The 43,050-nt window shown below is 52.6% G+C and carries 42 protein-coding genes; 33 read left to right on the top strand and 9 right to left on the bottom strand.

The features are described from left to right. Window positions 1-211: 211 nt before the first annotated feature. The 5 genes from J2Z49_RS11970 to atoS all read right to left on the bottom strand — a co-directional run bounded on the left by J2Z49_RS11970 (window position 212) and on the right by atoS (window position 6,816). Window positions 212-445, bottom strand: a complete 234-nt coding sequence (locus J2Z49_RS11970) for a hypothetical protein (RefSeq protein ID WP_307403195.1) — start codon at window positions 443-445, stop codon at window positions 212-214. A 915-nt stretch (window positions 446-1,360) separates the two neighbouring features. Further along, window positions 1,361-2,215, bottom strand: coding sequence for a TIGR02186 family protein (locus tag J2Z49_RS11965; protein ID WP_307403194.1), 855 nt, complete (start codon window positions 2,213-2,215; stop codon window positions 1,361-1,363). Then, on the bottom strand, window positions 2,215-3,132 hold the full coding sequence (locus J2Z49_RS11960; RefSeq protein WP_307403193.1) for a sulfite exporter TauE/SafE family protein: 918 nt from the start codon (window positions 3,130-3,132) through the stop codon (window positions 2,215-2,217). Before J2Z49_RS11960 ends, J2Z49_RS11965 begins: the two co-directional genes overlap by 1 nt. A gap of 501 nt (window positions 3,133-3,633) precedes the next feature. Beyond that, a complete protein-coding gene (locus J2Z49_RS11955) occupies window positions 3,634-4,998 on the bottom strand; it encodes a sigma-54-dependent transcriptional regulator (RefSeq protein WP_307403192.1) in 1,365 nt (454 codons plus the stop codon). After that, window positions 4,999-6,816, bottom strand: coding sequence for a two-component system sensor histidine kinase AtoS (gene atoS, locus J2Z49_RS11950; protein WP_307403191.1), 1,818 nt, complete (start codon window positions 6,814-6,816; stop codon window positions 4,999-5,001). 143 nt (window positions 6,817-6,959) lie between these two features. On the opposite strand from atoS, the gene argH reads away from it, so the two are divergent. From argH to J2Z49_RS11785, 33 genes are all read left to right on the top strand, one after another. Next, window positions 6,960-8,336 carry an argininosuccinate lyase gene (gene argH, locus J2Z49_RS11945; RefSeq protein WP_307403190.1) on the top strand — a complete coding sequence of 459 codons (1,377 nt, stop codon included), beginning with the start codon at window positions 6,960-6,962 and terminating at the stop codon, window positions 8,334-8,336. 182 nt (window positions 8,337-8,518) lie between these two features. Beyond that, complete coding sequence (locus tag J2Z49_RS11940) at window positions 8,519-9,394, top strand: alpha/beta hydrolase (RefSeq protein ID WP_307403189.1); 876 nt, start codon at window positions 8,519-8,521, stop codon at window positions 9,392-9,394. Window positions 9,395-9,455: 61 nt separating this feature from the next. Continuing rightward, the gene (locus tag J2Z49_RS11935) at window positions 9,456-9,719 is read left to right on the top strand and encodes a hypothetical protein (protein WP_307403188.1); all 264 of its coding nucleotides are present in this window, start codon (window positions 9,456-9,458) and stop codon (window positions 9,717-9,719) included. 262 nt (window positions 9,720-9,981) lie between these two features. Continuing rightward, entirely contained in the window at window positions 9,982-10,779 is a 798-nt protein-coding gene (locus J2Z49_RS11930; RefSeq protein WP_307403187.1) for a DUF2148 domain-containing protein, read from the top strand. A 21-nt stretch (window positions 10,780-10,800) separates the two neighbouring features. Beyond that, complete coding sequence (locus J2Z49_RS11925) at window positions 10,801-11,682, top strand: DUF2148 domain-containing protein (protein ID WP_307403186.1); 882 nt, start codon at window positions 10,801-10,803, stop codon at window positions 11,680-11,682. 81 nt (window positions 11,683-11,763) lie between these two features. After that, the gene (locus J2Z49_RS11920) at window positions 11,764-13,098 is read left to right on the top strand and encodes a hypothetical protein (protein WP_307403185.1); all 1,335 of its coding nucleotides are present in this window, start codon (window positions 11,764-11,766) and stop codon (window positions 13,096-13,098) included. A gap of 69 nt (window positions 13,099-13,167) precedes the next feature. After that, window positions 13,168-13,491 (top strand): hypothetical protein, encoded by a 324-nt coding sequence (locus tag J2Z49_RS11915; RefSeq protein ID WP_307403184.1) that lies wholly within the window; start codon window positions 13,168-13,170, stop codon window positions 13,489-13,491. A gap of 56 nt (window positions 13,492-13,547) precedes the next feature. Beyond that, complete coding sequence (locus J2Z49_RS11910) at window positions 13,548-14,504, top strand: hypothetical protein (protein WP_307403183.1); 957 nt, start codon at window positions 13,548-13,550, stop codon at window positions 14,502-14,504. A 41-nt stretch (window positions 14,505-14,545) separates the two neighbouring features. Continuing rightward, on the top strand, window positions 14,546-15,838 hold the full coding sequence (locus tag J2Z49_RS11905) for a TRAP transporter large permease (protein ID WP_307403182.1): 1,293 nt from the start codon (window positions 14,546-14,548) through the stop codon (window positions 15,836-15,838). Window positions 15,839-16,056: 218 nt separating this feature from the next. Then, window positions 16,057-17,238: a thiolase family protein gene (locus tag J2Z49_RS11900; RefSeq protein WP_307403181.1), complete on the top strand. Its 1,182-nt coding sequence runs from the start codon at window positions 16,057-16,059 to the stop codon at window positions 17,236-17,238. Window positions 17,239-17,289: 51 nt separating this feature from the next. Then, window positions 17,290-17,706: a Zn-ribbon domain-containing OB-fold protein gene (locus J2Z49_RS11895; RefSeq protein WP_307403180.1), complete on the top strand. Its 417-nt coding sequence runs from the start codon at window positions 17,290-17,292 to the stop codon at window positions 17,704-17,706. A gap of 36 nt (window positions 17,707-17,742) precedes the next feature. Next, window positions 17,743-18,189, top strand: a complete 447-nt coding sequence (locus J2Z49_RS11890) for a MaoC/PaaZ C-terminal domain-containing protein (RefSeq protein WP_307403179.1) — start codon at window positions 17,743-17,745, stop codon at window positions 18,187-18,189. A gap of 37 nt (window positions 18,190-18,226) precedes the next feature. After that, on the top strand, window positions 18,227-19,876 hold the full coding sequence (locus tag J2Z49_RS11885; RefSeq protein WP_307403178.1) for an ATP-dependent acyl-CoA ligase: 1,650 nt from the start codon (window positions 18,227-18,229) through the stop codon (window positions 19,874-19,876). A 165-nt stretch (window positions 19,877-20,041) separates the two neighbouring features. Next, window positions 20,042-21,322: a hypothetical protein gene (locus J2Z49_RS11880; RefSeq protein WP_307403177.1), complete on the top strand. Its 1,281-nt coding sequence runs from the start codon at window positions 20,042-20,044 to the stop codon at window positions 21,320-21,322. After that, window positions 21,319-21,531 carry a hypothetical protein gene (locus J2Z49_RS11875; protein ID WP_307403176.1) on the top strand — a complete coding sequence of 71 codons (213 nt, stop codon included), beginning with the start codon at window positions 21,319-21,321 and terminating at the stop codon, window positions 21,529-21,531. The genes J2Z49_RS11880 and J2Z49_RS11875 overlap by 4 nt, the downstream gene beginning before the upstream one ends. A gap of 24 nt (window positions 21,532-21,555) precedes the next feature. Beyond that, window positions 21,556-22,182: an MBL fold metallo-hydrolase gene (locus tag J2Z49_RS11870; protein WP_307403175.1), complete on the top strand. Its 627-nt coding sequence runs from the start codon at window positions 21,556-21,558 to the stop codon at window positions 22,180-22,182. 18 nt (window positions 22,183-22,200) lie between these two features. Beyond that, a complete protein-coding gene (locus J2Z49_RS11865) occupies window positions 22,201-23,106 on the top strand; it encodes an alpha/beta fold hydrolase (RefSeq protein ID WP_307403174.1) in 906 nt (301 codons plus the stop codon). Next, window positions 23,103-23,417 carry a CC/Se motif family (seleno)protein gene (locus J2Z49_RS11860; protein WP_307403173.1) on the top strand — a complete coding sequence of 105 codons (315 nt, stop codon included), beginning with the start codon at window positions 23,103-23,105 and terminating at the stop codon, window positions 23,415-23,417. Before J2Z49_RS11865 ends, J2Z49_RS11860 begins: the two co-directional genes overlap by 4 nt. A 180-nt stretch (window positions 23,418-23,597) precedes the next feature. Next, on the top strand, window positions 23,598-24,077 hold the full coding sequence (locus J2Z49_RS11855; protein ID WP_307403172.1) for a hypothetical protein: 480 nt from the start codon (window positions 23,598-23,600) through the stop codon (window positions 24,075-24,077). Between the two features lie 12 nt (window positions 24,078-24,089). Beyond that, window positions 24,090-24,254 carry a hypothetical protein gene (locus J2Z49_RS11850; protein WP_307403171.1) on the top strand — a complete coding sequence of 55 codons (165 nt, stop codon included), beginning with the start codon at window positions 24,090-24,092 and terminating at the stop codon, window positions 24,252-24,254. 210 nt (window positions 24,255-24,464) lie between these two features. Then, the gene (locus tag J2Z49_RS11845) at window positions 24,465-24,959 is read left to right on the top strand and encodes an AmiS/UreI family transporter (protein ID WP_307403170.1); all 495 of its coding nucleotides are present in this window, start codon (window positions 24,465-24,467) and stop codon (window positions 24,957-24,959) included. Between the two features lie 98 nt (window positions 24,960-25,057). Next, complete coding sequence (locus tag J2Z49_RS11840) at window positions 25,058-26,500, top strand: 4-hydroxyphenylacetate 3-hydroxylase N-terminal domain-containing protein (protein ID WP_307403169.1); 1,443 nt, start codon at window positions 25,058-25,060, stop codon at window positions 26,498-26,500. Window positions 26,501-26,610: 110 nt separating this feature from the next. After that, entirely contained in the window at window positions 26,611-27,405 is a 795-nt protein-coding gene (locus J2Z49_RS11835) for an alpha/beta fold hydrolase (RefSeq protein ID WP_307403168.1), read from the top strand. A 246-nt stretch (window positions 27,406-27,651) separates the two neighbouring features. After that, entirely contained in the window at window positions 27,652-29,727 is a 2,076-nt protein-coding gene (locus J2Z49_RS11830) for a hydantoinase/oxoprolinase family protein (RefSeq protein WP_307403196.1), read from the top strand. Window positions 29,728-29,740: 13 nt separating this feature from the next. After that, the gene (locus J2Z49_RS11825; protein ID WP_307403167.1) at window positions 29,741-31,579 is read left to right on the top strand and encodes a hydantoinase B/oxoprolinase family protein; all 1,839 of its coding nucleotides are present in this window, start codon (window positions 29,741-29,743) and stop codon (window positions 31,577-31,579) included. Window positions 31,580-31,599: 20 nt separating this feature from the next. After that, complete coding sequence (locus J2Z49_RS11820) at window positions 31,600-32,130, top strand: carboxymuconolactone decarboxylase family protein (RefSeq protein ID WP_307403166.1); 531 nt, start codon at window positions 31,600-31,602, stop codon at window positions 32,128-32,130. A gap of 139 nt (window positions 32,131-32,269) precedes the next feature. Continuing rightward, window positions 32,270-33,709 carry a sodium:solute symporter family protein gene (locus J2Z49_RS11815; protein ID WP_307403165.1) on the top strand — a complete coding sequence of 480 codons (1,440 nt, stop codon included), beginning with the start codon at window positions 32,270-32,272 and terminating at the stop codon, window positions 33,707-33,709. Between the two features lie 26 nt (window positions 33,710-33,735). Continuing rightward, window positions 33,736-33,963 (top strand): hypothetical protein, encoded by a 228-nt coding sequence (locus J2Z49_RS11810; RefSeq protein ID WP_259498432.1) that lies wholly within the window; start codon window positions 33,736-33,738, stop codon window positions 33,961-33,963. 220 nt (window positions 33,964-34,183) lie between these two features. Continuing rightward, window positions 34,184-35,569, top strand: coding sequence for a B12-binding domain-containing radical SAM protein (locus J2Z49_RS11805; protein ID WP_307403164.1), 1,386 nt, complete (start codon window positions 34,184-34,186; stop codon window positions 35,567-35,569). 65 nt (window positions 35,570-35,634) lie between these two features. Further along, window positions 35,635-37,557 (top strand): aldehyde ferredoxin oxidoreductase N-terminal domain-containing protein, encoded by a 1,923-nt coding sequence (locus J2Z49_RS11800; RefSeq protein ID WP_307403163.1) that lies wholly within the window; start codon window positions 35,635-35,637, stop codon window positions 37,555-37,557. A gap of 169 nt (window positions 37,558-37,726) precedes the next feature. Beyond that, window positions 37,727-38,557 carry a methyl-accepting chemotaxis protein gene (locus J2Z49_RS11795; RefSeq protein ID WP_307403162.1) on the top strand — a complete coding sequence of 277 codons (831 nt, stop codon included), beginning with the start codon at window positions 37,727-37,729 and terminating at the stop codon, window positions 38,555-38,557. A gap of 51 nt (window positions 38,558-38,608) precedes the next feature. Then, window positions 38,609-38,758 carry a hypothetical protein gene (locus J2Z49_RS11790; protein WP_307403161.1) on the top strand — a complete coding sequence of 50 codons (150 nt, stop codon included), beginning with the start codon at window positions 38,609-38,611 and terminating at the stop codon, window positions 38,756-38,758. Continuing rightward, on the top strand, window positions 38,755-38,880 hold the full coding sequence (locus tag J2Z49_RS11785) for a hypothetical protein (protein ID WP_307403160.1): 126 nt from the start codon (window positions 38,755-38,757) through the stop codon (window positions 38,878-38,880). The genes J2Z49_RS11790 and J2Z49_RS11785 overlap by 4 nt, the downstream gene beginning before the upstream one ends. 32 nt (window positions 38,881-38,912) lie before the next feature. Here J2Z49_RS11785 and J2Z49_RS11780 read toward each other — a convergent pair whose 3' ends face one another. The 4 genes from J2Z49_RS11780 to J2Z49_RS11765 form a co-directional block, all read right to left on the bottom strand. Continuing rightward, window positions 38,913-39,581 (bottom strand): response regulator, encoded by a 669-nt coding sequence (locus J2Z49_RS11780; RefSeq protein ID WP_307403159.1) that lies wholly within the window; start codon window positions 39,579-39,581, stop codon window positions 38,913-38,915. A gap of 7 nt (window positions 39,582-39,588) precedes the next feature. Then, window positions 39,589-40,515 carry a sensor histidine kinase gene (locus tag J2Z49_RS11775; protein WP_307403158.1) on the bottom strand — a complete coding sequence of 309 codons (927 nt, stop codon included), beginning with the start codon at window positions 40,513-40,515 and terminating at the stop codon, window positions 39,589-39,591. Continuing rightward, on the bottom strand, window positions 40,490-41,641 hold the full coding sequence (locus J2Z49_RS11770) for an iron-containing alcohol dehydrogenase (RefSeq protein ID WP_307403157.1): 1,152 nt from the start codon (window positions 41,639-41,641) through the stop codon (window positions 40,490-40,492). The genes J2Z49_RS11775 and J2Z49_RS11770 overlap by 26 nt, the downstream gene beginning before the upstream one ends. Before the next feature lie 238 nt (window positions 41,642-41,879). Beyond that, on the bottom strand, window positions 41,880-42,944 hold the full coding sequence (locus J2Z49_RS11765) for an NAD(P)-dependent alcohol dehydrogenase (RefSeq protein WP_307403156.1): 1,065 nt from the start codon (window positions 42,942-42,944) through the stop codon (window positions 41,880-41,882). Between the last annotated feature and the right edge of the window lie 106 nt (window positions 42,945-43,050).

The raw sequence follows: 43,050 nt of genomic DNA, 5'->3' as shown, positions 1-43,050 counted from the left end.
GGCAGCCTGGGAAGAAGGTTATGCCGAGATCGGGGGGAAATGGGATTTAAGCCGGGTCCAAAAGATCTACATTGGCGGCGATGGGGCAGACTGGCATGAACGCGCAAGACAACCACCTTGCTGGCCTTTTTGATATTAATTCTAGCTTTCGCTTTTCCCGCTCTGGCCGTGCCGGGTCACAAGGTTGTGTTTGTGGTGGGGCAGAAGGGACTTACTTGGGCTGGAGGGTATAACAGATCCTTTTTGGAGGAACCGCTTTATCGCACTTCCTCATGGATATTATCCTTTTTTCGAGGCGGCCGATATTGAGCGGGACGAAAAGGTGCTGTTGATAATTAGTCTTAAAGAGCCCCTTGAAGATGGCTACTGCTACAAGCTCGTCGCTGGCGTGATCGTTTTGCCCCGCCACTGGAGGAATCGACTTTGAAGGCGGGTGATTAGGCATATCTTCCAGATTATAGCCAGACCTGCCGCATCCTTCGCTCCGGGGTAAGAAGTGCTACCGCGTTTGGCTGCCCCTTCAGGATGCTGTGGTGTACGTGCGGGCCGATTGGCTTAAGCTCCTCGAGGACCACACCCCGTTTCTCAACGCCCTCTATTGCTTTACGATGCGGCTGCGACCCGCATCATGAAGGCTCTGGCTAAAGGTGCATTGCTTGCCCCTTTTGAGGCTTCCGTAATCCCGCTGCTTCACCGGATAGATGCGTTGTCCAGGACCGTTTCCGGTGACCAGTGCGCTACCTCCAGGCCGATGAGGTGGGCTTGGGTAAGACCATGGAGGTCGGGTTGATTATGCAGGAACTGAAGCTGCGGGGGAGCTCAGCTTCTTAGCCACGGGGGAGGCCACGCGCATCAGGGAGAGCAAAGCAGCATCGGCCATCGCATGTCTTGTGCCAGGGGCCGTACGGGCATGGGGTGCGCCGTGAAACACCATGCGGAAAAGAGGCGGTAGCCACGGGGTATTCACTTACCCGGGTTACCATTATGTCATTGTTTTGATGGAAAGTGAAAATCTCAAACAATACCAGGTCTTGGACATAAGAAAGCTACTTGAGCATATTGGCCTGACCAGGCCGAGTTAGGGGGTGATGGAGTTGACAGTTACGTTGGCTTGAGCCCGGTACGAGGGTTGCTAGAAAAAAGAAATGAGACCTCGCCCTAAAAAAACCAAAAGCAAACCTAAAAGGAGTGTGAGGTCACACGTCAAATATTCGCCGTTTCCGGGTTAATCCCCATGACCGCCGGGCAGGCCACCAGAAGGCCGCTGCCGTAAAGCTGGTGTTTTTAAGGGTGAGGTCTCCATAAGATAAAATTTTATGGAAAATACCTGCAGGGTACCGATGAACTTGATAACCCGATCTCAGTGGATTTCTGTGGAAACTTCCCTCCTTTCTGCCGGTAATTTCCCTGCCAGCTTGCTTATCAACACAGCAAAGCGTTTTTCCAGGAAATGAAATAAGAAGTTGATTATTAGGCCGGCAGCCAGGGCAATTAAGACTGCACAGGTGCCATAAAGCAGGCCGTTGGTTTGTGCTGTAGTCCTCTCCCAGCGGACCACTCCCACCGGGCGAATATGCAGGGTGCTCCTGGAGGCGTCCAGGATCTGGCCGTTCCTGACTGCGTAGGCGGTAACCACGGTTTCTCCCTGTGCCGCCGAGCCGGGCAGTGTGACGGTCAGGTGAAACTGGTTGCCTTCCCGCTGGATGGCATTTTCCTTAACCCGGTACAGCCCACTTTTCTCGTACATGTTGAACAGCGCATCCAGGTAATCCTTGCCCTGTAGACCCGTAAGCGTACGGGTTTGATTGCCTGCAGTCTCCTCGATGATGGCTTTGTCCCGGACTGCCTGGAAGTCTGGATCGATACCCATTCTCTCCTGCAATGCCGGGCTTAATTGCTCTAACGGTGCTGAGGAATAGACCAGGTACATTCCAGGGATATTGCGGACTGTGGCATGACTTGCATTCATCCATAGAAATCCAAACCTGCCTTTTTTGTTTAACTTGACGTCTGTTGCGGGCGAAACCAGTTTAACGTAGATATCGCTGTCCCGAGGGGCGGTTCCTGAAATGGATACCTTCTGCCCGCTGAAATTCAGCCCCACATCAATGCGGTCGGGACTGGCAGCTACGTTCACTACCCCGGCCCATGCGGGGATACTCAATGCCAGCAGCAGGGCTGCGATGACCAGGCAGGTTACTGCTTTTGCCGACATTAATGCCCACCTCCCAGTACAATCAGGCTGGAGGGAGTGGCCAGCAGGTCGTGAGCCATTTTGACCATTACTCCCAGCACAATCAGGGAAAAAACGATGCGCAACTGTTCTGCCTTTAACCTGCGGCCAATGCGTGCCCCCAACTGGGCGCCGACGGCCGACCCCAGAAGTAGCAGGAGAGCCAGGATTACGTCCACCGTTCTGTTTACCATGGCCTGGACCAGGGTGACATTGGCGGCAGTAAATAGCACCGTAAACAAACTGGTGCCCACGGCCTTTAATGTTGGAATACCCAGGATGTAGATCATCACCGGGAGCATGATAAACCCGCCGCCGACGCCCATTAAAGCTGCCAGTACGCCAATGAGAAAACCCAGCCCGAACAGTGAGATCATGGAGCACTCAATCCCGGAAACCGGGAAATAAGCTTTCAGGGGGAGGCGGTTGAGCAGGGACGACTCCCGGGATTTGTTAACCTGTGTTTGGGGAGCAGTTCCTTTTTTTCGCAGGGCGTTAAAGCTTTCCATGAACATGAAGCTGCCTATGACCAGGAGCATGATTACATAAACGATTTTCAGGGTAAATTCAAAATTTCCCATCTGTCTTAAAAGGCGGACCAATGCCGTGCCGGCAGTGCCGCCGGCAAGTCCTCCGGCAACCATGATCAGTCCCAGCTTAAAATCGACGTTGCCGGCCTGCAGGTGGGCGCAGGTTCCCGAAATGGAGGCAGCCACAATCTGGTTGGTGTCGCTGGCCGCGGCCACTGCCGGTGGTATTCCGGCCATCATTAAAAGAGGAGTTAACAAAAAACCTCCGCCCACCCCGAACAGGCCGGATAACAGGCCGACCAGGCCGCCCAGTCCCAGTACCATGTAAACGCTCATTTGTACGCCGGCGATGGGCAAAAAAATGCTCATTTTTTTCTTCCCCCTTGATGCGGAAGAATGAAGGTAAGTTCCGGACGTTCTTGTAAGCGCATTCACTAAAAGGGTGATTACAAAACCCCGCTGGGTGGGGTGAAACAAAGATGGCAAAAGGCGGCAACTGTACCTGTGAACACCGGCAAAACGAAGGAAAACCGCCGCCCGTAAAGGTACGCCGAAAGTCATAAATACCGGCTGAATAGTTCCTGCCCTGCAGGTTCGTAAATGGACCCTGGCTATACACCCCCTCTCTTTTGTTCCTTGTTGCACATTTCGAGAAGCAATGACGATGCCAGAGAAGGCATGACCGGTTGCCCGGCAAATATCCGGAAAAATCAAGGCCGGACGGCTGTGTTCTGCCATCCGGCCGGTTATGACGTGGGCAATTTCTGCCCACTGGTGGGCAAAAATTGCCCACCAGGGTCTTTTGGAATGTCACTTTAGCTCAGGGAAATGACTGGCTGGTGCTTGTTTTTGTGACTCTCTTCACGGGGTTCAGGATAATAATCCGTGCTCCTTCATTTTGGCATACAGGGACCGCCGGTTTAAACCCAGAGCCCGGGCAGTGGCGGTCCGGTTCCAGTTGTGTTCCTGCAGGGCCTTTAAAATTACCCGCCGCTCCACGTCGGCTACGATTTCCTTTAAGGTCATACCCGGTTTGATGATGTTTTCTTTGAGCTCGTGTTGAGGAAACCGCAGCGAATGGGGCAGGTCTTCCGGCAGGATGACTGGTCCTCTCGTCATTACTACTGCCTGCTCACAAATATTTCTTAACTCCCGCACATTTCCCGGCCAGTCATACTGCATTAATAGGGCCATTGCCTCGGGAGAAAAATCAGTCACGATTTTGTTCTGCTCCCGGCTGTACTTTTGCAAAAAGGCCCGGGCCAGTACCGGAACGTCTTCCATTCTCTCCCTTAAAGGAGGAAGCCAGATGGTCACAACCTTCAGGCGAAAGTAGAGATCTTCCCGGAAGGTTCCTTCCTGAACGCAATGTTCCAGGTCCTTGTTGGTGGCTGCCAGTATCCGTACATCCACCCGGATGATTTCCGTGCCTCCAACCCGTTCAAATTCCTTTTCCTGCAACACCCGCAACAACTTGGCCTGGGTGGCCAGGCTCAGTTCTCCGATTTCATCTAAGAAGATGGTTCCCCGGTGGGCCAGTTCGAATTTGCCGGGTTTCCTGGCCCCGGCTCCAGTAAAGGCACCTTTTTCGTGGCCAAAGAGTTCGCTTTCCATCAGGTTTTCCGGTATGGCGGCACAATTTATTTTAATGAAAGGGCCGTCCCGCCGGCTGCTGTTGTTATGAATGGCCCGGGCTACCAGTTCCTTGCCCGTTCCGCTTTCTCCTTGAATGAGCACCGTGACGTTGCTTGCCGCCACCCGGCCGATGTTTTTGTAAACTGCCTGCATGGCCGGCGACTGTCCAATCATGGTTTCCATGGAGAGGGGTTCCGGCGTACGGCCTTCCCGCAAGGCTTCTACTTCCATGGCCAGTTGTCTCATGGTTACGGCCTTTTTTACCGTCAGGACCAGCTCGTCCAGGTTAAAGGGCTTGATAATATAGTCAAAGGCACCGGCTTTCATGGCCTGAATGGCCATTTCGGTAGTGCCGAAGGCAGTCATCAGGATTACCGGCAGGCGGTTGTCCTGTTGCTGAATCCGGTCCATTACCTGCATGCCGTCCAGTTCTGGCATGCGGATGTCCAGCAAGACGGCATCGGGTGGGTTCTGGCTAATTAATTCTAATGCTCGCGGGCCATCCTGGGCTGTCTGGACGCGGTATCCGGCATCTTCCAGCACTTCAGTTAAAAATTCGCAGACACTTTCTTCGTCGTCTACCACCAGCACCAGTGCCATTTATCCTTCCTCCTTTGCCACGGGAATGTAAATTTTGCAGGTAGTGCCCTGTCCGAGCTGGCTTTCCAGCTCTATTTCCCCGCCATGGGCACGGATTATTTCATAGGCAATGGCCAATCCCAGACCCACTCCCCTGGGCCTGGTGGTAAAAAAGGGGTCAAACAGGTGGGGCATGATTTCCGGTGGTATACCCCGTCCCGAGTCCTTTACCTTTACTAAAACCATATTTTTTTCTGCCTCAAGTTCTGTAGAAACGATAATTGTTCCCCTGCCGGACATAGCCTGGGCGGCGTTGTACAGGACGTTGTAGAGGACCTGTTCCATCTGGCTTGGGTCCATCCAGGCCGGTGGAAGATCTCCGGTTAATTCTCTTTTGATTTCAACCTCTGAATTATGAGCATCCTGGAAAAACTGGGCTACCCGGTTGACCAGCAGGTTGACGTCGTGGGCACCGAAAACGGCCTGGGCTGGCCTGGCAAAATGCAGCAGCTTATCTACAATGGTGTTTAACCGGTTGATTTCCCGCTGGATGATAGAGAGCGAGCGAGGAGAGGGGGTGGGATTTTTCTGCCAGAATTGAATATAGCCGCTGATAGACGTTAAAGGATTGCGGATTTCATGCGCCACACCGGCCACCAGCTTGCCCAGGGAGGCCAGCCGTTCCTGGCGCCGGATTTGTTCTTCCAGGTGCACCCTGTCGGTGATATCCCGGCAGGTCAGTACCACTCCTATGATCTCCCGGCGGATGTTGGTCATCAGGTTGGTGCTGATCAAAAGATGCAGCGTCTTCCCTTCGCCGGCAGGGTGCAGCACTTCCTGGTCTTTTACCAGGCGATGCTCGTGCAGTGCGGTTGTCAGGTAATTATAGAAGGGGGAATCCGGTGGGAAGGTTTCTCCCAGGGGTTTATCCAGGCAGTCTTCCGGCAGGCCGAGTATGCGTTTTGCCGCGGCATTGACCCCAATGAGCACTGCACGCAGGTCTACAGCCAGGATGCCGTCGTCAATGCTGGCCAGGATAATTTCATTGTAATTCTGCACGTTCACCAGTTTGGTGGCCAGGTGGTTGATGGCTTCGGTGATCTCCCCCAGTTCACCGGTGGCAGGAGGCAGGACGTAGGTGAGGTCCGTTTCCAGCAACTGGACCCCTGTTTTGACCTGGTTTACAGCCGCCACCAGGTTCCGGATGAGGGCAAAGGCGCCCCCAAGTCCCACCACCACGCCTACGGCAATAACCAGGTAGGCGTCCCGCTGCACCTGGTCTACCCGCCGGTAGAGTACGGAGAGATTTTCCGTGGCCCAGACGGCACCGATGACTTTCCCATGGCGCATCAGGGGCCGGTACATCTCCAGCTGTCCCCCCTCGGAAAGACCCAGGGTTTCCACTACCGGTTTGCTGGTGCTGATGGTTTCGTCAAAGGCCCGCTTACGCCGCTTTGAGAAATTCTCGCCATAACTGTTTTCATCGCCGTCCAGAATAACATCCAGGTCGCGGGAATAGAATCCCAGTTCCAGTTCCGGGTAGTTCTCCTTTATTTTTGCAATCAGCGGTTTTAGTTGCCGGTTTAGTAATTTCACTTTGTCCCGGCGGGGGGCCTGGGCAGCATTCGCTCTGGTCAAAAGATCGTCAAAGGATGTGGTCAAGCTGGCATCCAGAAGCTCCATGGCTTTTGCTATTTTTTTCTTCTGGCTTTCTATCATGCTTAACTGGGTGTTGTGTATGACGTTTAACATATATCCTGCCAGCACAATGGGTAAAACCAGAAGCAGGGCAATTAAGACCAGGATCTGGTTTTTAAAACCCCTTTTTTGAAAAATCATGTTGCATCCCCCGCATTTAAGCATACTACCTTATTGCGCAGGCTTCAATACCCTGCAGAGTTTACCGGGGCATGCTTTTCATTCCGGTACGGGCATGATATTATGAAAGGCGAAAATGATTCGTTTTTTGAGGAGTGTTTTCAGTGACCAAACTGTGGGGAGGACGCTTTCAAAAGGCTACGGACCACCTGGTGGACGACTTTCATTCTTCCATTTCCTTTGATCAGCGGTTGTACCGTTATGATATACGGGGCAGCATGGCCCATGCCCGTATGCTGGCCAAACAGGGGATTATTGCTCCGGAAGAGGCGCAGGCAATCATAAAGGGCCTGGAAGAGATCCTGGCCGATATTGAGGAGGGCCGGGTGCAGTTTTCGGTGGCCGCCGAGGACATTCACATGAATATAGAACAGTTGCTTACCGAGCGCATCGGTCCGGTGGGGAAAAAGCTTCACACCGCCCGCAGCCGCAACGACCAGGTGGCCCTGGACGTGCGCATGTATCTCAAGGAAGAAATTGACGCCATTATCGCTCTCCTCAAGCAGTTGCAGGAAACTCTGCTGGATCTGGCCGAAAATCACCTGGATACGGTCATGCCCGGCTACACCCACCTGCAGCGGGCCCAGCCAATCACCCTGGCCCACCATTTAATGGCTTACGTGCAGATGTTCGGGCGGGATGTGGACAGGCTGCAGGACTGCCGGCGGCGTACGGATGTCCTGCCCCTGGGCGCAGGGGCCCTGGCCGGCACCACCTTTCCCATAGATCCGGCCTACGTGGCCGAACAACTTGGTTTTGCTGCCGTGGCGGAAAATAGCCTGGATGCCGTCAGCGACCGGGACTTTGCGGTGGAATTTACGGCTGCCGCAGCCTTGATCATGGTGCACTTGAGCCGCTTTTGTGAAGAGATTATCCTCTGGTCTTCTGCAGAGTTTGCCTTTGTGGAGCTGGATGATGCCTACAGCACCGGCAGCAGCATGATGCCCCAGAAAAAGAACCCCGATGTGGCGGAGTTGACCCGGGGCAAAGCCGGCCGGGTATTTGGCGATTTAATGACCCTTTTGACCATGCTTAAAGGGTTACCCCTGGCTTACAATAAGGACATGCAGGAAGATAAAGAAGCACTTTTTGATGCCGTGGATACGGTCAAAAAGTGCCTGAGGGTTTTCACGCCCATGGTGGCCAGTTTAAAGGTGCGCCCGGAAAATATGGCCGGGGCGGCAAGGGGGGGCTTCACCAACGCCACCGACCTGGCGGACTACCTGGTGAAAAAAGGCGTACCCTTCCGGGAAGCCCATGAACAAGCAGGCAAACTGGTTTACTACTGCCTGTCCCGGGGTAAATCCCTGGAAGAACTGTCCCTGGAGGAGTTCAGGCATTTTGCCCCCCGGGTTGAAGAAGATGTCTACCGGGCCATTGATATCAGGCAGTGCGTGGCCGCCCGGCGGGTGCTGGGGGGACCGGCACCCGAAGCGGTGCGGCAGGCTATCTTGCGCGCCCGGGCTGGGCTGGAGAATTAAAATGGCGGTGTCATGCGCTACCGCTGCCGCGCCCTGGACTTGGCAAGGTAATGTCCATTAAGAACCCGTTATTAGCCTTTGGCCGTTTTATTCCCACACTTCCACCTTAAAAGGCCCGTTACCCAGTCAGGTAGTTTATCGTTTTATTTAAAAAGTAAAGGTATGGGAGTGGGATTTTTTCTATGAACGGTCAAAAGGTTTATTTTTTTAGCGAAGGGATGAAGCTGGAAGGGATATTGTATGGAGGCAATGAGGGCTCAAAAAGGCCCGGTGTGGTGGTGTGCCACGGCTTTGGAGGGGTAAAAGAAACCACCTCGGTAGAAGTATGCCAGTATTTGGTCGGGAAGGGGTATATGACCCTTTGTTTTGACTATCGTGGTTTTGGTGGGAGCGAGGGAACCAGGGGGAGGCTGGTTCCCATGGAACAGGTGCAGGATATCCGTAACGCCATTACCTTCCTTCAGCAGCAGCCCGGTGTGGACCCCGAGAAAATAGGCCTGTATGGAGCCAGCTTTGGGGGGGCCAATGTAATTTATGCGGCAGCCATTGATCAGCGGGTGAAATGTACGGTGGCCACCGTGCCTGTGGGGCATGGTGAGCACTGGTTGCGTAGCCTGCGCCGCAATTGGGAATGGGAAGATTTCTTAAAGGAAGTATACGAGCACCGGGTGCAGAAGGTTTTAACCGGTAAGTCAAAATATGTCGATCGCTTATATGTTATGCTTCCAGATCCGGATACACAGGAATTTTTTAAATCGGCCCCCAAAGTGGAAATAACCCTGGATTCCGTGGAACATATTCTGGAATACAAGCCCGAAGAAGTAGTGGATAAAATTGCCCCGCGTCCCCTGCAGATTATTTATGCCGAAAAAGACGTACTTATCCGTCCCGAACAAACTGTAAGAATGTACGATCGGGCCAGGGAACCCAAGCGCCTTTGCGTGGTAAAGGGTGCCAAACATTTTGATGTTTATAATTTATATTTTGAACAGACCATGGCTTTTGCCTATGAATGGTTTAAACAGTGGTTACCACCAGAAATTAACTGTTATTCTTGATTATGGTTCAGGCGGGGAAGGCCTGTGGTAAAAAATAAGGCGCCGGCCGGCAGGTTGTTCCGTGGAACCAGGGCATATAAGGCGATGGCTGTCCGCTGGGGTTGCTGCGGAAATTTTACCGGTAAGGGTGTCTTTAACACCTTTTACCGCCATTTTTACACCATTAGGGATAAGATACCGTGATAAAACGATTGAATGTGGTATGGTATTACAGAGCAGAGATTTCGAACGGATTGGTTTTATTTTACACGGCTGGCAGACAAAGCTGGTGGCGAAAAGGAGAATGTTTTTTCCGAAAATGCTACCGCCCACTTTTATTTATTAACCGTTAGCGGAGAAAAACAAACGCTTGGCCAATAGATGCGCCCGTTTCTTTGTGTTTGTGATACAAGTAAAAGCAATCCGTGGGTGGCAAGTAGTTGGGCGGAGTTTCCGGGAGGCTGCGGGAAAAGAAGAAAGGGGTGGTAGGAAAAGGAGAGGCAGGGTGAGAGGAGTACAGCGAAGGGAGACAAGTTTTTAGCAGAAAATTGCGATGATTAACAAGATTCGATATTAACAGTTAAATAACATGTAAGGAGGTTAACCCCATGCCACGCATCTATCTCAAGGAATTTCCAGAATACTCTCCCCAGGATCTGGCCAGAAAAGACGTGGTAGTGGAGGCGGCCAAGCTCATGGCCGCGGCAGCCATTACTTCTCCCCGGGGAGGCGGCATTGACCAGGTGGAGGTGGAAATCGTTTACGGGGAGGAAGAGCAGGAGGTCCTGGCCCGCAAGGTGGAGGAACTGGGACGGATGCGCAAGGCAAAGATCTGGCGCAACCGGCTCTTTTCCGAAGCGGTCATGGTACGCGAGGCCGATGCCGTCCTATTAATTGGCAACTACCGGGCTGCCGAATATCCCCTGGACAGCGGCTGCGGCCTTTGTACGGGTAAGCCCTCGTGTTACGACCTGTATGCGAAGCGGGTAACCAAAGCCGGGGCACTTATTGATCTGGTGGACGAAGAGCCGGATCCCAACAAGCTGGTTAACGGTCCTCTATGCGGTTTTAAAGTGCTGGATCACGGCCACGCGGTGGGTTCGGCTTTGCTCATGGCCCGCAGGCTCTTTATTGATGCCATGCCTTTATTCAGTGTCAGCGTGGCTGCCCAGAAGCTGGGCTACTGTCCCAAGTCCCAGTTCGTGGTGGGGATCTTGCTGGCAGCCCGCAACAAGAACCCCTTCGTGGATATCCTTCCCGACTATCATGTGCTAAACCTGGAGCGGGTCTACAGCACGCTGCGCAAGCAGTACATCTTGGCGCGTATGGTCTACTGGTACGATCAGCGGAGCTGGTATCCGCCTGAAAAGTCCGGCCAGGGAGCACTCGAGCCGGAGCAGGAATAAGTTTTCGGGGAGGGCTGAAGAATGGCCATACTGGAGCTGACCAAAGCGGAAAAGGAGAAAATTCTGGTGGACATTGCCCGGCTGGCTGCTGCTGCCGGTGAGGGTGCCCAGCGCATTTGCGGAGGACCCTCCAATATAAAGAGCGTCATTCTAACCGGAGAAGATATCGCCAATATCCGGGATGCCATTTTACCGTTGTGCGGGGATGACGGTCGCCTGAACATGTATATGTACGGTGACTGGAAGGGATTAGATGAGGTGATCAAAAACGACGAGCCCATGGCCATCCTGGTAATGGGGACCGATGCCACCCGTTCTCACCTGGGGTGGAATTGCGGTGCCTGCGGTTTTGCCACCTGCGGGGAGTTCAATAAACACGCCAGGGAAGTCCGGGAAGGTCCCACCCGGGGGCGGGGTACGGCTCAAGGTGGCCCATGCTGCATGTGGCTCTTGCAGGATTTCGGCATTGCCGTGGTGACCGCAGCGGCGGCGGTGTATGAAATGGGAGTACCCACCCGCATCCACACCTCCTTTGGTTCCATGGCCGTGGCCTGCGGTTATCTCGACGGTTGCATGCAGGCCCTGGGCATTTCCGTAGGGCCGTGGCGCCTGGGTACCTGGGACGAGTGGTACAACAGGCCAACCATGAAGGGAACCTTTAGCCTGGAAGATATCTACGGCGATCTGTGGCGTTGCTTCCCCACCCACTTTGCCGGCTTTAACGGCCGCGGGCGGCCCTTAACCAAGACAGATCCCGCCTGGCAGGCTAAGGGAATTTACTGTGCACACGTTTATGACGAAGAATACGAAAATAAGCGCAAGGCGGCCGGGGCCAAGTTTGCCGAGGTTACGGCTCAGATCAGGCAGAAGGTGCAGGAGCGCCGGCAGCAGGGCGGCAAATAAAGGGAGAATCCAGTGGAAGTCGGGGGTGGAGGTAGCTATTACCTCTCCCCCCACCATATAAGGGATTAAGGGGGCGAGGGGATGAAGGAGTACCATAGTAGCGGAGGCAAGATACCCGAAGGTGCTTACCGGGCATTGGAGTACCCTCTTTACAAGGCCATAGGTGACCGCCGTTCCAGGCGCTTTGGGTTGGGTATGACTCTTGAATCGGAGGCCCTGGGGTTTTCTTCTCCCAGAGAACCCGTTCCTTTAAGTGAAATAGAGGAAGCCCTGCTCATTTGGGCAGCCACAGGCCTGACGGGAAGCCAGCTGGGCGACCTGCCTCCCAGGGTGGGCCTGGGCCTTCTGGTCCAGTCAACGGGGAGGACGTGGCCTTCCTCCTGCAACAATCAGGGTACGGAGCTTTTTTATACCAACGACCGGGGTACCTATATGGTCAAAATACGGGATTTGTATCCCGAGGAAAAAGTTGCTTTGCTCTTTAAGGAAGGCATGTCACCTGAAGAAAAGGTGGAAAAAATCCTCGAAGTGGTGGACAGGTGCCGGGTGAAGCTTTATGACGGCAGGGCGGATCTGCCCAAAGGCATGCCGGGACTCTTTGACTTTAATGCCTGGAATACCAATAAACCCGGTACCACCTTATTTATTCCGGTAACCAGTGTGACCATCGAATATATTAACCTGTTGTTTCTCTTTACCAGCAGCCGGTACGGATTCTTAATCGTGGATGAACTCCACGGGGGGCGGCCGGCCGGAATGGAAGAAGCCTTGAAGAAAGGGCTGGTCCGCCGGGACCTGGTTCTTTCCCTGTTTGAATTAGAAATGCGCGTATTGACCATGCTGGTAGTGGAGCAGGCCTTTATGTGCCAGAATATAAATCTAGCCCTGCAGGCCATGGGACTGGGGGGCTGGACCTTTACCGGGTTTGTAGCCCGCTTCCTCCTGGGTGGGGTGCCTCCATACAAGGGGCTGGGCTTTCGTTTTATTACACCTAAAAAAGGCCTGACTGATCCTCCCCAATCCATTCCGGTAGGAATTGACGGTCTTTACCAGGCCTACTGTCCCCCCTATTACAAAAGTATGGATGAAGCGGTGGATGCTTTTCTCGAGCACAAAAACCAGCGTGCCGGGGCGGCTATGTGTTATCTGGCGCCCGATGATGTGAGGGGAGAAATGAAAAAAGTGACGCCCGAACGGGTGGAAGTGGTTAAATCGGTATGCAACTACATTTACGAGACTTACGGCCGTTTTCCTGCTTTTGTGGATCCCATGTACTCGAGGCTGACGGCCCAGGCCCATCACCTGGAGCTGGAGTTTTACGATAAATATTACCCTCCGGGCAGTTATACCGATCTCCATCGCCAGCATTTCACCCTTTGGCATCCGGAACTGGAGAACCCTTTCAAGGATTACTAGATTTTTATGGTGGTGAGTATGTGTAAGCCTGGGAAGTGGGGAGGAGGAAGAAGAGGGGGTAGTTTTCCTGTGTGTGTAGACCGGGAAATGTTTGTAAACAAACGGACTGCCAAGGACGGGTATATTAACCTGGAGGAACCCCTTTCACCGACTCAGTATCAGGACCTGAAGCTGGCCGTGAAATGGTTGAAGTGCCGTTACAACTTCGGTGTAGAAGATATTGCAGAACTACTGGGTATTGATGAGGACCTTATCCGCGAAGTGTTTGACAAACTCCCCTGCAACCGCTGCAATGTAATCCTGCACAGGAGACCGGAACCCCAGGAAAAACAACCCGCTCCCCCCTTAATTGTTCCTAGACCTAAAGGGCGAAAGAGAAGTGTGGGTGGGTAACCATGCCTCCGGTGGCCGGCCGGTCATCTGTCGTAATGCGGTGGTGGGGTTCAGGAGTGGGTGTTCTTCGAGGGCGCCGGTTGCAGAAAGATGAAGTAAGATCTTTGGTGTGGGCGGCAACCGGTCTCAGCGGCCGGGCGTTGGGAGATCTGCCGCCGCGGGAAGGGCTTACCTGGATGATTCAGTGGGAAGGCCGGACCTGGCCTTCCTCCTGTGGCGGCGTGAGCACGGATCTCCTGGTGGTTCAGGGAGAGCGGTCCTGGTTTGTGTTGCAGGGACGTTTACCTTCTCTCACCCCCCAGGGCGAGCCGGAAAAGGGGCCTTTTTACCATCCGGGTCCCACAGCGACCAGGGAGCTGGTTGCTAATCTCGTAGGCGAACCGGAAGAAAGGGAACTGTTCTCCTGTGAAAGACTTTTTCTCATACCGTTTACCAACATTACAATAGAGTATCTTAACCTGCTCTTTATCTATGCTGCTAGAGGCTATCCCTTTCGACTGGTAGATACCACGGCCAGAGGCGTTGAAGAGTTGCCTTTACTTACCCCACAACTGGAGGAAGACTCCTTTAATTTTTCTCTTTATGAATTGGAGCAGAGGGTTTTAAGCCTGCTGGTAGTGGAGCAGGGGTTTATGATGGTCAACGTGGCCAAAACGGTACAGAGGCTTGGATTAGAGTGGATGGGCCTGCAGTTGGCCGAGGGAAATCCCCTCCAGGAAATGGTGCTGGATTACCTGACGCCCGGCTGCCTTATTCATCTTTATACCGTCCCCTATTATCCATCCATGGATGAGGCTATAGAAGCATTCCTGGAAGCCAAATGGGGCACGCGCAAAAACCTTCCGGTTTTGCCTTACAAGCACCCGGAGAAAGTAATGGCGGAAATTCCATACCCTTCTTCCGGAAAAATTCGCCGGGTCAAGGAGTTTTGCCGCGCTGTCTACGAAAACCACGGTCGCTTCCCTGCCTATCTGCCTGCCGTGAAGGGGAGCGTGGTTATTGTAGTTGGCTAGCCTGCTTATACCAATTCTAATAAGGGGGGTGGGGGTAAGACATGGCAGTGGTGATTTCTCTGCTTGTCTTTTTTGTTACCATTTTTTTGGGACTTGAAGTAGCTTTTGTATTTATTGTCACCGGCTTTACCTACATAGTTCTTACCCAGCAATGGAAAATGTTGTTTACCATCACCCAGATTTTTAATACCTCGCTGAGTACCTGGGAAATGATGGCCATCCCCCTTTTTATTCTTACGGGGGAACTGATGGCCCGGTGCGGTCTGGTGGAAGAACTTTTTGCCCTGACCAACAGGGTGATCGGGCGCTGGCGGGGGGGTGTGGCTTATGCCACTCAGGTAGCAACCTACCTGCTTTCGGGGATAGCTGGTTCTTCCAACGCTGAAGCGGCTGCGGTGAGCCGCGTTCTCTATCCCCTTTTGCGCCAGGAAGGCTTTTCACCGGGTACGGCCAGTGCCATTATTGCTGCCGCTTCGGTAAAAGGGGCCATTGTTCCGCCCAGCATGCTGTACATTATGTACGGGGCAATTACCAACACTTCCATTGAAAAGCTCTTCCTGGGCGGCTATACCGTTGGTTTGCTGGTAATGCTTGGCCATATCACAGTGGTTTTCTTAAAAGTTCGCAGCGACCCGAATATCGGCCGTATTAGCCCTGGAGGAGGGTGGACCGGGCTTTTGCGGAGTTTTATCCGGGCCCTGCCTGTTTTACTAATCCCCCTTCTTATCTTGGGCGGGCTTTTGAGTGGGTGGTTTACGGCAACGGAAACCGGTGCGGCGGCAGCCTTTCTCAGCCTGGTCAGTGGTCTTTTTATCTACCGGCGCATGTACTGGCGTGATTTGCTGGACGCTTTCCTGGTGGCAGCCCGCAATACAGGAGCGGTAATGATCATTATAGCCGCTTCCAGTATAGTTGGCTATTTTTTAACGTACGAAAACATTCCACAAATAATAGGTAATTTTTTGCAGGAATACATTAAGAACCCTTTGGTTTTCCTGTTATGCATAAACGTACTTTTGCTGGTCATGGGTTTTTTCCTGGAGCCAATTCCCCTTATATTGATGATGATGCCCGTTCTGGCTCCCCTGGCGTTGATGTATGGCCTGGATCCGGTACATTTTGGGCTGGTGGTTTGCCTGAACTCACTTTTGGGTCTCCTTACTCCCATGGTGGGAGGAGTATTGTTTGTGGTATCCACCATCACCAGGGTACGGTTCGAGTGGCTGGGAAGGGAAATAGTGCCATTCTTGCTAGTTTCCTGGGTGGTGTTGTTTATTATCAGCATATTACCGCCTAGCTTTGTCTTATGGCCCCTTAAACTGGTGCAGTACTGAGAATAAAAACTGAGAATAAAACGGGCAGGCTAAGGTAAGAGGGCCTGCCTTTTTAATTTGAACCTTACAAGATAGTTTTTAGGGGTGGAACCGTTAGCCCTGATTTTGATACATCTGGCCGAAAAAAAGTCACCGTTCACCGGCCAAAACACCGCTGGTGCTACCAACGGGCTATACTCAGGTTAAAAATGAAATATAAGGGGGTAAAGCAGAGGAGTATGGACATGGATCGCGATTTCCTGAAAAAAAGAAGAGCATGCCTTGTGGGCATAGGCGAAACGGAACAGGGGAAAGTCCCTGGGAAGAGTTCCCTGCAGTTTCACTCCGAAGCTGCCAAACTGGCCATTGAAGATGCAGGCATTCGTAAAGAAGACATAAACGGGGTGATTACCGCCTTTTCCTTCGTGGACCAGACATTTATGCATTGCACCACCTTTGCCGAATATTTTGGCATTGCACCCCAGTTTTACTACACCTCTATGGCCATTGGCGGTTCCACTGCCGCCTGGATGCTGGCCCAGGCTGCCATGGCCATTCATGCCGGCCTGGCTGACGTGATTCTGTGCGTGCGGGGGGACAACACCCTAACCGGTCTGACCAGCGAGGGTATGATTGCTCTAATCAAGGAGATGTCCCATATCGAGCTGGAGTACCCTTATGGTTTGCTCACACCCGGGGGCTATGCTCTTTTTGCCCAGCGTCACATGCACGAGTTTGGTACCAAGAGCGAGCAGCTGGCGGCCATTGCGGTGGCCATGCGCAAGCATGCGGCCCTTATGCCCAACGCTTTTAAGAAAGAACCCATTACCATTGAAGATGTCCTGAATTCGCCCATGATTGCTTCACCCCTGCACTTGCTGGATTGTTGCCTGGTTACCGACGGCGGCGGGGCTTTTATTGTGGCCAGTGAAGAAAAGGCCCGCAACATGAAACATAAACCCGTATATATCAAGGGCGTGGCTCAGGAATCCACCCACCAGTACATCAGCCAGGCTCCAAATTTGAGGGAACTCCTGATGACTTACCGCAAGGCCGCGGATAAGGCCTTTGCCATGGCCGGCATCCAGCGCAAGGACATTGACGTAGCCATGATTTATGACTGCTTCACCATTACCGTTCTCATGTCGCTGGAGGGACTGGGTTTCTGTGAAATCGGTGAAGGAGGTTCCTTTGTGGAAGGAGGGCGCATTGAACTGGGCGGCGAGTTGCCCGTGAATACCCACGGCGGGTTGCTGTCCCAGGCCCACCTGGGTGGAATGTTCCACGTCAACGAGGCGGTACGCCAGCTCCGCGGTGAGGCGGGACCTCGCCAGGTTCCGGGAGCATCCCATGCCGTGGTTACCGGTAACGGCGGTTTGTTCTCTTCGCAAAGCATTGTTATTCTGGGCAATGAACCATAAAAAACCTGGAATTTTGATAAAAGTTTCCCGGAGAAGGAGGCTTTTTAAGTTATGAGTGAAAAGTCCGGTGAAAAGTCCAAAGTACCCGTACCACAGAAAAGGCCCGAGACAGAAAAATTCTGGGAGGGGTGTAAAGAGGGGAAGCTGTTGCTACAAAAATGCAATGATTGCGGCGAGTATATCTTTTACCCGCGGGCTTTATGCCCCCATTGCATGTCCCAATCCCTTTCCTGGGTGGAATCCAGCGGGCGCGGCGAGGTATATACCTTTTCCATTCACCACCGGGGTCCCACTCCTGGTTTCAAACCGCCCTATGTAGTGGCCCTTATTGACCTGGAAGAAGGGGTGCGCATAATGAGCAATGTGATCGGGTGCGATCCCAACGAGGTCAAAATTGGTATGAAGGTAAAGGTAACCTTTGAACAACTGAGCGAGGATATTTACCTGCCCAAATTTGTTCCGGCTTAGTTTATTAATTAACTTGCGGAAAGGTGGGTTTGCTCAATGGCCAGTGAAAGGCTTTTTTTTGAAGACCTGAACATGGGAGATGAGGCGGAAAGCGCCGGCCGTACCATAACCGAAGCCGATGTGGTAAATTTTGCAGGATTGTCCGGGGACTTCAATGCCCTGCACATGGATGCCGAGTTTGCCAAAAAAACCATCTTCGGGGAAAGGGTAGCCCACGGCATGTGCGTGACCTCCATTGCCACGGGACTGTGGTTTACCATGCCCCGCCTGGCCACCATGGCGTTTCTGGGACTGGAAGACTGGCGGTTTGTCAAGCCTGTCAAATTTGGCGATACCATCAAAGTGCGCCGGAAGGTGGCTGGCAAAAAAGAAACCAGGCCCGACCGGGGAATTGTTACCTTTGACATTGAAGTAATCAACCAGAACGGCGAGGTTGTCCAACAGGGCAAGTGGAACATGATGGTTCAGAAAAAGCAGGGATAGGCGGGGGGTAGCGAACCCTTAAAGGAGGTAAGAGGAAATGCCGGTCAAACCCTTGACTCCAGAGGAACTAAAAAAGCTGGAAGCCGACATGGTAAACTGGGTTTTGCCCAAAATCCTGGAGAAAAAAGCGGAGAAAAACGGCGAGAAGATCTTCTTGAACATATTAAACAAGCGTTTCTACAGCTATGCTGAAACCAACAGGCGGGCCAACCAGGTGGGTAGATATTTGCAGAAGCTGGGAGTTTCCAAAGGCGAAAAGGTGGCTATTTTGCTTCCCAATAGCGAACACTACATCTTTTCCTGGTTTGGCATTCATAAAATAGGCGCTGTTCAGGTGCCGGTAAACACCGCCTATAAAGGGGAATTTCTCCAGTATGCCATCGATTTTTCTGATTCGGTAGTTTTAATTACCGCGCCGGAATTCCTGGATCGGGTGATGCTTATTCAAAATGAACTGCCCAAGCTAAAGTACATCCTGGTCCTTAAAGGCGATCGCCCCCTGGAAAATCCCGGTATTAACACCAAGCCATTACTGGCTTTTGACGAAGCCTACAATGAAAGCGGCGAAAACCTGGGTATAGAGGTGGCCTTTAGCGATCCCGAGCGGATCATGTTTACTTCCGGTACTACCGGGCGTTCCAAGGGCGTCTTTCGTTCCCATGCCGCTGCCTACTGGTCGGCCCGTAACTATGTAGATGTTTGCGGGGTTACGTCGGAAGATGTTTTGTTTACCAGCCTGCCCCTTTTCCATGCCAACGCCCAGGTTCTCTGCGTATACCCGGCCATGCTGGCCGACGCCCGGGTGGCTATCTACGAGCGCTTTAGCGCCACCCAGTTATGGAATTGGTGCCGGGAAAGCGGGGCCACCATATTTAACTTGCTGGGGGCCATGAGCTATTTTCTCTACAACCAGCCTCCCACAGAGCGGGATGCCGACAACCCGGTGCGTCTCATCATGGCCGCCCCGGCGCCCAGGGATATTTATCATGAATTTGAAAAGCGTTTCGGCATCAAGTTTACAGAGGGTTACGGCCTGACGGAGACCGGTATGGTTACCTATATGCCTGTGGAGGCGCCCCGTGTTGGTTCCATCGGAAAGGCGGCCCCGGGATACGAGGTTAAGGTGGTGGATGAACACGACCGGGAAGTGCCACCCAATACCACGGGGGAAATTGTGGTCCGCAACCAGTTGCCCTGGTTGATGGTTACCGAGTATTACCGTATGCCCGAAAAGACCGTGAGTGATTTCCGCAATCTCTGGTTCCATACCGGAGATGCCGGTCGCATGGATGAGGACGGGTATTTCTACTTTGTGGACCGGAAGAAAGATTATATCCGCCGGAGGGCAGAGAACATCAGTTCCTTCGAAGTGGAAAAGGTGGTTAACAGCCATCCGGCGGTAAGCGAATCGGCTGCCATTGGTATCCCGGCAGGAGAAGGGGCGGTGGCGGAAGACGAGATCAAAATCGTAATTGTGTTGAAGCCCGGAGCACAGTTGACACCCGAGGAACTAATGAAGTGGTGTGAAGACAGGATGCCTTACTTCATGATTCCTCGCTATGTGGAGTTTGTGCCCGAATTACCCAAAACGCCCACCGAAAAGGTTAAGAAGCACTTACTGCGGGAAGCAGGCATTACGCCCCAGACCTGGGACCGGGAAAAGGCCGGTTACAAGATCAAGCGCTAGCACAGGCAGGGACGGGTATTTTAACCCGTCCCCAGATTCTCTTGTTGGCACTCTGATGCGAATCAGGCTCTTTATGGATTTTCTGGCAACTTAAATGATATTTTTCTCTTTGTTTTTCTAAAAAGCAGAGTTAAAATATTCTTGAACGGGAGGTGCTCGTGGGTAATGAACGAAGGCTTGAAAACCGCCTTTTCCTACCCTCTGGTGCGGGCCATATTATCCCGCCGTTCTCGCCGCTTCGGGCTGGGCATGGAGATTGATCAGGGACCGCTGGCATATAAATCCGAAAAGGTTCCGGTACCACTTTCTGAAGAAGAAGAGGCCTTTTTGGTGTGGATGGGTACTGGGATTAAAAGCAAGAATATTTCGGATATTCCTCCTCACCTGGGATTAGATCTGGAGGTGCAGTTTACCAGCCGTGCCAACCCCAGCCTGGGAGACCTGCACCGGACGGAAATATTTTATACCAACGATGAGGGCACCTTTATGGTTAAGCTTCACGATATTTTGCCCGAAGACTTTGCCGGGCTGGAGGCCAGGGAACCCGGGGAGTGCTGGGAAGCCATCCTCGAGCTTTTTCGCCGGGCACGGGTACGGCTGGAAGATGGGCGGGCACAGATTCCGGATAAGCCACCGGGAATGGCCAGCCATAATCTCTGGAACGTCAACAAGCCCGGCACCACGGTTTTTTTCCCCATCACCGATTTAACCGCCGGGGTTCTGGATCTGCTCTTCTTTTATGTCCGCCCCAGTCACCGCTATAATTTTGTGGATGAATGGCATAACAACCGTCCGGCAGGGACGGAGCGATGGATTAAAGAAGGATACATCCGGGAAGAGATGCGCATGCCTTTAATTGACTCGGAAATTCGCTTTGCCAATGGCTATATAGGAGAGCAGGCCATGATTTGCCAGAATTTTTTCCTGGCCGCTCAGACCATGGGTTTAGGAGGATTCCTCTTTAGCGGCTTCAGTGGTGTCTTTCTATTAGGAGGCACACCCTTTTACCGGGGATTGGGCTTTCGTTTCGTCATGTCGGAAAAACACATCCAGCCTTTGCCGGTAGGGCGTGATGGGGTTTTTGAGGCCTTCTGCCCGCCTTACTACCGGAGCATGGATGAGGCGGTGGATGCCTTTGTGGAAATGAAGTGGAGCCGGTGGAAGGACCCCAAATATTTGCCCTATCGCCAACCGGAGAAAATCCAGGCAGCCGTACCGCCCCCCAGCGAGCGGGAAATTCAAATTGTCAAGGACATTGCCAATTATATTTATAATACCTACGGTCGTTTTCCGGCAGTCATGGACCCCATGTATGCCCGCTTTGCCTTTCAGGCCCATCATCTGGATTGCGATTTTTACGACCGCCACTATCCTCCCGGCGCATATACTGACTTACACGCCAGGCACATGGAACTGTGGCACGCCGCCAAGGAGGATGGCTCGTGAAAATCCTTTCTCCCGGCGGAGAACTGGTTTTCTCCTTAAGTGGCCTGGAAGTCAAGGAAGCCCATTTAATACTTAAAGGAAGGATGGGCATCTGGGATGCCGAGGGATATATAAGCCGGGATGAGATTATCACCCTGATCCGCCTGTGTTTGCGTCCGCGCTTACTGGGAGGGCTGCTGGCTATCTTGCTGGGCTTTAAGAAATCGTGATGATTGAAGATGGGAGAGGCTGGAATGTTTAAAGTAGAAACCTTTGTGGTCCGCTATACTGCTACTAACTGCTACCTGGTTTATTCTTCTGCCCCGGGAGAAGCCGTGGTTATAGATCCCGGCGACAGAAGCGAGCAGTTATTAAGGCGGATAGAAGAACTGGGGTTACAGATCAAGCAAATAATTAATACCCACGGCCACATCGACCACACTGGTGGAAATGACTGGCTGCGGGAAAAAACAGGAGCACCCGTGGCAATCCATGAACTGGATCGCCGTTGTTATCAGGATCCCTTTTTTAACCTTTCCGTTCTCAGTTATCCCACTGTCCTTAAAGACGCCGACCTGACTGTTAAAGAAGGAGATGAGATTGCGGTGGGCGAGGGGAGGTTGCGGGTAATTCACACTCCCGGTCACAGCCCCGGTAGCATCTGCCTTCTGGGCCCAGGAGTTTTATTTTGCGGGGATACCGTTTTTGCCGGTTCGGTAGGGAGAACCGATTTCCCTGGAGGGTCTTATCAGCAGATGATGAGTTCGATCAGAGAAAAAATACTGGTGCTGCCCGGGGATTTGAAGCTGTACCCGGGACACGGTCCAGCGAGTGTTCTGGAGGTGGAAAGGAAGACCAACCCGTTCCTTTCCGAACTGTAAACATTGGGGGGATGTCCCGTGTGTGTGGAACGGGAGAAGAGCGGCTTTTTTATCACCAGCAAACGCGTTAAACTCTATTATCTGATCTGGGAAGGGCCGATGGAGGGGGTCCCGGTCGTTTGTGTTCATGGTTTGACCTCCAACTGCCGCTACTTTTGTGCCCTGGCGGAGGAGTTGACCAAAGACCGCACCGTTTACAGCTACGATCTCCGGGGTCGGGGCGACAGCGACAAGCCCGAGTCCAGTTGTGGTTACGGTATCAGGTGTCATGCTGCGGACCTGCATGAATTCCTGACCTGGCTGGATCTACCGGCAGTGCACCTGGTCGGCCATTCCTTCGGGGCCGCTATTATTGTTTATTATCTCACCCATTATGAAGCGCCTTTTGTGGAAAAAGTAATTTTAATCGAAGGGGGTATGGATTATCCACCCCATTTCCGGGAGCAGATTGCCCACTCCATAAACCGCCTTGGCCTGTGCTACCATTCTCTAGACCAATATTGGGAAGCAATGAAGAAAATTCCCCACTACCATCCGTGGAATGAATACTACGAACATTACCTGCGCCATGACGTGGAGGTAAAGGCCAGGGGATGGGTGGTGCCCAAAACTCCTCAAGTGGCCGTGTACGAAGATATAGCCAGCTTGACTCACTTGAGCTTAAACGACCTTTTGCCTAAAATTCGCCAGGAAACCCTGGTGGTGCGGGCTACCCGCGGTTTTCGCTACCCCAAAGATTACATCCTGAGCCCCGAAATGGCCAGGGATATGGTGCGCCGGTTACCCCGGGGCATTTTGTTGGAGGTACCCCATACCCATCACATTTCCATTGTCCTGGGCAAAGCCGGATTAAGCGCACAATTTATACGGCGGTTTTTAGCGGATAGTGCTGCCGGTCTCAGGGGGAAAAGGGTGATAATGTGAGGGTAATTAAGATGTCCCCCAGTGCCCGGGAGTATATCCTTTCCCGGGGCTACCGGGCGGTTACGGTGGAGCTGGAAGGATTGGGTGGTTGTTGTTGTCCTCTTTTCTTGTCCCAACCGGTTTTGGGTTTTCCCGATAACCCTGAGCATTATCGTGTCTTTGAGGTGGGCGGGATACAGGTCTTTGTAGATAAAACGGCCGCCCCGGGGCCGGGCGAGGTAGAGATTGCCCTGGCGCAGGGCGAGCAAGGTATGTACCTGGAAGTAAGGGGACTGCACCACCTAGCAGAAAATGGATTATGTGGAAAGTAGTTCATGAATTTAACCCGCAGACGCCGGGTTTTTTCTTTTTGATGCACCACTTAAAGGCATTTTCCAACCGGTGGTAGCGGGTTTACAACAATTGGGTTAATAGTAATCACCAGCCCGCGGTTAAGGTTTAAAATTAAAACTGGATTTATCGGCTCAACTGGGATAGGAAGGGGGAAGTACATGGCTGGCGTTGTTCCGGAAAGCTATTATACCCGCCAGCAGGAAGGAATCCGGTTGGCCACGGAAGGGCCTTTTGTTTCCGAGGAGGATTTGCTTGGCGGGAAGGAGGGTCTGACCAGAAGGGAGATGCTGTGCCTGCGGCTGGGGGTGGCCGTTGGCCAGGGCGAGTGGTTGGTGGTGCGGGAACGCCTGGAAGAGCTGGATGGTTTGTGTTCGGTGGCTGAATTGTGGCGCCTTTTTGCGGAGGTGGTTTTAATCCGGGGCGAAATTGGTCGCCGCAACCTGGTTCCCTTGCTGAAGGAGTTTCACCCCGGCGAGGACTGGGAGGGTAAAGATCCGGGGGAGCTAATTGATCTGGCCCGGCAGGTTGAGGGTGTTTCCTTGACCGACCGTTGTAATGGCCGGAAAGGCCTTACGGAACGAGAGCTGGCCCTGCTGGGTATTGGTATTTCCTTTGGTGCCAGGTGCTGGCATACCTGAGCTCCCCACCGGGTGGCCACGGTGTGGCAACGGGGTCTTTTCACCTGGAATGAATTATCGGGGCCGGTGGTGGCGGGGATCACCCGGGAAGAAGGCGGGACTGGCTATTCCAACTTCCGGCTGGTGGTGTTAAAAGAAGTTGAAAAGCGTCGGAATAGTTCAGCGGGGTGCGGTTGAAGCGAGAGACAGGTCTGGAGACCCATGGTTATTGTTTCCGGATGGGCGATAGGGTCTACTTAAGAGGAGAGGGCGCATGCCGCCCGGTGAAGTGCGTTACATTGAAATATTGTTGCACCACACGAAATATTTTAAGGAGAGAGGTGGTGTTTCCAGAAAAGGGTTTTTTGGAGGGTACATTTCAAAGTTCTTTAGGAAGGAGGTGAAACCATGCTGGGCATTGCGCTGTTATTCATTGGGGCCGTTCTGGTGGTTAATGGCATTTTCCTTTTAGGCAAGGTAGAAGCCAAATCTGCCGGAATAATGAACCTTTTGACAGGCGGTCTGACTATGGTAATCAACTTTATTCTCATGGCTTCCGCCAAAGCCCCCACCGATTATTTCTTACCCGCAGCAATCATGCTCTTTACTTTTACGTATTTATACCTGGGAATCAGTATCTTAAGCGGGGTAGATCTCAACGGCTTTGGTTGGTACTGCCTCTTTGTTGCCATAACCTGCCTGCCAAATTCTAGTCTTGCCTTTTCGGTCAATGACATTCGATTTGGGGTTATGTGGCTGGTTTATGCTTTCCTGTGGTTCCTTTTCTGGCTTTTAACCTCACTCAAAAAACAGATCGGCACCTTTACAGCCTGGATCACCATCATTGTAGGCGTGGTTTTTGTCTGGATCCCCGGTTACCTGATGCTCGTTGGCAAATGGTAGAATTCAGAATTTTCTGGTTTCCCGATCCCCTGTGGGGGATCGGGAAACCAGATTGTTTTTTTGCCCGTGGCAAAACTCTATGAAAGGTGAGGGTGAAAATGGCTATTCGCACCAGGCAGGAATACCTGGCCAGCCTGAAGCGTCAGAAGCCCCGGGTTTTTCTGGCCGGGGAGGAAGTCGAAGATATCTGCACCCATGGTCGTTTTTTACCCGGCCTCAATTCTGTGAGCATAACCTATGAAGCAGCCCATGATCCCCTGTTTGCCGACCTTTCAAACCTGTTTTCCCCTCTCACGGGAGAACCCATTACCCGGTGGACCCACATTCAAAAAGATGAAAAAGACGCCCTGGTTAAAACCCGGCTTATGCGCCGGCTGGGGGAGAAGCTTTGTGCCTGTCATTATCGCTGCCTGACCAGTGATTGTTTAAATGCAGCCTGGGTGACCAGCTTTGAAATCGACCGCCGTTACAATACGGATTACCACCAGATGGTACAGAATATTGTCCGGCGGGCACAGGAGGAGGACCTGGTCATCGGCGGGGCCATTGTGGATCCCAAGGGCGACCGGCGGTACCGGCCGGCGGAGCAGCCGGATCCGGACATGTACTTGCATGTGGTGGAAAAGAGGGCAGACGGCATTGTGGTCAAGGGAGCTAAAGCTCACAGCACGGCGGCTCCCTATACCAATATGCTTTGTGTCTTTCCCTGCCGCCCCATGATGGCCGACGAAAAGGAATTTGCAGTAGCCTTTTTTACGCCGGTGGATGCCCCGGGGATTACTTTTATTTGCAAGGAACCCCCTTCTCCCGGAGAACGCCGGGAACTGGAAAATCCCGTCAGTTCTCGCTTTGGTCAACTGGAAACCTTTATAGTCTTTGACCATGTGTTCGTGCCCTGGGAGAATGTTTTCCTGTGCGGCGAGGTGGAATTCAGCGGTTTAATGCTCTCGGTTTTTAATTCCTTTCACACCTGGCACAAGTGTGCCTGTCGGGCAGCCAGCATGGATACGGCCATTGGGGCTCTGTCTCTGATTACCGATTACAATGGCACGGCTCAGGCTCCCCATATAAGGGGCTACCTGACTGATATGATTTTAAGTGCTGAACTGGTTTACGCGGCAGCTCTGGCGGCTGCCGTGGATGGCCATACCCATGAGTCTGGAGTGTACATTCCCAGACGCATTTACGGCAATGCAGGAAAAGTTTTTGCTGCCATGAAGCTTGGTGAGGAACGTTATTTTCTCCAGGAAGCGGGTGGGGGAGTGGTCACTACCCTGGGCTCGGAGAAAGATTATTTTCACCCGGTAACCGGTCCTTACCTGGAAAAATATTTATGTACCCGGGATGATGTGGCGGTGGTGGACAGGGTGAAGGCCATCAAGCTGGTGGAGGACCTGGTGGCTTCGCCATTTGCCGGATGGTACCACGGCATGTGCATCAGCGGCGGTGCTACGTCCCAAACTTTGCGGGAAAGGGTTTTGGCCGACTACAATCTGCAAGGGGTGCGGGAAAGGGCATTGCGTGCCATTGATAGAAAATAATAACCTCTGGAGGTAATTTTTTTGCCGCTGGGCAAATAAATCCCTGAATTTTTACCGGGGTGTTATGATTTTTTATATAGAAAGGATACCGGTTAAGAAGGTGATAAAAAATGCCCAAAGTGAAGGTAGGGGAGATTGAGATCAATTACCATCTGTTTGGCAGCGGTTTCCCGGTGGTTTTTATCAGCGGTACGGGGACCGATCACACCACCTGGTTGCCCCTGGTTTCCCACTTCGATGGTTACACCTGCCTTTTATTTGACAACCGGGGCATGGGCCAGACTTCCGTTCCGGAGGGGCCTTACTCCACGGCTCAGATGGGGGACGATGTGGCGGGTTTGCTGGAGGCCCTGGGTATGGAAAAGGCTTTTCTGGTGGGCATTTCGCTGGGAAGTGCCGTTGCCCAGCAGGTAATGATCCGGCACCCGCAGCGGGTCCGGGGGGCGGTTCTGTTGGGCACCTGGGCGAAAACCGACCGGTTTATTGCCGGGTTGTTGCAGTTATGGGCGGACCTGCAAGCCGTCTTGAGCCCCCGGGATTATGCCCGGATGCTCCTGTTCTGGGCAGCCAGCCCGGAGTTCATCAACCGGAATCCCGACTTTGTGGAACCCTATCTGGAAAGGGTTTCGGCTATGAACCGGCCTGTGGCTGGATACCGTGCCCAGGTGGGAGCCGTGAAAACCCACGATACCCTGGAGCTTTTGACACAGGTGCACGTGCCCGTGCTGGTGTGCCACGGTGCCCTGGATATGGTTGTTCCCGTGGAACACGGGCGGCAGGTGGCTTCCCGTTTGCCGCGGGCACAGTACCTGGAGTATGCCGGTGCCGGCCACCTGCTTACCATTGAGCGGGGCTCCGAGCTGATACCGCGCATCAAAGACTTCTTCCGGGAATGCTCTTTTTAAGAGATACATGGGACCTCCCCGGTGAATCCGGTATGGTCCGGGATCCGTTCCCGAACCAGTAAGCCGGATTTTTTCTTTACCATTTGAGTTGATGATCCATCCGGTAACCATTGTTTTTTCACCGTTCACCAGGCGGAACACCCGGCGTGTTACGGGGGGGCTAATATTTAATGAAAAAGTGTTCAATTATTGTACCGGCGCCCGGTTTTTGTTCAGGTGGTGCAGGAAAGGAGGATCCAATTGATTATGGATTATACCGTGGGTATTGATACCGGCGGGACTTTTTGTGACATAGTGGTGATGGGGCCGGAAGGTAGAACAGTAAGTTATAAGATACCTACCACCTACCTGTGTTGTGACGGTTTGATCCAGGGAGTGGACGGTGCGGCCGGGTTGCTGGGGCTGACGGTGGAAAAATTGCTGGGCGGTACAGGCAGAATCATTTACAGCACCACCATAGCCACCAACACCATTGTCCAGCGGGCCAATGAGGAACGGGTGGGTTGTTTGGTTACGTCCGGTTTCCGGGATACCCTCTTTCTTCGCCGGGGTGTACGGAAGAGCATTTGGGATTGCCAGGAGCCCTACCCGGCGCCCTTTGTGCGCCGGGCCCATACGGTGGAAATTAACGAACGGGTGGATGCCCGGGGCCAGGTGGTTACTCCCCTGAATGTGGAGGAGGTCCGGGAGAAAATCCGCAAACTGTTAGGCCAGCGTTCCAGCAGGGGGAGCATGGAAGCAGTAGCCATCTGTTTTCTCCACTCTTACGCCAACCCGCATCACGAACGGTTGGTGGCCCGGATAGTTAAAGAAGAATTTCCCCAGGTGTTTGTTTCCGCTTCCGTGGATGTGGCACCGGAAATCCGGGAGTACGAGCGCATGAGCACCACTGTCTTTAACGCCTACGTGGGCAAAACAGTGTCATCCCACCTTGCCCAGGTGGATGACCAGCTGCGTAGCCGGGGATATGCTTCTCCCGTACATATCATGCAGTCCAACGGGGGAGTTTCCGGGCTGGAAGAAGCCGCTCTACGCCCGGTCAATACCATTTTTTCCGGTCCGGCGGGTGGAGTGATGGCTGCCCGGTACATGGGGGCTTTGCTCGGGCTCCGCGATATTCTGGCCATGGATATGGGAGGAACCAGCTTTGATGTGGGCCTGATCCGGGATGGAGAGCCTTTAACCTGTACCATAAGCGAGGTGGCATCTTACCCCTTGATGGGTGAACGCATAGACATCCGTTCCATTGGGGCCGGGGGCGGAACCATAGCCTGGGTGGATGCCCAGGGGGTGTTGCGGGTGGGTCCCCATAGCGCGGGCTCGGTGCCTGGCCCGGCCTGCTTCGGGCGCGGTGGGGAGGAGCCTACGGTAACTGATGCCGACGTGCTTTTGGGGTTCATCAATCCGCACTATTTCCTGGGCGGCCGCATGGAACTGGATGTGGACAGGGCCCGGGAGGCCATTGGTACCAAAATAGCCGGGCCCCTGGGAGTGGATGAGATTCGAGCAGCCGATGGAATTGTGCGGGTGGTAGAAGCCAATATGATCGATGCCGTGCGCCTTTTGACGGTACAGAAGGGAATCGATCCCCGGGATGTGGTTTTAATGGCCTACGGAGGAGCCGGTCCCACCCACGCTGCTTCTATAATGCGGGAAATAGGAGCCACCAGGCTGATAATACCGGCTAATGCGGCCACCTTTTCCTCCTTCGGGTTGCTGACCACCAACTTAAGACATACCTATTCCCGCACTTTCCGGGCCCTGCTGGACCAGATGGACCTGGATCAGGCCAATGACCTGCTGGCGGAGATGGAGGAAAGAGCTCGGGCTACCCTGATCCGGGAAGGCATTACGGAGGAAAAGATAATCATCCGGGCCTCGGCGGACATGAGCTTTATGGGCCAGCTTCACGAACTGAATGTACCTCTGCCCGAAACACGTCTCCGGGAGGAACATTTACCGGCCCTGAAGCGGGCCTATGCAGATATTTACCGGGCCAGGTACGGCTTCAGCGAGGACCTTCCCCTGCAGGTGGTAACTTTCAGGGTGGAAGGAGTGGGCCTGGTGCCCCATCCCGTTTTGTCCCGCAGGGATATTGTGGAAGTTGATGGTGTTGCCCTCAGGAATGATTTGCGGCAGGTGTATTTCAGTGAAGCGGGGGGATTTGTGGAAACACCCGTATACCGGGGTGAGAAGATTCCTGCCGGTTGCACCATTGAAGGACCGGCTGTGGTGGAGTACCCTGATACCACCCTGGTTATCAGGCCCGGTCAGCGGTGCCAGTGGGATGAATTTCTAAACGCCATTATAACTCCAGTTTAAGGGGGGAAAAGAAATGCCTGTGGAACGCCTGGAAGGCAATAAGGAAAGGTATTACTGTACCCTTTCCCATGAAACGGTGCCCGAGGTGGATCCGGTACTGCTGGAGATAGTTAAAAACCGGTTATTTGCCATTGCCAACGAAATGGGAGCGGCAGTGCACAGCACGGCCCACACCCCCATCTTTGCCGAAACCAAGGATTTTTCCTGTGCCGTTTTTGACCACGAAGGTCACATGGTGGGCATGGGGGAATTTCTGCCCGGCCACCAGGGAGCCATGCAGTACCACCTGGAAGCATTAATTGATACGGTGGGTTGGGAAAACATCCATGAAGGCGATATCTTCATGAGCAACGATGCCCTGTACGGCGGGGGGCATACTCCGGACTTATCCCTTTTCCACCCGGTTTATTTCCAGGGGGAGCTAATCGGCTTTGCAGGATGTGTGGTGCACCACCTGGACATGGGGGGAATTGCTCCCACCAGCATTTCGCCCAGGGCTACCGAACTTTACCAGGAAGGAGTTCGTTTTCCGCCCACCACCAAACTTTTTGAAGGGGGCAAATTGCGGGAAGATATCCTGAATATTTTCCTGACCAATGTACGGATGCCCGAACCCCAGCGGGGCGATCTCATGGCCCAGGTGCACGGGGTAAAAGTAGGTGCCATGCGGTTACAGGAACTGGCGGCCCGCTACGGGGTCAAAACCCTCAAAGATATCTATATTGCCCTGCACCACTATGCTGAAGCAAAGGTAAGGAGCCTGATTGCGGCTATGCCCGATGGGGTATATGAGGGAGAAGATTTTGTAGACGGGGACGGACAGACCGATAAGAGCTACCGGGTAAAATGTGCCATGATCGTCAGGGGAGATCGCCTTACCTTTGATTTCAGCGGCACCGATCCCCAGGCAAAGGGATTCATCAACTCCCGGTGGGGGAATGTGGTTGCCCACTCCTATTCGGCTCTAATGGCCATGCTGCCCGATTGCCCCAAGTGTTACGGCTCCATGGTGCCCATGGATCTCATTACCGAGCGGGGCAGCCTGCTCAACTGTAATCCTGGGGCGGCTATTGGGGCGTGCAGCACCGAAACGGGACACCTGGTGCACAACCTGGTATGGTACTGCCTGAGCCTGGCCAACCCCGACCTGGGATCCGGGGTCTGGGCGGGAGCCTGGGGCTTCCAGTTCATGTTTGGCACGGATCCGCGCACCGGTAAACCCTTTATTGCGCTGCTGCAGAGTGCCGGCGGCGGCGGTGGCGGTGGCAGGAAAACTTTAGACGGCTGGCCCACCGCCTGTCAGAAATGTTCCAATGTCACCATGCCCAATATCGAAATCGAAGAGCAATACTGGCCGCTTTTATATCGCTACCGGCGCATTTGTAAGGATGAGAACTTTCCCGGGAGTGGAGCGGGCCGGCGCCGGGGGGGCATGGGGGTGGAGTACGAGGTGAGTCCCGTGGGAACGGTGGTGGAATGCACTTCCCTGTGCACCAAGTTTTATACCCCCGTGCATGGTGTGTTTGGCGGTCGTGGAGGCCACCCGGCCAGGGCTGAGTTGCGGGATGCCCGGACGGGGAAAACCATTAAAATTCTGCCCTCAAAATTTCAGGGAGAAAAAATAACCCCGGATCAGACCATATACTGGGCTATGACCGGTGGCGGCGGCTATGGTTCTCCTCTGGAGAGGGAGCCGTGGCTGGTGAGGGAAGACGTCATTGATGAGTACATCACTCTGGAAACGGCCCGCAATGTTTACGGGGTGGTAATAAATCCGGCAACCTTTGAGATAGACTATAAGGCTACTGAAAAGCTACGCCAGAAAATGAAGGCTCAAGAGCAAGTCCTGTAGGCAGGAAAGAGGGGAATTATATGGCCAGGCTGAAATACATCGAGGAGGAAGAGGCAAAGGATCCCCGCATAAAGGAAGCTTACCAGCGCATGATTGCAAAACGGGGGAAGGTAACCAATATCTACAAAATAATGGCCTATAAACCGGAAATATTGCGTACCATCGGACCTTTTGTGGCTGCGGTACAGGCTCCCGATGAGGTGGATGCCAGGCTAAAGGAAAAGATTATTTTAAAAGCTTCCAGAGTTAACGGCTCGGTTTACTGCAGCCATGCCCACGTCCAGATCATGCGCAAGATGGAGATGACGGATGAGGAGATTGCAGCCGTAGACCACCTGGACTCCCCCCTCCTCACCGAGGCAGAAAAGGTAGCCCTGGAGTACACCGAAAAGCTGAGCCGGGATGCCAACGGGGTGTCCGACGAGCTCTTTGCCCGCATGCAACAGTTTTACTCCGACTCCCAGATAGTGGAGATCACCTGCCTAATTTGCCTTTACAGCATGATCAACCGCTTTAACGAAGCCATGAAGCTGGACCTGGAAGATTACTAGCCGGGCTGGTTGGGCCGGGATAAGTCTTATCCCGGCCTGATCATCGGAACCCGTTCGTAACAAAGGAGGTGGATAGCAGGTGCAAGTTTAAATAACCGGGACGACGTTTATTACAACAAGCTGAAAGCGGGGTGAAAAAATGCACGGCGTAGAACTTGGTGTGGTAATCCTGTACTTTTTGACCATGCTTTTAATTGGCTGGTGGTTCAGGTGGGCCAGTACCCGCAGCGAAGCTTCTTTTTGGGTGGCCGAGCGTTCAGTGGGGGCACTGGTAAACGGGGTGGCCATCTTTTCGGCAATTGGCAGTGCCGCCACCTTCATGGGTTTTGTAGCGGTGGGTTATGTTTACGGCCTCCCCATGTCCCTTGCCTGCGCAGCCGGGGCAGCGGTGGGGTATGCTTTTGCTCTAATTTCCTTTGCCGGCCCTTTACGCCGGCTGGGCGGGTTCACCCTCGGCGACTTCTTTGAGATGCGTTACGGTGGGCAGGCCATCAGGATCGTTTACAGCCTGATTACCGTGGTTTTCTTCTTCGTCTACCTCATACCTCAGCTTAAAGGCGGCGGCCTGGTACTGCAATATTTGCTGGGCCTACCCTACTGGCAGGGGGTTATCTTAATCGGATTTGTTTACGTTATTTACGTTGTGCTGGGTGGCATGCTGGCCATAACCTGGACCGATTTTATCCAGGGATTGTTGATGTTTTTATTTGCCGTAGGCCTGGGTGCTTTTATCCTGGCCGAATTTGGCGGTAGTATAGGTAACGTCCTGCAGTCGGCCGTGGCCGCGGATCCCCATTTTGCTTATCTTTCTCCCAAGATGTCCTTCTGGTCCGTGCTGGGTTTTGCCCTTTCCATGGTCTTTTTTATGGGAGCTTCCCCCCACGTGGTGATGCGGCAGTATACCGTCCGTAATCCCCATGCGGGGAGGGTTTCCGTGCTTATAGCAGTGATCATGATGGATATATTTGTGGGCCTTTTTGCCTATACCATGATCCTGGCGGCAGCCAAGATTCATCTGCCGCCTTTAAAGGATCCGGATTTCATCACTCTGGCTGTCATGGACCGTTACTTCTCTCCCATCCTTAAGGGGCTGAGTGTGGCCGCCATTCTGGCTGCCATCCAGTCCACCACCGATGCCATGTTGCTGGCCATCGGGGCAGCGGTGGGGCATGATATATACAAACGCCTGATCCGGCCCGGCGCCGAAGCAAAAAGTGTGTTTTGGGTGGCCCGGGTGGTCATGCTGGTAGCGGGGATTCTGGCCATCATCATCGCCCTGCGACCACCGGGCCTGATTGGAGTTATAGTGGGCCTGATTACCGGGGGAATTGGCGCCAGTTTCTTTTTCCCTCTGTGGCTGGGCATCTGGTGGGAGAGGACAACCCGGGCTGGTGCCCTGGCCGGTATGGTGGGTGGTTTCGTGGCGTTTGTTGTCTTTCAACTGGGCGGGCTGGTGCCCCTGTTTACTGCCGCCCTGGTAGGGGTGGCGGCATCGCTGGTCGTTACGGTGGTGGTCAGCCTGCTGACGGCACCGGCAACCGACGAGGTAAGGCAACTGGTGAAGCAAATACGGGCATAGCCCTGGCTCGGAAAGGAGGGGTGGCAGTGGAAAAACTGGCGGTATCTTTCTGCCTGCTACTGCTGGCAGGTGTGGTAATTGCCTTTTCTCCCCTTTTCTGGTCCAGCCGGGTGGTCTACCACATTCCTTTGCTGAATTGGGGATTTGTATTCCTGGTCTTTTATGCAGTGATACTGGCTGGACTGTTTACCTGGCTGGCGAAGAAAGGTGAAGACAAAATTAAGGGGGCAAACGAAGGCGTGCAGGAGTATTAAACGCGCATGCGGGTCGGGACCATAAGGTACCGACCCGCCGCCGGTGGAGCGGTTTGTGAACTGGCTGCAATCCGGGCGGGAAATACCGGTGTAAAAAGGGGCGTAACTGGTGGGAGCTTGATTAACCTTTTTGTTTGCGGTGCATGCTAAAAGAGTACGTAAATGAGCGGGCACGAAGAAAAAAGTATCTGAGCGGTGAAGTTGATGGAGGGGATCCGTTATGCACGTACTCTTGGTGCAGCCCCGGCCCAGGGATGGCCTGGGATTTAAAAGCGTGATCCGCGCCGAACCTCTCGGCCTGGAAATTGTAGCAGGAGCCCTGACTGCCCACCAGGTAAAAATTGTTGACCTGATCGATGGCCGGTTACCGGTAAACGTAATACAAGAATTTGCGCCCCGGGCAGTGGGCATAAGCTGTTCTTTTACGGTAGATACCTACCGGGTGGTGGAGCTGGCCCGGGCCTTTAAACAAATTAACCCGCAACTGTTTGTATTTGTAGGCGGGCACCATGCCTCCCTTAGCCCGGAAGACTTTTTTGATCCGGCAATTGATGCGGTGGTGGTGGGTGAAGGGGAAACTACTAGCCCGGAGTTGTTAGCAGCCCTGGAGGGTGGGGAAGATCTGTCTGGAGTACAGGGTCTGGTTTTAAACCGTCCCGAGGGCCAGTTTTTCACCGGCTTTCGGCCTTTACTGGCTAATCTGGATGAAGTACCTTTTCCCAGGCGATCTCTGGTCAAAGATTACCGGGAGCGATATTTTCTCGGTTTCCGTCGCCCCCTGATAACCGTAGAAACTTCCCGGGGCTGCCCTTTCCGGTGTAATTTCTGCAGCGTGTGGCGTTTTCAGAGGGGCAAATTCAGGGCCATGAGTCCCGAGCGGGTGGTAGAAGAATTGGCCCAGCTCCCCCCTGGAGATGTACTGTTCACCGACGACAACTTTTTAGCCGATGTAAACAGGGCAGCCCAAATTGCCGCCCTCATCAAAGGGGAGCGGCTTCCGGCCAGGAGATACATCATTCAGGCCCGCAGCGATACCATTGTTTCCCACCCGGAAATCGTGGCCCAGTGGAAAGAGGTTGGTTTAAATCAGGTCTTTATCGGGTTTGAGAAAATAGACCAGGAAGGTTTGGAACAGGTGGACAAGCGCAACAACGTGGAGAATAACGAGCGAGCCTTAAAGTTCCTGCAAAAAATGAAGATCGGTGTATATGCTTCTTTTATTGTGGACCCGCAGTTCACCAAATTGGACTTTCAAAAGTTGCGGGAGTATATCAGACGGCTGAAGCTCAACCAACCCTATTTCAGCGTTCTCACCCCCTTACCCGGTACCGAGCTTTTCGACCAGGTAAAGGAACGCATAACTTCTTTAAATTATGACCTTTTTGACCTTTTACATGCAGTTTTACCCACTAAATTGCCCTTATCGGAGTTCTACCGGGAGTTGGCTGGCCTTTACCGCTGGGCCTATGGCAAGCCCCTTTACCTGTTGTCTACGGCGGGCTGGGTGATGAAATGCCTCTTACGGGGGGAGCTATCGCTGGAACATCTTCGCCGCCTCTGGTACGGAGCGACGTTAACCACAAGACCGAAAGCGTATTTGCAATAGAAGCCGGTAGCTTTTTACCGCCGGTGTAATCCCGGTATTCTGTCGAAAGAAAAGGGGGACTGAACATGGCTATGGGAGGTTATGCCGGCAAAATATTGTTTGTTGATCTGAGCCGCAAAAAATTCTGGTCGGAAAAGCTCTTACCTCAGCTGACACGGGATTATATCGGGGGCAGCGGTTTAAATTATCAACTGGCCAGGGACTTAATCCATCCCCGGTCGGACCCGCTGGCTCCCGAGAGCCCTGTTATTATAGGGGTGGGGCCCCTGGTGGGTCTCCCGGTCCCATCGGCAGCGAAGTTTCAGGCCACCGTCCGCTTTCCCAATCCAGCGGATGAAAGTGGAAAGTGTTTTATTGGCTCTGCCAGCAGCGGCAGCCGCAGGTTTGCCGCCATGTTGAAAAAAGCAGGTTTTGACTGTATGGTAATCACAGGAAGATCGGAAAGACCAGCCTACCTGGTGGTGGAGAATGGGGGCGTAAAGTTAGAAGACGCCAGCGGGCTTTGGGGTAAAACGAATGTTTATCAGACAACCAGGGAGTTAATGAAAAAATATCCCGGTGCCGGAGTAATTGCCATTGGTGCTGCGGGCGAAAATTTGGTCAGGTTTGCCATTGCCATTACGGATATGACCTCTACTTTGGGCAGAAATGGATTGGGGGCCGTTCTGGGTTCTAAAAAATTAAAGGCTATAGTGGTCAGGGGGGAAGGAGAAATAAAGATAGCCGACCGGAAGAGGCTCCTTGAGGCTACCAGGAGGATAAGGGAGGAAATAGAAGCTCACCCCCTTACCAGAACCCACAGGGAGATCGGTCTTCATGCCAGCTGGCATATTTACCGCATAACCATGAACCCCGGCCTCTGGCCGGTGGAAAAATGGGATTGTTTGTACGGGCCGGCGGTGGCTCGTTCAGCCATTTTAAAAAACCTCCCATGTTCCAGATGTATTCTGTGCTGTCGTTCATCCTTTCCCGTAGAGGGGACGGGGGAGGGTGTGGAGGTTACCCATACAGGGACTTTTTTGCATCTGGCCACCATTGGTCAAACTTTAAATCTTGAGGATTGGCGGCAGGCTGCAAGATTGCTTCACCTGTGCAATTGTGCCGGCATGTCCGTGGTAGAATTCAGGGGCATTATCCGTTATCTTTCCCAGGTAGCACGTAGCAGGAGGGGGGAAGTAGAGGCGTTGAAACTGGAGGAAGGGCTACCTGCTTACGAAAGGCTCCTTAACCACCTGATCTTCCGTCAAGGAATTGGTAATATCCTGGCCGAAGGATGGGTGGCCATGGGCCGGTATTTCGGGGAAGATCCCGCTAATCATCTCAGCATGATTAAAGGGGCAGCCTGCACTTATGATGCCAGGGCTACAAAAATGGATGCCCCGCGATTTAACATGGTGGTCAATCCCCGGGGGGCCATGCACGGCCTGGCCCACTCCGCCACATCCATACCTTTACAGGAACCGGAGGTCATCGTAAGTTCGCTAGAAAAGATGGGCCTGGATAAGGAAGCCATAGAAAGAATCATTAAAGGCCGGTATTTAAATGTGGGCAGGCTGACCCGCCATGTTCAGGATTCCGGTCAGGTTATGGATTGCCTGGGCGTATGTATTATGTACAACATACCCGGGTTTTTACACCTGCAGAATCTAGCCAAGATTTACTCTGCCGCTACCGGGTTGCAAACCACTGCCGGGGAACTGAAGCGAGCAGGGGAGCGGGTTTTCAATTTGTTAAAGGTCCTGAACGTGAGGGAGGGGTTCCACCGGGACGATGACTCTTTTCCGAAAATATGGCTCACGGAAAAGAATACTCCAGACGGAAAAGAATACCTGGAAGACTATTACCGTCAACGAAGGCTGGAGCCTCAAGAGCTGCAGGCTTTGCTGGACGACTACTATCAGGAGAGGGGATGGGATCCTCTCACCGGCTGTCCTACTCCAGAAACGCTGGCCGGTTTGGGCCTGGGAAGGGCGGCTGAATCATTATAACCGTTTAAGAGAAAGAACTAACCGTTCAAGAGATTTTTGGGTGGATTCGGGAAAATTTCAACTCAACAACATTATAGTCGTGGTATTTTTTTGTTAAGCCAGGAAGGTAACTGCCGCCCGGGGGGTACTGTGCAGGCGCTCATAAGGCAGCTTTGGGGGGGGAAAAAGCGTGGAGGATAGCGGATCCATTTTAGATACGGTGGTTGCAGCAGCAAAGTATTTTTTGGAAGCTCTTGGCAAAAATGTAACCCTTGCCGTGGCCGACCGGGAAAAGTATCTTTTTTATTTTGAAGGGGTGGTGAAGCTTGGCCTGGGTGTAGGGAAAAAATTCCGGGAAGGGAGTGCTTCGGACAGGGTAATTAGAACCGGTCAGAGAAGCGTGGTGTTAATTCCCGAAGAAAAATACGGGGTGCCTTTTTTAGCCATAGCCTCGCCCATTAAAAATGAACGTGGCGAGGTGGTCGGCTGTATAGCCATAAGTATCCCCACCATAAAGCAAGAAGAGCTGAAAAAGATGGCCGCTGAACTGGAGAGCTATTGCGGCGGTCTCAGTTCCAGTGCTGCGGAGATGGCTGCCAGTGCCCAGCAAATTGCCAATAACAATGTGAAGCTGGCCCAAAATGCCCAGTCCGTCCGGGAGAACATCCAAAACCTGGATAGTGTGCTGTCCCTTATTCAGGAGGTGGCCGAGCAGACCCACCTGTTGGGATTAAATGCGGCTATTGAGGCGGCCCGGGCAGGTGAACAGGGGAGGGGGTTTAGCGTGGTGGCCGATGAAATCAGAAAAATGGCTGCCAAGACCCGCTCCTCGGTTAAGGACAGCGCCGGAATGCTGGAAAACATTAAAAAAAACATTCTGGACATCACCAGAATGATCGAGGAAATGGTGGCTTCTTCCCAGGAACAGGCTGCCGAAAGTGAAGAGATTTCAGCTTTAATAGCCGAACTGGAAAAAATGATCGGAAAAATGAGGAAAATGGCGACGGAATATGATTTCTGAAAGCTGGCCCTTACCAGGCAAAGACGGGCGGGTATTGCATCTTGTGTCTTTATGGAGCCGACCCACCCCATGCACCTGGCTGCCGATAGGTTTGCCAGACTGGTAGAGGAGAAAAGCCAGGGCCGCATTAAGATAACCATTTACCCTGCTCGCCAATTGGGGGACGACCGTGAAGCTTTGAGGAATGGAAAAAAGTTATGACCAGCGAAGCTGCGCGGCAGTTGCTCGATGGCCTTTCCGAAATCAAGGTTAAGGGACTGGCTATTTATGATGCCGGTTTCAGGCATTTTGTAACCGCGCCCAGGCTGTTTTTCGGGCGATAGGGGGTGCGGTGGTTAAGGGGATATCCTAATATTTAAGGACTATATTGTTTTTTTGAAAAACTACCGGATACTTCCTGGAGCTTGTTGACGAGAGCCACCCGGTTGCGCACTTCCAGCTTGCGCAGGAGATTTTGAACATGAAATTTAACCGTATTCGTGCTCAAGTAAAGCTGCTGGGCTATTTCCCGGTTTGTAAAACCCTGGGCCACGAGTCTGGCGATGGCTTCCTGTTGTGGAGTAAGGAGATTTGTCGGGGTGGCTTTGGCAGGCGGCATTTCTTTGAGGCTGGCGATAAGATGCATGGCTACCTGGGGATCTATGACTACTTCTCCCTTAGCCACTGACTTTATGGCGTGTCTCAGTTCCGGGAGGGGTACGTTTTTCAGGAGGAAGCCCCTGGCACCAACCATAGCGGCCTTGACGATAGAGTCCCGCTGCTCTCCATAGGCGGTAAGGATAATCACTTTCAAGGTTGGATATTGTCTCGTCAGGCGTGCGCACAGGTCAATCCCGCTTTCCCCGGGCAGGCGGTCGTCCAAAAGGACCACATCGGCCGTCGTGGTTTTAAGGAGTTGCAGTAGTTCTCTGCCGCATGCGGCTTCCCCTGCAATTTGAAAATCCGGGTCCTTTTGGAAGGCTGCTTTAAGGCCTTCCCTTATTATTTCATGATCATCCACAATGATAAGGGAAATTGCCTGCATCTATTTTTTACCCTCCCTGGAATGGGATCACGGCACGTATTTCCGTACCCCCCGTTTCGGGTTTTTTGATCTCAAAGGAACCCTTAAGGCATTTTATCCTCCAGATCATGTTTTTGAGACCAAACTTCATTTCTTCATCGTGGGGCTTGTGAAAAATATCCGGGCAAATACCTATTCCTGCGTCAACAACCGATAGCTCAATTTCTTTTTCTTTGAAGAGTATGTTTACCTTCGCTTCTCGGGCCATTGAATGCTTTAGCACGTTGAACAAGGCTTCTTGTACTATGTGGTATATGTTTTTGCTCATAAATTCCGGCATTTCCGGCTCGGAAGCAGGAACGTTTAATCGTATCGTTACCAACCCTGTGGCGTTAAGATACTGAACCAGGTTTTCCAGTTTTTTTGTCAGGCTGCATTTTTGTTTACTGGATGATAGTTGATAAACCACATTGCGGACTTCCCTGGCTGTATTATCAACAAGCTTTTTCAGGAGAATGAGTTTTCTAAGCGTTGGTGAAAAAGAAGGGAGTTCTTCAAGGCATTGATCGATATAAAGCATTATCACAAAAAGTATTTGCAGGACAGAATCATGCAAATCAGAGGCTATCCTGGTTCTTTCGCGAAGAAGAATTTCTTGTCGTGTTTGTTCTAATAAATCATGTAATTTGATTAATATTGCACTTTGCTGTTTATGTTTTTCTGATAAAAAAGTAATGGTGCGTTTAAACTCACTATAATGTGTCTTGCTTGTGGTCTTAATACCACTTAGCTTCTCTAAGGTGGTACTTTTGGAAAAGAGAGGGTGCTGGTAAAATTGCCCCAATTCCTTCAACGTCTCAAGCACATTAAGAGACTGACTTATCTTATTTATCCTGTTGGTGTTACCCGTCATGGTCTTTGTTGTTTCTTCAAATAACGTGCCGGAGGATTTCACAAATTTCCTCACCTCCTATATCTCGCGGGTTGGTAATTATACAGGCATCTTGAAGTGCGTTCTGAGCCATTGATTCCAGATCTTGAAGTGACAGATGATAATTGGATAGTTTATCATCTATTCCCACTTCCCTTGCTAGATTCCTGATCTCTTCAATGGTATAACGGGCCTTTTCGCGGAGGCTCCGGTTTTGGACGGGCAGTCCCAGGATATGAGAAATGACTCCAAGTCTTTCCATGCACGCCGGTAGGTTATATTCCATAACGTGGGGAAGAAGCATGGCGTTTACCCTGCCGTGCGGAAGGTCAAACATTCCTCCCACTTGATGGGCAATGGCATGCACCGCACCAATTAATGCATTTGAACAGGCCACGGCTGCCAGAAGGCTGGCTTTAGCCATGGCGTCCTTGGCCTGGAGATTGGTTTTACTGGATACTGATTTTCTTAAGTGGGTGGCTATCAAGCGGATGGCCGTTAAAGCGTAAGAATCAGTTAAAAAGCTGGCTGCGGTGGAAACATACGCTTCAATGGCATGGGCTAAAGCATCCATACCCGTATTGGCAGTTAGTTCCGGGTCTTTCGTGGTTAAAAGTAAGGGATCGGTGATGGATATGTCGGGGATTAAGGTATTGCTTACCAGGATCATTTTTTTTCTTTTTCTGGTATCTAAAATCACGGCAAAGCGAGTTATGTCTGCTCCTGAACCGGCAGTGGTGGGAACCATGATCATGGGGGGAAGAGGATTGGTGATCTTATCCACTCCTTCGTAATCATGAATGGTTCCGGGGTGAGTGGCCATCACGGCCACTGCTTTGGCTAAGTCAATCGGGCTGCCCCCTCCAATGGCCATGATGACATCACACTTGGACTCCTTGTAAGCGCAGGTGGCTCCCTCTACCTCGTAGTCCCTGGGATTGGGAGTGACTCCCTGCCACACCTCGTATTTTATTCCTTCGCTTTTCAAAAATAGCAAGGCGGCGTCTACCCACCCTGCTTTTATGATGCCGGGGTCGGTTACCAGAAACACCTTTTCCGCTCCCATTCGCCGGGCACAAATACCCACCTGCCGGATGGAGCCCCTTCCGAAAATAATTTCCGGTATTTTGAACTGGTAAGCAAGCTGCATGCTAACGTCCTCTCCCGGTAAAACACACACTTTGGCCGCTTTTGGCCGGTCAATTTAACCGTACATCAAATAAAAATATGGATGTGCTACTCAAGCTAAATTGTTAGAAGCATATCCTTAGTTGTTGGAAAAATAGTGCCAGCGGTACTCCAAAAGCACAAAAAAACCACCTCATTCCTCCGCAGGAGGAAGGGTGGCTTGAAGTCCGGTCATGGTTTTTTTGATGTTGGACCCTGGCTTAGAACAGGATCAAAGGCTTGATTATACCGTCTTCTTTTGTGGCCATCAGATGGAAAGCCTTTTCCACCTCTTCGAATTTAAAGCGGTGGGTGGTTAAGGGCGTGGGATCTATCCTGCCCGTTTCTATGAGGCGCAGGAGCCTCTTCATCCTTTCCTTGCCGCCCGGGCAGAGGCCGGTGCGAATGGTCTTGTCGCTCATGCCCACTCCCCAGGCCAGGCGGGGGATTTTAATATAATCTCCTTCCCCGTGATACCCGATATTGGAGATGGTGCCGCCCGGCCTGGTTACTTTGATGCAATTCTCAAAGGTTTCCTGTGCCCCAAGGGCTTCAATGGCCGAGTCCACTCCCTGGCCGTCGGTGAGCCGCAGAATTTCTTCCACGGGGTCTACTTTGGCAAAGTCCACCACCACATCGGCTCCGAAATGTCTGGCCAATTCCTGCCGTTTGGGTACTGTTTCCACTGCAATGATGAGGCCGGCTCCCAGCAACCGGCTTCCAGCCGTGGCCATTAAACCTACCGGCCCCTGACCGAATATTGCCACTGTTCCACCCAGGGGAATGTTGGCGTGCTCTGCCCCCATAAAACCGGTAGACATCATATCGGTGGTGTACAGGGCCGCTTCATCAGACACAGAATCCGGGATGGGTACCAGGTTCGCTTCAGCATCATTAACGTGGAAATACTCGGCCATGCTTCCATCTTTGGTGTTGGCGAATCTCCAGCCGCCCAGCATCTGGGTGCACTGGGATGTGTACCCTCTCTGGCAATTTTCGCACCTGTAGCACGGAGTAATGGCGTTGACCACTACCCGGTCGCCTTCTTTCAACCCTTTAACAGCTTTCCCCAGTTTGTAAATAATTCCTACTGCCTCATGGCCGAGGGTGAGATCTTTCCGTTCCCCAATAGCTCCGTGGACTGTATGCACGTCGGAGGTGCAAATGAGTGCCGCAGTGGTTTTTATAATGGCATCGTTTGGCCCGGGATCTTGGGGAACTGGCTTTTCTATGAGTCCCACCCTGCCAATGCCGTGCATTACAAATGCCTTCATGGTTTTAGCCATGCTTAAAACCTCCCTAAACTTCCATGATAATTTTTATCACAACCCACGAATGAAAATCGAGTCAGCTAGACTTTCCATTACCAACTTTTTCTGCCATACTGGAAGG

Origin of the sequence: Desulfofundulus luciae (assembly GCF_030813795.1) — a bacterium.
Taxonomy (GTDB): domain Bacteria; phylum Bacillota; class Desulfotomaculia; order Desulfotomaculales; family Desulfovirgulaceae; genus Desulfofundulus; species Desulfofundulus luciae.
This window is presented reverse-complemented; position numbering and strand designations above follow the sequence as displayed.

Coding starts and splice junctions, on each gene's coding strand:
- J2Z49_RS11790 (WP_307403161.1), top strand. CDS start 38,609: ATGGAGCCGACCCACCCCATGCACCTGGCTGCCGATAGGTTTGCCAGA.
- J2Z49_RS11800 (WP_307403163.1), top strand. CDS start 35,635: ATGGCTATGGGAGGTTATGCCGGCAAAATATTGTTTGTTGATCTGAGC.
- J2Z49_RS11960 (WP_307403193.1), bottom strand. CDS start 3,132: ATGAGCATTTTTTTGCCCATCGCCGGCGTACAAATGAGCGTTTACATG.
- J2Z49_RS11785 (WP_307403160.1), top strand. CDS start 38,755: ATGACCAGCGAAGCTGCGCGGCAGTTGCTCGATGGCCTTTCCGAAATC.
- atoS (WP_307403191.1), bottom strand. CDS start 6,816: ATGATTTTTCAAAAAAGGGGTTTTAAAAACCAGATCCTGGTCTTAATT.
- J2Z49_RS11880 (WP_307403177.1), top strand. CDS start 20,042: ATGAACGAAGGCTTGAAAACCGCCTTTTCCTACCCTCTGGTGCGGGCC.
- J2Z49_RS11835 (WP_307403168.1), top strand. CDS start 26,611: ATGCCCAAAGTGAAGGTAGGGGAGATTGAGATCAATTACCATCTGTTT.
- J2Z49_RS11955 (WP_307403192.1), bottom strand. CDS start 4,998: ATGGCACTGGTGCTGGTGGTAGACGACGAAGAAAGTGTCTGCGAATTT.
- J2Z49_RS11970 (WP_307403195.1), bottom strand. CDS start 445: ATGCCTAATCACCCGCCTTCAAAGTCGATTCCTCCAGTGGCGGGGCAA.
- J2Z49_RS11820 (WP_307403166.1), top strand. CDS start 31,600: ATGGCCAGGCTGAAATACATCGAGGAGGAAGAGGCAAAGGATCCCCGC.
- J2Z49_RS11870 (WP_307403175.1), top strand. CDS start 21,556: ATGTTTAAAGTAGAAACCTTTGTGGTCCGCTATACTGCTACTAACTGC.
- J2Z49_RS11780 (WP_307403159.1), bottom strand. CDS start 39,581: ATGCAGGCAATTTCCCTTATCATTGTGGATGATCATGAAATAATAAGG.
- J2Z49_RS11825 (WP_307403167.1), top strand. CDS start 29,741: ATGCCTGTGGAACGCCTGGAAGGCAATAAGGAAAGGTATTACTGTACC.
- J2Z49_RS11930 (WP_307403187.1), top strand. CDS start 9,982: ATGCCACGCATCTATCTCAAGGAATTTCCAGAATACTCTCCCCAGGAT.
- J2Z49_RS11890 (WP_307403179.1), top strand. CDS start 17,743: ATGGCCAGTGAAAGGCTTTTTTTTGAAGACCTGAACATGGGAGATGAG.
- J2Z49_RS11900 (WP_307403181.1), top strand. CDS start 16,057: ATGGACATGGATCGCGATTTCCTGAAAAAAAGAAGAGCATGCCTTGTG.
- J2Z49_RS11765 (WP_307403156.1), bottom strand. CDS start 42,944: ATGGCTAAAACCATGAAGGCATTTGTAATGCACGGCATTGGCAGGGTG.
- J2Z49_RS11845 (WP_307403170.1), top strand. CDS start 24,465: ATGCTGGGCATTGCGCTGTTATTCATTGGGGCCGTTCTGGTGGTTAAT.
- J2Z49_RS11770 (WP_307403157.1), bottom strand. CDS start 41,641: ATGCAGCTTGCTTACCAGTTCAAAATACCGGAAATTATTTTCGGAAGG.
- J2Z49_RS11905 (WP_307403182.1), top strand. CDS start 14,546: ATGGCAGTGGTGATTTCTCTGCTTGTCTTTTTTGTTACCATTTTTTTG.
- J2Z49_RS11815 (WP_307403165.1), top strand. CDS start 32,270: ATGCACGGCGTAGAACTTGGTGTGGTAATCCTGTACTTTTTGACCATG.
- J2Z49_RS11925 (WP_307403186.1), top strand. CDS start 10,801: ATGGCCATACTGGAGCTGACCAAAGCGGAAAAGGAGAAAATTCTGGTG.
- J2Z49_RS11840 (WP_307403169.1), top strand. CDS start 25,058: ATGGCTATTCGCACCAGGCAGGAATACCTGGCCAGCCTGAAGCGTCAG.
- J2Z49_RS11895 (WP_307403180.1), top strand. CDS start 17,290: ATGAGTGAAAAGTCCGGTGAAAAGTCCAAAGTACCCGTACCACAGAAA.
- J2Z49_RS11885 (WP_307403178.1), top strand. CDS start 18,227: ATGCCGGTCAAACCCTTGACTCCAGAGGAACTAAAAAAGCTGGAAGCC.
- J2Z49_RS11830 (WP_307403196.1), top strand. CDS start 27,652: ATGGATTATACCGTGGGTATTGATACCGGCGGGACTTTTTGTGACATA.
- J2Z49_RS11805 (WP_307403164.1), top strand. CDS start 34,184: ATGCACGTACTCTTGGTGCAGCCCCGGCCCAGGGATGGCCTGGGATTT.
- J2Z49_RS11855 (WP_307403172.1), top strand. CDS start 23,598: ATGGCTGGCGTTGTTCCGGAAAGCTATTATACCCGCCAGCAGGAAGGA.
- J2Z49_RS11965 (WP_307403194.1), bottom strand. CDS start 2,215: ATGTCGGCAAAAGCAGTAACCTGCCTGGTCATCGCAGCCCTGCTGCTG.
- J2Z49_RS11920 (WP_307403185.1), top strand. CDS start 11,764: ATGAAGGAGTACCATAGTAGCGGAGGCAAGATACCCGAAGGTGCTTAC.
- J2Z49_RS11940 (WP_307403189.1), top strand. CDS start 8,519: ATGAACGGTCAAAAGGTTTATTTTTTTAGCGAAGGGATGAAGCTGGAA.